This window comes from [Mycobacterium] manitobense, assembly GCF_025821665.1.
GTDB classification, from domain to species: Bacteria; Actinomycetota; Actinomycetes; order Mycobacteriales; family Mycobacteriaceae; genus Mycobacterium; species Mycobacterium arseniciresistens.
Map to the genome: position 1 here is coordinate 1 of NZ_JACKSJ010000047.1, position 57027 is coordinate 57027.

The 57027-nt window shown below is 68.5% G+C and carries 54 protein-coding genes, 3 tRNA genes and 1 pseudogene (1 of these 58 only partly in view); 16 read left to right on the forward strand and 42 right to left on the reverse strand.

Annotation, left to right across the window (positions count from 1 at the left end; genetic code table 11):
• From H7I41_RS05930 to H7I41_RS05965, 8 genes and pseudogenes are all read right to left on the reverse strand, one after another.
• Window positions 1-393: pseudogene (locus H7I41_RS05930) on the reverse strand (hypothetical protein); the annotation flags it as partial.
• A gap of 235 nt (window positions 394-628) precedes the next feature.
• A complete protein-coding gene (gene tuf, locus H7I41_RS05935; RefSeq protein ID WP_264011645.1) occupies window positions 629-1819 on the reverse strand; it encodes an elongation factor Tu in 1191 nt (396 codons plus the stop codon).
• A gap of 85 nt (window positions 1820-1904) precedes the next feature.
• Window positions 1905-4010: an elongation factor G gene (gene fusA / locus H7I41_RS05940; RefSeq protein WP_264011646.1), complete on the reverse strand. Its 2106-nt coding sequence runs from the start codon at window positions 4008-4010 to the stop codon at window positions 1905-1907.
• A gap of 101 nt (window positions 4011-4111) precedes the next feature.
• On the reverse strand, window positions 4112-4582 hold the full coding sequence (gene rpsG / locus H7I41_RS05945) for a 30S ribosomal protein S7 (protein WP_077077601.1): 471 nt from the start codon (window positions 4580-4582) through the stop codon (window positions 4112-4114).
• On the reverse strand, window positions 4582-4956 hold the full coding sequence (rpsL, locus tag H7I41_RS05950; RefSeq protein ID WP_135126427.1) for a 30S ribosomal protein S12: 375 nt from the start codon (window positions 4954-4956) through the stop codon (window positions 4582-4584). The genes rpsG and rpsL overlap by 1 nt, the downstream gene beginning before the upstream one ends.
• A 293-nt stretch (window positions 4957-5249) precedes the next feature.
• A complete protein-coding gene (locus H7I41_RS05955) occupies window positions 5250-5885 on the reverse strand; it encodes a TetR/AcrR family transcriptional regulator (protein ID WP_264011647.1) in 636 nt (211 codons plus the stop codon).
• Between the two features lie 78 nt (window positions 5886-5963).
• A complete protein-coding gene (locus H7I41_RS05960; RefSeq protein ID WP_264011648.1) occupies window positions 5964-6503 on the reverse strand; it encodes a DUF3558 domain-containing protein in 540 nt (179 codons plus the stop codon).
• Window positions 6504-6513: 10 nt separating this feature from the next.
• Window positions 6514-7056 carry a DUF3558 domain-containing protein gene (locus H7I41_RS05965; protein ID WP_264011649.1) on the reverse strand — a complete coding sequence of 181 codons (543 nt, stop codon included), beginning with the start codon at window positions 7054-7056 and terminating at the stop codon, window positions 6514-6516.
• A 168-nt stretch (window positions 7057-7224) separates the two neighbouring features.
• Between H7I41_RS05965 and H7I41_RS05970 the strand changes: the two genes are divergently transcribed.
• Entirely contained in the window at window positions 7225-7602 is a 378-nt protein-coding gene (locus tag H7I41_RS05970; protein ID WP_264011650.1) for a DUF3060 domain-containing protein, read from the forward strand.
• Between the two features lie 38 nt (window positions 7603-7640).
• Window positions 7641-8051: a DUF3060 domain-containing protein gene (locus H7I41_RS05975; protein WP_264011651.1), complete on the forward strand. Its 411-nt coding sequence runs from the start codon at window positions 7641-7643 to the stop codon at window positions 8049-8051.
• Window positions 8052-8066: 15 nt separating this feature from the next.
• On the opposite strand, the gene H7I41_RS05980 is transcribed toward H7I41_RS05975, so the two are convergent.
• The 16 genes from H7I41_RS05980 to rplJ all read right to left on the reverse strand — a co-directional run bounded on the left by H7I41_RS05980 (window position 8067) and on the right by rplJ (window position 28779).
• The gene (locus H7I41_RS05980; protein WP_264011652.1) at window positions 8067-8831 is read right to left on the reverse strand and encodes a crotonase/enoyl-CoA hydratase family protein; all 765 of its coding nucleotides are present in this window, start codon (window positions 8829-8831) and stop codon (window positions 8067-8069) included.
• 29 nt (window positions 8832-8860) lie between these two features.
• Window positions 8861-9571: a PaaX family transcriptional regulator C-terminal domain-containing protein gene (locus H7I41_RS05985; RefSeq protein ID WP_264011653.1), complete on the reverse strand. Its 711-nt coding sequence runs from the start codon at window positions 9569-9571 to the stop codon at window positions 8861-8863.
• Window positions 9572-9594: 23 nt separating this feature from the next.
• A complete protein-coding gene (locus H7I41_RS05990) occupies window positions 9595-10533 on the reverse strand; it encodes a crotonase/enoyl-CoA hydratase family protein (RefSeq protein ID WP_264011654.1) in 939 nt (312 codons plus the stop codon).
• The gene (locus tag H7I41_RS05995) at window positions 10530-12158 is read right to left on the reverse strand and encodes an acyl-CoA dehydrogenase family protein (RefSeq protein ID WP_264011655.1); all 1629 of its coding nucleotides are present in this window, start codon (window positions 12156-12158) and stop codon (window positions 10530-10532) included. Before H7I41_RS05995 ends, H7I41_RS05990 begins: the two co-directional genes overlap by 4 nt.
• Window positions 12159-12206: 48 nt before the next feature.
• Window positions 12207-13361, reverse strand: coding sequence for a hypothetical protein (locus H7I41_RS06000; RefSeq protein WP_264011656.1), 1155 nt, complete (start codon window positions 13359-13361; stop codon window positions 12207-12209).
• A gap of 4 nt (window positions 13362-13365) precedes the next feature.
• Window positions 13366-13824: a peptidoglycan-binding domain-containing protein gene (locus tag H7I41_RS06005; RefSeq protein WP_264011657.1), complete on the reverse strand. Its 459-nt coding sequence runs from the start codon at window positions 13822-13824 to the stop codon at window positions 13366-13368.
• Window positions 13825-13902: 78 nt separating this feature from the next.
• Window positions 13903-14991, reverse strand: coding sequence for a phosphatase PAP2 family protein (locus tag H7I41_RS06010; protein WP_264011658.1), 1089 nt, complete (start codon window positions 14989-14991; stop codon window positions 13903-13905).
• A gap of 96 nt (window positions 14992-15087) precedes the next feature.
• Window positions 15088-15840 carry a deoxyribonuclease IV gene (locus tag H7I41_RS06015; RefSeq protein WP_264011659.1) on the reverse strand — a complete coding sequence of 251 codons (753 nt, stop codon included), beginning with the start codon at window positions 15838-15840 and terminating at the stop codon, window positions 15088-15090.
• Between the two features lie 56 nt (window positions 15841-15896).
• Window positions 15897-16280: a hypothetical protein gene (locus H7I41_RS06020; RefSeq protein WP_264011660.1), complete on the reverse strand. Its 384-nt coding sequence runs from the start codon at window positions 16278-16280 to the stop codon at window positions 15897-15899.
• Complete coding sequence (locus H7I41_RS06025) at window positions 16213-16647, reverse strand: alpha/beta fold hydrolase (RefSeq protein WP_264011661.1); 435 nt, start codon at window positions 16645-16647, stop codon at window positions 16213-16215. The genes H7I41_RS06020 and H7I41_RS06025 overlap by 68 nt, the downstream gene beginning before the upstream one ends.
• Window positions 16648-16743: 96 nt before the next feature.
• Entirely contained in the window at window positions 16744-20694 is a 3951-nt protein-coding gene (locus tag H7I41_RS06030; RefSeq protein ID WP_264011662.1) for a DNA-directed RNA polymerase subunit beta', read from the reverse strand.
• 44 nt (window positions 20695-20738) lie between these two features.
• Window positions 20739-24272, reverse strand: a complete 3534-nt coding sequence (rpoB, locus tag H7I41_RS06035; protein ID WP_264011663.1) for a DNA-directed RNA polymerase subunit beta — start codon at window positions 24270-24272, stop codon at window positions 20739-20741.
• Between the two features lie 420 nt (window positions 24273-24692).
• On the reverse strand, window positions 24693-26162 hold the full coding sequence (locus H7I41_RS06040) for a hypothetical protein (RefSeq protein WP_264011664.1): 1470 nt from the start codon (window positions 26160-26162) through the stop codon (window positions 24693-24695).
• Between the two features lie 344 nt (window positions 26163-26506).
• Window positions 26507-27589 carry an ABC transporter ATP-binding protein gene (locus H7I41_RS06045; RefSeq protein WP_264011665.1) on the reverse strand — a complete coding sequence of 361 codons (1083 nt, stop codon included), beginning with the start codon at window positions 27587-27589 and terminating at the stop codon, window positions 26507-26509.
• A 228-nt stretch (window positions 27590-27817) separates the two neighbouring features.
• A complete protein-coding gene (gene rplL / locus H7I41_RS06050; RefSeq protein ID WP_264011666.1) occupies window positions 27818-28204 on the reverse strand; it encodes a 50S ribosomal protein L7/L12 in 387 nt (128 codons plus the stop codon).
• A gap of 44 nt (window positions 28205-28248) precedes the next feature.
• Window positions 28249-28779, reverse strand: coding sequence for a 50S ribosomal protein L10 (rplJ, locus tag H7I41_RS06055; protein ID WP_264011667.1), 531 nt, complete (start codon window positions 28777-28779; stop codon window positions 28249-28251).
• 328 nt (window positions 28780-29107) lie between these two features.
• On the opposite strand from rplJ, the gene H7I41_RS06060 reads away from it, so the two are divergent.
• Window positions 29108-30838 carry an L-aspartate oxidase gene (locus H7I41_RS06060; protein WP_264011668.1) on the forward strand — a complete coding sequence of 577 codons (1731 nt, stop codon included), beginning with the start codon at window positions 29108-29110 and terminating at the stop codon, window positions 30836-30838.
• 6 nt (window positions 30839-30844) lie between these two features.
• Here H7I41_RS06060 and H7I41_RS06065 read toward each other — a convergent pair whose 3' ends face one another.
• The 5 genes from H7I41_RS06065 to H7I41_RS06085 form a co-directional block, all read right to left on the reverse strand.
• On the reverse strand, window positions 30845-31711 hold the full coding sequence (locus H7I41_RS06065) for an LLM class F420-dependent oxidoreductase (protein WP_264011669.1): 867 nt from the start codon (window positions 31709-31711) through the stop codon (window positions 30845-30847).
• 77 nt (window positions 31712-31788) lie between these two features.
• Window positions 31789-32697, reverse strand: a complete 909-nt coding sequence (locus H7I41_RS06070; RefSeq protein ID WP_264011670.1) for an ROK family protein — start codon at window positions 32695-32697, stop codon at window positions 31789-31791.
• Window positions 32697-33302: a DUF7158 domain-containing protein gene (locus tag H7I41_RS06075; protein ID WP_264011671.1), complete on the reverse strand. Its 606-nt coding sequence runs from the start codon at window positions 33300-33302 to the stop codon at window positions 32697-32699. Before H7I41_RS06075 ends, H7I41_RS06070 begins: the two co-directional genes overlap by 1 nt.
• The gene (locus H7I41_RS06080; RefSeq protein WP_264011672.1) at window positions 33299-37483 is read right to left on the reverse strand and encodes a glycoside hydrolase family 38 N-terminal domain-containing protein; all 4185 of its coding nucleotides are present in this window, start codon (window positions 37481-37483) and stop codon (window positions 33299-33301) included. The genes H7I41_RS06075 and H7I41_RS06080 overlap by 4 nt, the downstream gene beginning before the upstream one ends.
• Window positions 37484-37503: 20 nt before the next feature.
• Complete coding sequence (locus H7I41_RS06085) at window positions 37504-38268, reverse strand: endonuclease/exonuclease/phosphatase family protein (protein WP_264011673.1); 765 nt, start codon at window positions 38266-38268, stop codon at window positions 37504-37506.
• A 50-nt stretch (window positions 38269-38318) separates the two neighbouring features.
• On the opposite strand from H7I41_RS06085, the gene H7I41_RS06090 reads away from it, so the two are divergent.
• Complete coding sequence (locus tag H7I41_RS06090) at window positions 38319-38867, forward strand: nucleotidyltransferase (protein WP_264011674.1); 549 nt, start codon at window positions 38319-38321, stop codon at window positions 38865-38867.
• Here H7I41_RS06090 and H7I41_RS06095 read toward each other — a convergent pair.
• Entirely contained in the window at window positions 38860-39822 is a 963-nt protein-coding gene (locus H7I41_RS06095; RefSeq protein WP_264011675.1) for a helix-turn-helix transcriptional regulator, read from the reverse strand. The two genes, H7I41_RS06090 and H7I41_RS06095, sit on opposite strands and share 8 nt — an antisense overlap.
• A 62-nt stretch (window positions 39823-39884) precedes the next feature.
• Here H7I41_RS06095 and H7I41_RS06100 point away from each other — a divergent pair, with 62 nt between their 5' ends.
• Both H7I41_RS06100 and H7I41_RS06105 read left to right on the forward strand, forming a co-directional pair.
• Window positions 39885-40424, forward strand: a complete 540-nt coding sequence (locus tag H7I41_RS06100; protein WP_264011676.1) for a DinB family protein — start codon at window positions 39885-39887, stop codon at window positions 40422-40424.
• Between the two features lie 4 nt (window positions 40425-40428).
• A complete protein-coding gene (locus tag H7I41_RS06105; protein ID WP_264011677.1) occupies window positions 40429-41031 on the forward strand; it encodes a DinB family protein in 603 nt (200 codons plus the stop codon).
• A 3-nt stretch (window positions 41032-41034) separates the two neighbouring features.
• Here the strand turns inward: H7I41_RS06105 and H7I41_RS06110 are convergent, their stop codons facing one another.
• On the reverse strand, window positions 41035-41634 hold the full coding sequence (locus H7I41_RS06110; protein ID WP_264011678.1) for a TetR/AcrR family transcriptional regulator: 600 nt from the start codon (window positions 41632-41634) through the stop codon (window positions 41035-41037).
• 93 nt (window positions 41635-41727) lie between these two features.
• On the opposite strand from H7I41_RS06110, the gene H7I41_RS06115 reads away from it, so the two are divergent.
• The 8 genes from H7I41_RS06115 (at window position 41728) to H7I41_RS06150 (ending at window position 50265) form a co-directional block, all read left to right on the forward strand.
• A complete protein-coding gene (locus H7I41_RS06115) occupies window positions 41728-42729 on the forward strand; it encodes an oxygenase MpaB family protein (protein WP_264011724.1) in 1002 nt (333 codons plus the stop codon).
• Between the two features lie 59 nt (window positions 42730-42788).
• Window positions 42789-44186 carry an ABC1 kinase family protein gene (locus tag H7I41_RS06120; protein ID WP_264011680.1) on the forward strand — a complete coding sequence of 466 codons (1398 nt, stop codon included), beginning with the start codon at window positions 42789-42791 and terminating at the stop codon, window positions 44184-44186.
• Window positions 44187-44308: 122 nt separating this feature from the next.
• Window positions 44309-45157 carry an alpha/beta fold hydrolase gene (locus H7I41_RS06125; RefSeq protein WP_264011681.1) on the forward strand — a complete coding sequence of 283 codons (849 nt, stop codon included), beginning with the start codon at window positions 44309-44311 and terminating at the stop codon, window positions 45155-45157.
• 129 nt (window positions 45158-45286) lie between these two features.
• On the forward strand, window positions 45287-46156 hold the full coding sequence (locus H7I41_RS06130) for a cyclopropane mycolic acid synthase family methyltransferase (RefSeq protein WP_264011682.1): 870 nt from the start codon (window positions 45287-45289) through the stop codon (window positions 46154-46156).
• Window positions 46157-46344: 188 nt separating this feature from the next.
• The gene (locus H7I41_RS06135; RefSeq protein WP_264011683.1) at window positions 46345-47241 is read left to right on the forward strand and encodes a cyclopropane mycolic acid synthase family methyltransferase; all 897 of its coding nucleotides are present in this window, start codon (window positions 46345-46347) and stop codon (window positions 47239-47241) included.
• A 142-nt stretch (window positions 47242-47383) separates the two neighbouring features.
• Window positions 47384-48085, forward strand: a complete 702-nt coding sequence (locus H7I41_RS06140; protein ID WP_264011684.1) for a YciI family protein — start codon at window positions 47384-47386, stop codon at window positions 48083-48085.
• Window positions 48086-48091: 6 nt separating this feature from the next.
• A complete protein-coding gene (locus tag H7I41_RS06145) occupies window positions 48092-49306 on the forward strand; it encodes an RNA polymerase sigma factor (RefSeq protein ID WP_264011685.1) in 1215 nt (404 codons plus the stop codon).
• Between the two features lie 71 nt (window positions 49307-49377).
• Entirely contained in the window at window positions 49378-50265 is an 888-nt protein-coding gene (locus tag H7I41_RS06150; protein WP_264011686.1) for a UTP--glucose-1-phosphate uridylyltransferase, read from the forward strand.
• 74 nt (window positions 50266-50339) lie between these two features.
• Here the strand turns inward: H7I41_RS06150 and rplA are convergent, their stop codons facing one another.
• From rplA to H7I41_RS06205, 11 genes are all read right to left on the reverse strand, one after another.
• A complete protein-coding gene (gene rplA, locus H7I41_RS06155; protein ID WP_264011687.1) occupies window positions 50340-51047 on the reverse strand; it encodes a 50S ribosomal protein L1 in 708 nt (235 codons plus the stop codon).
• Between the two features lie 132 nt (window positions 51048-51179).
• Window positions 51180-51608, reverse strand: coding sequence for a 50S ribosomal protein L11 (gene rplK / locus H7I41_RS06160; protein WP_264011688.1), 429 nt, complete (start codon window positions 51606-51608; stop codon window positions 51180-51182).
• A 36-nt stretch (window positions 51609-51644) separates the two neighbouring features.
• On the reverse strand, window positions 51645-52463 hold the full coding sequence (gene nusG / locus H7I41_RS06165) for a transcription termination/antitermination protein NusG (RefSeq protein WP_302912762.1): 819 nt from the start codon (window positions 52461-52463) through the stop codon (window positions 51645-51647).
• Window positions 52464-52515: 52 nt separating this feature from the next.
• Window positions 52516-52989: a preprotein translocase subunit SecE gene (secE, locus tag H7I41_RS06170; protein WP_264011689.1), complete on the reverse strand. Its 474-nt coding sequence runs from the start codon at window positions 52987-52989 to the stop codon at window positions 52516-52518.
• A gap of 76 nt (window positions 52990-53065) precedes the next feature.
• Window positions 53066-53138 (reverse strand) — tRNA-Trp (locus H7I41_RS06175).
• A gap of 157 nt (window positions 53139-53295) precedes the next feature.
• Window positions 53296-53817, reverse strand: a complete 522-nt coding sequence (gene hadC, locus H7I41_RS06180) for a (3R)-hydroxyacyl-ACP dehydratase subunit HadC (protein WP_264011690.1) — start codon at window positions 53815-53817, stop codon at window positions 53296-53298.
• A gap of 12 nt (window positions 53818-53829) precedes the next feature.
• The gene (gene hadB, locus H7I41_RS06185; protein ID WP_264011691.1) at window positions 53830-54258 is read right to left on the reverse strand and encodes a (3R)-hydroxyacyl-ACP dehydratase subunit HadB; all 429 of its coding nucleotides are present in this window, start codon (window positions 54256-54258) and stop codon (window positions 53830-53832) included.
• Complete coding sequence (gene hadA / locus H7I41_RS06190) at window positions 54245-54724, reverse strand: (3R)-hydroxyacyl-ACP dehydratase subunit HadA (RefSeq protein ID WP_264011692.1); 480 nt, start codon at window positions 54722-54724, stop codon at window positions 54245-54247. Before hadA ends, hadB begins: the two co-directional genes overlap by 14 nt.
• 51 nt (window positions 54725-54775) lie before the next feature.
• The gene (gene rpmG, locus H7I41_RS06195) at window positions 54776-54943 is read right to left on the reverse strand and encodes a 50S ribosomal protein L33 (RefSeq protein WP_163733413.1); all 168 of its coding nucleotides are present in this window, start codon (window positions 54941-54943) and stop codon (window positions 54776-54778) included.
• 38 nt (window positions 54944-54981) lie between these two features.
• Window positions 54982-55055, reverse strand: a tRNA-Met gene (locus H7I41_RS06200).
• Between the two features lie 44 nt (window positions 55056-55099).
• Window positions 55100-55172: transfer RNA gene (locus tag H7I41_RS06205), tRNA-Thr, on the reverse strand.
• A 127-nt stretch (window positions 55173-55299) separates the two neighbouring features.
• Here H7I41_RS06205 and H7I41_RS06210 point away from each other — a divergent pair.
• The gene (locus H7I41_RS06210; protein WP_264011693.1) at window positions 55300-56013 is read left to right on the forward strand and encodes an MBL fold metallo-hydrolase; all 714 of its coding nucleotides are present in this window, start codon (window positions 55300-55302) and stop codon (window positions 56011-56013) included.
• 438 nt (window positions 56014-56451) lie between these two features.
• A protein-coding gene (locus H7I41_RS06215) for a phospholipase effector Tle1 domain-containing protein (protein ID WP_264011694.1) crosses the window boundary here: on the forward strand, window positions 56452-57027 show its 5' portion. Its footprint extends 465 nt past the window's final position; 576 of the gene's 1041 nt are visible here — the first part of the coding sequence; it begins with the start codon at window positions 56452-56454; its stop codon lies beyond the right edge, outside the window.

Consider the following 57027-nt stretch of genomic DNA (forward strand, 5'->3'; position numbering starts at 1 on the left):
GGCGGCCGAGGCGGGCTTCGGCGCCGGCCGGATGGGCGCGAACATCGGATTACGCGCAGCGGCAGTGGAATTCGCGGCGGGCGCGAGGGCGCTCGAGGGTTCGGGAGCCGGCACCGCCGCAGGCGCGGCTGGAGCGGGAGTGTCGGCCACCGGACGCGCGGCCACCGGTTGAGCGGTCACCCGGGGTGCCGACGCGACCGCAGCGGGACCCGGATCCTTCGCCGCCGCGCCGTCGGCAGGCTGCTGGCCGACCACCCAGATCAGCGCGCCCACCGCCGCGACGGCGATCGCCGTCGAGACGCCCGCGACGATCCGCGACGGGGTCAGCTGCTGCCGGACCCGGCCGGTGAGCGGCGTCGCCTGCCGGATCGGCTCGGTTGCCTCGTCGTCCATCTGATACCTCGACTCGTTGCGATCGGTCGTGCCCCGGGGTCGCGTGGGACGACACCGCACCCGGCAACGTATCACCGCCGAGGGCCGGGTGGACACCTCCATTTCCTTGAATTCGCGAATTCCTCGGCGCGTTCGCACCTCACTCGACCCGAACCGGCGAGTACAGCAAAAGCAAAGCGGCGCCCACCCTTTCGGGTGAGCGCCGCTAAGAGGCTTCCGATCGTCAGTAGGCGAACTACTTGATGATCTTGGTGACCCGGCCGGCGCCGACGGTGCGGCCACCCTCACGGATCGCGAAGCGCAGGCCGTCGTCCATGGCGACCGGCTGGATCAGCTTGACGCTGATGTCGGTGTTGTCACCGGGCATCACCATCTCGGTGCCCTCGGGCAGGGTCACCACACCGGTCACGTCCGTGGTCCGGAAGTAGAACTGCGGACGGTAGTTGTTGAAGAACGGCGTGTGCCGGCCGCCCTCGTCCTTGGACAGGATGTAGACCTGGCCCTCGAAGTCGGTGTGCGGCGTGGTGGTGCCGGGCTTCACGACGACCTGGCCGCGCTCGACGTCCTCGCGCTTGATGCCACGCAGCAGCAGGCCGACGTTGTCACCGGCCTGACCCTGATCGAGCAGCTTGCGGAACATCTCCACACCGGTGACCGTGGTCTTGGTGGTGGTCGTCTTGATGCCGACGATCTCCACTTCCTCGTTCACGTTGACCACGCCGCGCTCCACACGACCGGTGACCACGGTGCCGCGGCCGGTGATCGTGAAGACGTCCTCGACGGGCATCAGGAACGGCTTCTCGGTCTCGCGGACCGGGTCCGGGATGGACTCGTCGACGGCGGCCATCAGCTCGACGATCGACTCGACCCACTTCTCGTCGCCCTCGAGCGCCTTGAGCGCCGAGACGCGAACGACCGGGGCGTCCTCGTCGAAGTCCTGTGCGGCCAGCAGCTCGCGGACCTCCATCTCGACGAGCTCGATGAGCTCCTCGTCGTCGACGGCGTCGGCCTTGTTCAGGGCGACCAGGATGTAGGGCACGCCGACCTGGCGGGCCAGCAGCACGTGCTCACGCGTCTGCGGCATCGGACCGTCGGTCGCGGCGACCACGAGGATCGCGCCGTCCATCTGGGCGGCACCGGTGATCATGTTCTTGATGTAGTCCGCGTGGCCGGGAGCGTCCACGTGCGCATAGTGGCGCTTCTCGGTCTGGTACTCCACGTGGGAGATGTTGATCGTGATACCGCGCTGCCGCTCTTCAGGCGCATTGTCGATCTGGTCGAATGCGCGCGACTCGTTCAAATCGGGATACTTGTCGTGCAGAACCTTGGTGATTGCTGCAGTAAGCGTCGTCTTGCCGTGGTCAACGTGACCGATGGTCCCGATGTTGACGTGCGGCTTCGTCCGCTCGAACTTCGCCTTCGCCACTTCTGTGTCCTCCTGGACTTGTTGGTGCTTTGGTTAAAGCAGGTTGGTTTCTTCAGTTGTGGTCCGCGAAGACCGACAGGTCAGACTACTGACCGGTCGCCTTCGCGATGATCTCCTTCGACACGTTCGCCGGAACCTCGGCGTACGAGTCGAACACCATGGAGTAGTTCGCCCGGCCCTGGGTCTTCGACCGCAGGTCGCCGACATAGCCGAACATCTCCGACAGCGGTACTTGCGCCTTCACGACGCGCGCACCGGAGCGCTCCTCCATGGCCTGGATCTGACCACGGCGGGAGTTCAGGTCGCCGATCACCTCACCCATGTAGTCCTCGGGTGTGGTCACCTCGACCGCCATGATCGGCTCGAGAATCGTCGGCTGTGCAGCCTGGGCCGCCTTCTTGAGCACCTGCGAGCCGGCGACCTTGAAGGCCATTTCCGACGAGTCGACCTCGTGGTAGGCGCCGTCGAGCAGCGTCACCTTCAGGTTGACCAGCGGGTAGCCGGCCAGCACGCCGTACTGCATGGCGTCCTGGGCGCCCGCGTCCACCGATGGGATGTACTCGCGGGGGATGCGGCCACCGGTGACCTTGTTCTCGAACTCGTAGGTGGCACCGTCCTCGCCGGTGAACGGCTCGATGGAGATGAGCACCTTCGCGAACTGGCCGGAGCCACCCGTCTGCTTCTTGTGGGTGAACTCGACCTTGTCGACCGCGCGCTTGATGGTCTCCTTGTAGGCGACCTGCGGCTTGCCGACGTTGGCCTCGACCTTGAACTCGCGCTTCATGCGGTCGACCAGGATGTCGAGGTGCAGCTCGCCCATGCCGCCGATGACGGTCTGGCCGGTCTCCTGATCCAGGTGCACCTTGAAGGTCGGATCCTCCTCGGCCAGCTTCTGGATCGCGGTGCCCAGCTTCTCCTGGTCGCTCTTGGTCTTGGGCTCGATGGCCACCTCGATCACCGGATCGGGGAAGGTCATCGACTCGAGCACGACCTGGTGATTCGAATCGCTCAGGGTGTCACCGGTGGTGGTGTCCTTGAGGCCGATCACCGCGTAGATGTGCCCGGCGGACGCCGTCTCGACCGGGTTCTCCTTGTTCGAGTGCATCTGGAACAGCTTGCCCAGCCGCTCCTTCTTGCCCTTGGTCGCGTTGATGACCTGCGAGCCGGAGTCGACCTTGCCCGAGTACACCCGGACGTAGGTCAGCTTGCCGAAGAACGGGTGCGTGGCGACCTTGAAGGCCAACCCGGAGAACGGCTCCTCGGTGGACGGCTTGCGGACGATCTCCTCGTCCTCCTTGCCGGGCGCGTGGCCGACGGCAGGCGGGACGTCCAGCGGCGACGGGAGGTAGTCGATCACCGCGTCGAGCATGGGCTGCACGCCCTTGTTCTTGAACGCGCTGCCGCACAACACCAGGTAGGCCTGCGAGCTGATGGTCAGCTTGCGCAGTGCACCCTTGACCTCGTCGATGGACAGTTCCTCGCCACCGAAATACTTCTCGAGCAGCGCCTCGTCGGTCTCGGCGACGGCCTCGAGCAGCTTGGTGCGGTACTCGTCGGCCCGCTCCTGGAGATCGGCCGGGATGTCGATGGTCTCGTAGGTCTCACCGAGCTTGGTCTCGCCACGCCACACCTTGGCGTTCATCTCGACCAGGTCGACGACGCCCTCGAATTCGCCCTCGGAGCCGATCGGGATCTGGATCGGGATCACATTGGCGCCGAGGCGGTCCTCCATGGTCTTGACCGAGAAGTAGAAGTCCGCGCCGATCTTGTCCATCTTGTTGACGAAGCAGATGCGGGGAACGTCGTACTTGTCGGCCTGACGCCAGACCTGCTCGGACTGGGGCTCCACGCCCTCCTTGCCGTCGAAGACGGCCACGGCACCGTCGAGCACGCGCAGGCTGCGCTCCACCTCGACGGTGAAGTCGACGTGCCCGGGGGTGTCGATGATGTTGATCTGGTTGTCTTTCCAGAAGCAGGTGGTGGCCGCGGAGGTGATGGTGATCCCCCGCTCCTGCTCCTGCTCCATCCAGTCCATGGTGGCGGCGCCGTCGTGCACCTCACCGATCTTGTAGCTGATACCGGTGTAGTAGAGGATGCGCTCGGTCGTCGTCGTCTTACCGGCGTCGATGTGCGCCATGATGCCGATGTTGCGGACCTTGGTCAGGTCGGTCAACACGTCCTTCTGTGCCACAGAAGTCTTCTCTTTCGCTTGCGTGGTGGGTGTCTGTTCAGTGCGCCGGACCGCATCGCTGCCGCCCGGGGGCGGCTCCGGAGTGCCGCCGGCGCGTTAGGTCACCAGCGGTAGTGCGCGAAGGCCCGGTTCGCCTCGGCCATCTTGTGGGTGTCTTCCCGTCGCTTGACGGCGGCACCCAGGCCGTTGCTGGCGTCGAGGATCTCGTTCGCCAGGCGCTCGACCATGGTCTTCTCACGACGCTGCTTGGAGAAGCTGACCAGCCAGCGCAGCGCCAGCGTGACCGACCGCTCCGGCCGGACCTCGACGGGCACCTGGTAGGTGGCGCCACCGACGCGACGGCTGCGGACCTCGAGTGCGGGCTTGACGTTGTCCATCGCCCGCTTGAGGGTGACCACAGGATCGGTGCCGGTCTTGTCGCGAGCCTGTTCGAGCGCACCATAAACAATGCGTTCTGCCAGCGATTTCTTCCCGTCCAGCAGCACCTTGTTGACCAGCTGGGTGACCAGCTGCGACCCGTAGACCGGGTCGTTGACCAACGGACGCTTGGGCGCGGGTCCCTTGCGTGGCATCAGCTCTTCTCCTTCTTGGCGCCGTAACGGCTGCGGGCCTGCTTGCGGTTCTTCACGCCCTGGGTGTCGAGCGAGCCGCGGATGATCTTGTAACGCACACCCGGAAGGTCCTTCACACGACCGCCGCGCACCAGCACCATCGAGTGCTCCTGCAGGTTGTGGCCCTCGCCCGGGATGTAGGCGGTGACCTCGACCGCGCTGGTCAGCTTGACGCGCGCGACCTTCCGAAGCGCCGAGTTCGGCTTCTTCGGGGTGGTCGTGTACACGCGGGTGCACACGCCGCGGCGCTGCGGGCTGCCCTTGAGGGCCGCGGTCTTGACCTTGGCGATCTTGTCGCGGCGACCCTTGCGGACCAGCTGGTTGATGGTTGGCATGTACCGGCTTCCTGTGTTCGTTCTCGGTTCGATCTCAGTGCTTCGTTTTCAAGTCTCTGTACTGCAGTTTCGCCACGCTCGCCCACCCCGCGACCGGGCGTGTCGCACGCGCTCGCACCGGAGGGATTCCGATGCGTGTTAGACATGCGAATTGGCCCGGCGTGCGGGCATGCGAACACCGCATGCGCCTCTATGGGCCAGGCACGGTCTCCCACGATACCAGGGTGGCCCGCGCCGAACCAAAACGTGTCCGGAGCCCACGCATCAGCCGGATCTTCGCGAACGCCGCGGCCTTACCGCAGGTCAGCGCCTACCCCGGAGCGGAGCTCCATTCCGGAGGCCAGCCGCAGCACCATGTCGGTGAACACGGTGTCGGTGTCGATGCCGCGCATGACGCCCGTCATCTCCAACAGTACGAAGCCGTGCATCGCCGACCAGAACTCCAGTGCGGCGTAGAACGCGTCCTCGCCTTCGAGGCCGTAGGACGCCAGCACCTCGATCACCGGGGCGGCGGCCGCCCTGGTCGCCTCGGTGAACTCCGGGTCGTCGCCGCCGAGCGGCATCCGGGTGAAGGCGGAGTACCGGCCGGGGTGGTGGTGGGCGTAGCTGCGGTAGGCGCTCGCCATCGCCATCACGGCGTCGTCGCGGGTGCGGCCCTGACCGACGGTGTTGAGCATGTCGATGATGTCACCGACCACCCGCATCCGGACCGTGCGCCGCAGGTCGTCGAGGCTGTGCACGTGGTTGTACAGCGACGGCCCCTTGGTGCCGAGCTGGTTGGCTAGGGCGTTGATGGTCAGTGAGTCCCAGCCGTCGCGGTCCAGGAATGTCAGCGCCGCGTTGACGATGGCGTCGCGGCTCAGCCGCGCGGCGCGGGCCGGCGGGCGCGATCGGCCGCCCGCCGATTGCGGTTCCGGCCGACCTGCCATCTGTTTCAATCCCCTCCGACTCGCATGCGGCCCCGCAAAAGGGGGCAGCGCGAAACTAACACCTCTAGTTTCGACTGGTCAGTTGACTCGCTGCTGGCTGAGCTCGGCGAGTCGCTCGGTGATCTCGCACAGGTCGGGCAGCGTGGCCGGGTTCATGGTCTGGATCGACCAGGTGATGACGTCCCTGCCCTTGGCCACGTAGATGCTGCAGGCGTTGTCGTCGGCGGCCCGGAAGCCCTTGTTGCCGTCGAGCGTCAACTCGGTCAGGCTGCGGCCGGCGCGCTGTTCGAGGGTGCGCTCGGTGTCCATGTCGCTGCCCCGGTACCACCAGGTGGAGATGCCCATCCCTACGCCGAAGGTGCCGATCACCGAGTTCTCCTGCCAGAAGCAGCCGGCATCGCCCTCGACCACCTTGGTGAACAGCGACGCCCCTGTCGCCTCGGTGACGTCGGCGTCGGTGATGCCGTTGCACGCACCGCCGCGGAAGCCGCCGTCGGTGGAGGTCGGCGACGCAGCGGGCGGGTCGGCCTGCTCGGCGTCACCACAGCCGGTCAGTACGGAGGCGGCCAGCACCGCGACCGCGGCCGGCGCGGCCCACACCTTGGAGATCGTGGTCATGGTCGGCGTCTCACATGTCCGACGACAGCGTGGCCGTGAGGAGTTTCTGGGCGTCCGTGCAGGGGTCGCCGTCGGCCTGGTCGCGCAGCTGCACCCACCAGCTCAGCACACCGGTGCCCGCGGCCGCGGTCGCCGAACAGGCCGCGCCGGTGGTGTCGCGGCGCGCGAGGAAGGCCTGGTGCCGCTCCACCAGTACGTCGGTGATGTCGGCATCGCGCTGTTCGGCCACCTGGCGCTCGCGGTCCAGCGTGCCGGTCTCGAACCACGAGTACGTGACGTCGAGCATCGCCGAGCCGCGGGACAGTACGTACTGGCACACCGCGCCGCTGTAGGGCCGCGTCACGTTCTCGGCGCCGAGCGTCTCCTGGATCGAGGTGTCCAACAGCAGCCCACAGCGGTCCTCGATGTAGCCGTAGCTGCGGTCGGGGTCCGGGACGCCGGGCATGGCCCGCTCGGCGCTGCCGGTCACGGTCTGCGCGCAGCCGGCGGCAACGGTCATCGCGGTGACCGCCGCAGCCGTCGCCGCCACAACAGGATTGACACGCCGTCGCATCGCACCAACACGCTACCCAGCGCGGACGCCGTACGCGACCCGGGCTTGCGGCCCTGCGCTCGACGGTGCCGCCCCGAAGCGGCGAAGCACTGCCGCGAACCACGGCGAGCGACGTACGCTTCCCCCATCGGGGTTCGGACAGCGGTGGGTGAAGCGAAGGGGACGGGCGTGGGAGCAGTCGCGGTGGGCCGGGTTCTGGCGTCATGCCTCGTCGTGATCCCGCTCGCGGTCGCGGCCGGTGGCGGCGTCGCACAGGCCAAGAACGGCGACACCCATATCAACGGGATAGGCGTCGAACGGACACTGGACTGCAACGACTCGACGCTGCACGTGATGGGCAGCGGCCACAGGATCACCGCGCTGGGCAGCTGCTGGGCGGTGACCGTGCAGGGTTCGGGCAACATCGTTGTCGCCGACAACGTCGTCAACGACATCACCGTCTACGGCTGGGACCAGACCGTCTTCTTCAAGAATGGCGAGCCCGTGCTGTGGGACCGCGGGCGCGAGCTGGGGATGACCAACCGCCTCAGCCGCGTGCCGGCCTGATAATTCTCATCACCTCTCGACGGGAGAAGCGAGGAATCATGCGCGCGTATTTCACCGGGCCCGCGGTGGCCACCGTCGCCGTGGCGGCAGCACTCGGACTGGCCGGCTGCGGTTCGGAGAGCTCGGACACCACCACACCGACGGCGACGGCAGGCAGTTCGGGCGCACAGGTCGAGATCGGCAACACCATCAACTACGGCTCGATCGGCAACACCGCCGACGTCGACTGCGCTGACGGGAAGTCACTCAACGTCGGCGGCTCGAACAACACGCTGACGGTGAAGGGCACCTGCTCGAACGTCAACATCGGCGGCACCGACAACACGATCAACTTCGAGCGGGTCGACAAGGAGATCAGCGTCGTCGGGTTGAACAACACGATCACCTATAAGGACGGCGAGCCGAAGATCAACGACACCGGGTCGAACAACAAGATCGACAAGGGCTGACCTCGCGGAGGTCGCTCAGGCGCCTGCGCCGTGGCGGCCGGCGCCCGCGGCGAACCTGCTGGCGCCCTCGAGCGCCTCGTGCTTCACCCGGGAAATGCTGGCGAACTCGTAATCCATTGCGGCGGAATCTGATTCGCCCCACTGATGCAGCGCCGAAAGCCGGTCCGAGCGCATGCACTGCTGTGGCAGCGCGGCCAGTTCGGCGGCCAGTTCCTCGGCCCGCCTGCGCCCCTCGCCCTTCGGCACCACCCGGTTGGCGAGGCCGATCGCGTACGCCTCGTCGGCGGTCACCGCACGCCCGGTCAGGATGAGGTCCATCGCCCGGCTGTGGCCGATCAGCCGAGGCAACCGGACGGTGCCGCCGTCGATCAGCGGCACTCCCCAGCGCCGGCAGAACACGCCCATCACGGCGTCCTGCTCGACCACCCGAAGGTCGCACCACAGCGCGAGTTCGAGCCCACCCGCGACGGCGTGACCGCTGATCGCCGCGATCACCGGCTTGCTCAACTCCATCCGCGTCGGCCCCATCGGCCCCGGTCCGGTGCGGTGCACGGGGTTGGCGTCCGGGGTGCCGAAGGCCTTGAGATCCGCTCCCGCGCAGAACGTTCCGTTCTCGCCGTACAGCACTGCCACCGAGGCCGACTCGTCGCGGTCGAATTCGTCGAAGGCCGTGAACAGCGCCTCGGCGGTGGGCCTGTTGACCGCGTTGCGCGCCGCGGGCCGGTCGATGATGACGGTGGTGACCGGGCCGTCGCGCTCCACCCGTACCGGTGCTGTCATGGCTTCTCCTCAGTTCGGCGTTGCTTCGGTCACTGCGACGTCACCCCGGCGTCGTCACGGCGCGCGGCGAGTTCGGCAGCGAATTCCCGGTAGGCCACCCGCAGCGCGGCCCCCGGCCATCCGGTGGGCAGCAGTTCCGCGGGCAGCACCGGATCGGTGAGCAGATGCCGCACGATCGCGGCGGCCGTCAGGAAGCGCGCGGGAACGTCTGCGGCCGCGTCGATCTCGGCGACCAGCCGGCGCCCGGTCGCCGACCAGGCGGGCAGGTCCCACAGCAGCGCGGCCAGGGCGCCGGGGTCGTCGTCGTGGGCACGCAGCACGCGGGTGCGTTCCCCGACCTCGGCGGGCAGGTCCACGTCGAGGTTGTCGGGACGCAGCCACACGCCTTCGCGTAGTTCGCCGAACCGGTTGTCGTGCAGGGTGCTGCGCAGCGCGGCGCGGGTCCGCGCGTCGGTGCCGACGCTCGTCACCACCAAGGTGGTCCACGCGCCGTCCCAGGGTCGCACCCGCGGATCGATCGCGGCGTCCTGGCGGCGCTGGCGGGCCAGCAGCCGGTCCGCCAGCCGGTAGCCGTCCTCGGATCGCACCAGGTCGCCCGCGGTGACCATCCGGGTGAGCGCGACCCGCACGGTCGATTCGCGGATGTCGAAATCGCCGGTCAGCCGGACCAGTTCGGCCGCGGTCGCCCAGGCCGGGTGGGCGCCCAGCAGCACGCTGAGCACCACGGACCGGGCAGTCATCCGCGACAGGCCGTCCTGCACGGTCACACCCCGGAGGCCTTGCGGCCGTGATCGCCGAACGGTTCGTCCCGGTGGCGGACCGCCTCGCGGAATCCGTTATCGCGGGCATCGGCGACGAACGCGTGCCCCTCGGGGGTGTGCCGGGCGATCCCGTCGAACACCGTGCTGACCATCCTGCTGGTGGCGATCCCCTGCTGCAGCAGGGCGCTGTTCATCGCGAGCTTGACCATGATGAGCTGGTTGACCGGCACCGCGGCGATCCGCTCGACGAGCCGTTCGGTGCGTTCGTCGAGATCCTGCGGGTCGGGCGCCTCCACGGCGAGGCCCCACTCGGCTGCCTGCGCGCCGGTGATGCAGTCCCCGGTCAGCAGAAGGCGTTTGGCGCGCTGATCGCCGAGGCGATGTGCCCACATCCCAGCGGCGGGCACACCCCACACCCGGGTGGGCGGATAGCCGATCTTCGCGTCGGATGCGGCGATCACCTGATCGGCGTGCAGCGCGATGTCGGTGCCGCCCGCCACGCAGTAGCCGTGGATCTTCACCACGGTCGGCTTGTCGCAGTGCAGCAGGCTGGAGAAGCCACGGACGAAGCGGCTCATCATCTGGTAGTCGACCATCGGGTCCCACGGCTGGTCCGGCAGGTGGTTGACGGCCTGGGTTCTGCCCGAGAGCACCGTGTCGCGGTACGGGCTGCCGCCGCCGGCCGACGACGAGCCCTCGGCGTAGGCGCTGAGATCGAAACCGGCGCAGAACCCTTCGCCGCGACCGGACACCAGGATCACGTGCACCGCGGGGTCGAGGTCGGCCCGCTCGACGAGCGCGGAGAGTTCGAGCGGGGTGTCCGCGACGATCGCGTTGCCCTTCTCCGGCCGGTTAAAGGTGATGCGGGCGACGCGTCCGGTCACCTCGTAGGTCATGGTCTTGAGGTCGTCGAAGTCGACGGGCCTGATCGCGTGCGTCATCCCTTGACCATCGCGCGCTCGAGGATCGGCGCGAGATCCAGTCCGGTGGGCAGCGTGCCGAAGGCGCCACCCCACTGCCCGCCGAGCCTGCTGGCCAGGAACGCCTCGGCCACGACCGGATGGCCGTGACGCACCAGCAGTGCGCCCTGCAGCGCCAGCGCGATGTCCTCGGTGACCTTGCGGCCGCGGTACTGGATGCTCTCGAGATCGCCCAGGTCACGCTGTAGCGCGGCGACGTGCCGGTCCAGGCGTGGGTCGTGGCCGGCGGTGCGGGCGAGCTCGTCGAACAGCACCTCGACGCTTTCGGGCCGGGTTGCCATGGCGCGCAACGTGTCCAGCGCGCTGACGTTGCCCGAGCCCTCCCAGATGCCCATCAGCGGGGCCTCGCGGTAGAGCCGCGGCATACCGGATTCCTCGACGTAGCCGTTGCCTCCGAGGCACTCCATCGCCTCCGCGGCGTGCGGCGTCGCGCGCTTGCACACCCAGTACTTGGCGGCGGCCAGACCGATGCGCCGCAGCAGCGTCTCGCGTTGGTCACCGCGCACCGCGTGATCGGTGGCACCGGCCATCCGCATGGCCAGCATGGTGGCGGCCTCGGCCTCGACGGCCAGGTCGGCGAGCACGTTGCGCATCAGCGGCTGGTCGATCAGGTACGCGCCGAACGCCTTCCGGTGCTGGGCGTGGTGGATGGCGCGGGTCAGGCCGGTGCGCATGCTGGTGGCACTGCCCAGGGTGCAGTCAAGCCGCGTCAGGTTGACCATCTCGATGATGGTCGGCACCCCGCGGCCCTCCTCGCCGACCAGCCAGGCGGTCGCACCGTCGTATTCGACCTCGCTCGACGCATTGGCGTGGTTGCCGAGTTTGTCCTTGAGCCGCTGCAGGAACATTCGGTTGCGCGTGCCGTCGGGCAGGATCCGCGGCAGGAAGAAGCAGGACAATCCGTTGGGAGCCTGCGCGAGCACCAAGAACACGTCGCACATCGGCGCCGAGGTGAACCACTTGTGGCCGCGCAGCGAGTAGGTGCCGTCACCGTTGGGCGTCGCCTCGGTGGTGCCGGCACGCACGTCGGAGCCGCCCTGCTTCTCGGTCATCGACATGCCGGCGGTGATGCCGGCCTTGGCGGTCGGCAGCGTCAGCTCGGGGTCGTAGACCCTGCTGGTCAGCAGCGGCTCGTAGACCGCGGCCAGTTCGGGGTTGAACCGCAGTGCGGGCACCACCGCGTAGGTCATCGAGATCGGGCAGATGTGGCCGGGTTCGGGCGTCCACACCGAGGTCTTCGCCGCACGCACGACATGCGCGCCGGGGCGGTCGTCGGCCCAGGGTGCGGCGTGCAGGCCGTGGCCCACCGCGACGGTCATCAACTCGTGGTACGCCGGGTCGTACTCGACCTCGTCGACACGGTGGCCGTACCGGTCGTGGGTGTGCAGCACCGGACGGTTCCGGTCGGCCAGTTCACCCCAGCGCTGCGCCCGGGCGGTGCCCGAGAGCGCGCCGAGTTCGGTCACCTCGTCGACACCCCACTCCCCGCCCTCGCGGATCAGGGCCTCCTGGAGCACCGGTGCGCCCGCGGGATTGTGGTCGAGCAGGGTTGGCACCTGATTGGTGACGACGTGCGTATCTGCCATGCCCCGATATTACAGTTTCACGACAGTCGCACAATAGCCGTAACACGGCTATTTGCCGCGACCACGCGCCGTCGTCGACTGGTCGGCCGACCGCACGCTGTTCAGTACCGACTGGCCCTGCTGGTCGATGAGTCTGGTGAAGACCTGCTGGGCGTAACCGAACACCAGTCCCCAGGCGAGGATCTGGGCGGACGTGTCGAGTGCGTTGAGGCCGGGCACGAACTGCCCGCGCATCAGCAGCAGGCCGAGGAACGCGGTGAGCGCGCCGGTCGGCAGCTTGAGCGCCGCCAGCGCGACCGGGATGCCGTACCGCTCGGACGAGCCCTTCACGTGGCTGATGGCGGCCGCGGATGCGATCGCGGCGGCGGTCAGACCGATGAGTTCGACGACGATCAGGTCCCAGCGGGTGGTGGTTCTCGCCACCATGACGTCGATGTCCTCGCCTTTCGGCTCTGCCGGCTGCTGGGCGGTGAACGGCGCCGACTGATTGGTGGGGCACACCACCGTGGTCTGGTTGGTCTCCTCGGGCGAGAAGCAGAGCGGGATCAGGTTCTGGGCGAAGACGCCGATGAGCGCCACCCCGATCGCCAGCAGCGTCAGCAGTACCGTCGTGACCACCACGATGTTGCGGAAGCTGCGCAGCCGCAGGTCTTCTCGCAGCGCCTCCGAACTCGCCGCCCGGACGGTGGTGACGATCTTGTTGCGGTCCTCGCTGAAAGGCTCGGGTCGGTCCCCGGCGCCCGCGGCCCGGACGGCGCTCAGTTGCTCGGCGATCCGCTCGACCTCCTGCCTGCCCGGGTCGGACGATCGGAGGTGGCGTTGCACGTGCCGCAGCAGCGACGGCATCTGCCCGGCGACGTAGCTGGCCGGCGCGAGGTTCAGCAACTGCGCCTCCGCCGCGTCGAGGTTGCTCATCGCCCGTTCGAGCAAGGGCCCGTTGCGGCGCGGCCGCCACCGCTTCCCGTCGTCGGGCGATCTGCCCTCCGCGGCGTCCCGGGCCGCGCGCAGGTGACACTTGATGGCCTCGGCGAGCAGTCCGTCGACCGGCCCCGTGGCGTTCAGCATCATCCAATCGCACAGCGTCTCGAGTTCGTAGGCCCTGGTCAGAGTTCCTTCACGCCAGCTGACACGGACCGGACCACCGACCCGGCGAAGCACATCGATGTCCGGCGCCGGGATCGGCACGGCCGAGATGGCAGTCATCGGGTCACGGCAGGAACGAGACGACGGCGTTGTTTCCGCCACGGCAGGTGATGACGCCGTCGCGGCTCTGCACGCACGCCATGGTGTACGTCTGATGCGTCGCGGGGCTGAAGGCCTGGATCTCGCCTTCGACGAACGGCGCGCTGAACCACGCGGCCCGCACATTCGCGGCGAACTCACACGAGGTGCTCGGGCTGACGAACAGCCCGTCGCCGCACGTCTTGTCCTCGCCGTTGTGCAATGTGAGGCCCAGCCGGACCAGCACCTCGGGCCCGGCGACGCCGTCGTCGTCGAGTCCGGACCGGCGCTCGAACTCGCGCACCACGGCCTCGGTCTTCGGGCCGAAGTCGCCGTCGGTGGCGAGTTTCGAATACGCCGGATAATCGCGGTTGAACCGCGCCTGCATCTGCCGGACATCCTCGCCCCGGTCGCCGATGCGTAGAACGGTCGCCGTGATGGTCATGATGTGCTCCCCCCGTGTGGTGTCGAACCGTATGGGGGGAGCGTAAATTCGGCGCGGCCGGAGAAGGCGGGTAGTCGCCTACCCCTTTGCCTGTGACGACGAATTCATTTCGCGTGCGGCCCGCCATGCGTCGAAGCGATTGAGGGCGAAGATCACGAGCGCGGCGAACGCCCAGCCGAGCAGGATGTCGACGACGTAGTGCTCAGCGGTGTAGACGAGTGTGAATGCCATGGTCAGCACGTAGGCGACCAGCAGTGGCCGCCAGCCGCGGTGCACCCGGTGCCACAGGAACGCCGCGATGGCGGCCGTCATGCCGGCGTGCAGCGACGGGATGGCCGCCACCAGGTTCACGCTGGCCTGGCCGGCGTCGAGCAGGGCGGTGGCCGAGTGCAGGTCCAGCGCGCCCCACCCGCGCCCGACGATTCGTTCCACCCAGGGGTGGGCGCCGTCCTGGCTGGACTGCATCGCTCCGAGCACGCCGCCGTCGGGCACGCCGCGCGCCGACCGGAACATGCACCTCGGATCGGACGGCCCACCGGAGACGTCGGTGGCAGTGCAGCGCGCCGCGGCCCACGGCGGCGCAGCGGGGACGAGTACGTAGACGATCAGCGCGGCGAAGTTCAGGCCGACGAACATCCGCACGAACGCCTTCCATTCGTCCCTGTTGCGCAGCCACAGCACTGCCGCCACGACGTAGGGAAGGATGAAGAACGACATGTAGACCGAGCTGAGGATTACTTCCCACCACGGCGGCGTCGGCTGCTTGAGCTGTTCCTGTAGCCACACGGTCGGCATGGTTCCGAAGAACATCCACCGGTCCGCGTCGGCCGGCCAGTGCCACAGGGTGGGCCGGCCGACCAGCGTGGCCGCTCCCCTGCTCAGGTCGTAGGCCAGCAGCACCACCGCGAACGGCAACCAGTCGCGCAGGACGTAGAGCATCCGCCTGCCCCGGCCGATGCTCGCCGCCAGCAGACCGGTGGCGATGTAGAGCAGCAGCAGTTCCCGGTTGAAGGCGAAGCCGTCGGTCACCGTCCGGTACACCACGACGGCCGCCCAGACGACGACCGCCACCCAGCGCAGGATCCGGAGTCTCCGCGCGCGCAGATCGGGAGTGTCGTCGTCGTCGACGTGCGTCAGCGCAATCGACGACTGGTCGGTTGCGGTCACATAGGCCTTTCTGACGCCGGTCGGATTCCCGGCGACAGCCTAGTTAACCTTCGCGCCACCCGGCGTTCGAGGCGGGTTCGCTTACCGAAGTGTGATTCAGCCGACGTGTTCGCGCAGGAACGCGATGTCGTCCTTGCGGCCCTCGTCGGCGGTCTCGCAGATCACGGGCGCGTCGGCGGCCTTGACCACCGCGGCGAGCAGCTGCGGGTCGATCTGGCCGGTCCCGAAGTTGGCGTGCCGGTCGGCGCCCGAGCCTGCGGCGTCCCGAGAGTCGTTGCAGTGCACCAGGTCAATGTGGCCGGTGATGGCCTTGATCCGGTCGACGGCGTCGATCAGCGCCTCACCCGCCGCCCACGCGTGGCAGGTGTCGAGGCAGAAGCCGATGCCCTTGTCGCCGATCCGGTCCCACAGCCGGGCGATGGTGTCGAAGTGGCGGGCCATCGCGTGGTCGCCGCCGGCGGTGTTCTCCAGGTAGACCGCGACGTCGGTCTCGAGGTAGTCCAGCGCCTTGGCCCAGCGCTCGAAGCCCGCCTCCATGTCGTTGTCGTCGGCGTGGCCGCCGTGCACGATCACCGCGGTCGCGTTGATCTCCGCAGCCGCGTCGCAGGTGTCCTGCAGGATCTTGCGCGACGGGATCCGCACCCGGTTGTTCGCCGATGCCACGTTGATCAGGTACGGCGCGTGCACGTACAGCGGGATGGTCGACGCCTTGAGCACGTCGGCGTCCTCGCGCGGCTTCGGTTTCTTCCAGCTCTGCGGGTTGCCGAGGAAGAACTGCACCGCGTCGGCGCCGTCGGCCTGGGCGTCTGCGAGCGGATCGTCACCGTGAACATGGGAACCGATAAGCACGGAGGCCAGTCTAGGCGCGGGGTCCGACGCTCCCAGTTGCCGAGTAGCCGCTCGCATTAGCCGAGCCGTGCGGTCACCGTCGCCAGCACCTGCTCCGCCGCGCCGTAGAACGCGCCGAGGTGCGTCTGCCCGGGGATCTCGTCGAACGTCGCACCCACCGCCGCGACGTCGGCGCGCACGTGCGGCACGATCCAGTCCCGGGAGCCGACGTAGTAGATCGCCGGACAGGTGACCGAGGCGGGGTCGACGTAGCGGGTGGGGGTCATCGATCCGGCGACGGCCGCGGCGACGGCCTGCGCATCGTTGTCGGCCTCCATCATCGCCATGAACGCGGTGTCGGTCACCCCGAAGGCCCGCCACACCGCGGCCCAGTCACCCGCGCGCAGATGCTCCGCAAGCGGCGTCAGCGTGCGGGTGACCTCGTCGCGGTGGGCATGCATGGCGAAGCCGCCGACCACCAGCCCCTCCACCCGCGCGGGGTGGCGGCTCGCCATGCTGCAGGCCCAGCCACCCGCCCCTCGAATACCCCCAGACCGTCGCCCGGTCGACGCCTTCGGCGTCGAGCACCGCGACCAGGTCGGCGGTCACGCCGTCCGCTCGATAGTCGTCGGGATCGTGCGGCCGGTCGCTTCCGCCGTGACCGAGCGGGTCGACGTTGATCACCCGCCGGCTGCCGGCGAGTGCGGCCATGTAGCCGGCGTCCGCCCAGTGCCGGGCCGCCATCATCGTTCCCGCCACGAGCATCAACGGCGGGCCGTCGCCGGTCACGGTGTAGTGGATCCCGAATCCGCGCGACGTCGTCCGCATGGCGTCGAGTGTCGCCGCGTCGCACCCGATCCGGGGCCGGACACGCACACGAAAAAGCCCCCGCTGATGAGCGGGGGCTTCTCCGTTGTGGAACTACTACCGGTAGTCGCTGTATCCGTAATCGTCCAGCGGCACCGCGGCACCGGTCGCCTGGCCGAAGTCCGGGCTGTAGTACTGATCCTCGTAGGACGGGATCGTGTACGCGGCAGCCCGCGCCTCCTCGGTCGGCTGAACCTGGATGTTGCGGTACCGGTTGATGCCGGTACCCGCCGGGATCAGCTTGCCGATGATCACGTTCTCCTTCAGACCCTGCAGCTTGTCGCTGCGGCAGTTGATCGCCGCATCGGTCAGCACGCGGGTGGTCTCCTGGAACGACGCCGCCGACAGCCACGAATCCGTGGCCAGCGATGCCTTCGTGATACCCATCAGCACCGGACGGCCGGCCGCGGGCTCAGCACCCTCGGCCACCACGCGACGGTTCGCCGACTCGAACTCGGCACGCTCGGTGAGCGAACCGGGCAGGAACTCCGTGGCTCCCGAGTCGATGATGGTCACGCGACGCAGCATCTGGCGAACGATCACCTCGATGTGCTTGTCGTGGATCGACACACCCTGTGCGCGGTACACCTCCTGCACCTCGTTGACGAGGTGGACCTGCACCGCACGCGGGCCTTCGACACGAAGCACCTCGTGCGGATCGGCCGAACCCTCCATCAGCTGCTGGCCGACCTCGACGTGGTCGCCGTCGGACAGCGGACGCTCGGAGCCGTCCTCGTGCTTGAACACCCGCAGGCGCTGGCGACGCGGCAACTTCTCGTAGACCACTTCCTCGCTGCCGTCATCCGGCACGACCGTGATCTTGTAGAACTTGTCGGTCTCCTCGAGCTGCACCCGGCCGGTGACGTCCGCGATCGGCGCCTTGTTGCGCGGCACGCGGGCCTCGAACAGCTCCTGGACACGCGGCAGACCACCGGTGATGTCGCCACCGACACCACCCTGGTGGAACGTGCGCATCGTCAGCTGCGTGCCGGGCTCACCGATGGACTGCGCGGCCACGATGCCGACGGCCTCGCCGATGTCCACCAGCTTGCCGGTGGCCATGGAGCGGCCGTAGCAGGTCGCACACACGCCGGTGCCGGTGCCACAGGTCAGCACGGAGCGGACCTTGACGTCGGTGATACCCGCCGCGAGCAGCGCGTCGATCGCCGGATCGCCCAGATCATGCCCACGCTCGACGACCACGTTGCCGTTCTCGTCGACCGCGTCGGTGGCCAGGGTCCGTGCGAACGCACTGGTCTCGACGTGCGCGTCACGCACCAGCGATCCGTCGGCCAGCCGCTCGGCGATCGTGACGTTGATGCCACGCTCCGTGCCGCAGTCCTCCTCACGCACGATGACGTCCTGGCTGACGTCCACCAGACGACGGGTCAGGTAACCCGAGTCGGCGGTACGAAGAGCGGTGTCCGCCAGACCCTTACGGGCGCCGTGGGTGTTGATGAAGTACTCCAGCACCGTCAGGCCCTCGCGGAACGAGGACTTGATCGGCCGCGGGATGAACTCACCCTTCGGGTTGGTCACCAGACCCTTCATGCCGGCCAGGTTGCGCACCTGCGTCATGTTGCCGGTCGCACCCGACTTGGGCAGCAGCGTGATGGGGTTGTCGTCTGGATAGTGCTCCTCCAGCGCCTTACCCACCTCGTCGGTGGCCTCCTGCCAGATGCGCACCAGCGACTCGCGGCGTTCCTCGGGGTTCAGCGCGCCACGCTGGTACTTCTTCTCGATGCCGTCGGCTTCCCGCTCATACCGGTCGAGGATCTCGGCCTTCTGCGGCGGAACCAGCACGTCGGCCATCGACACGGTGACACCCGAACGGGTGGCCCAGTAGAAGCCGGCGTCCTTGAGCTTGTCGACGGTCTGCGCGACCACGATCATCGGGTAGCGCTCGGCCAGATCGTTGACGATGCGGGCCTGGACCTTCTTGTGCATCTGCTCGTTGACGAACGGATAGCCCAGCGGCAGCAGCTCGTTGAACAGCACCCGGCCCAGCGTGGTCTCGGCCGTCCAGGCGTCACCGGGCTTCCACCCGGCGTCGCCGAACAGCTCGGCCTCGGCCTCGGCCGACGGACGCTGCTGCGTCAGCCGGACGCGGATCTTGGCCCGCACGCTCAGCGCACCACGGTCGAGGGCCATGATGGCCTCGGCCGGCGAGCTGTACACACCGAACTCCGGCCGATCCTTGGCGGCCGCGACGTATTCGCCGGTGTCGCCGGGGATCTCCGTGGTCAGGAAGTACAGACCGGTCACCATGTCGAGACGCGGCATGGCCAGCGGCCGTCCCGACGCGGGCGACAGGATGTTGTTCGAGGACAGCATCAGGATGCGGGCCTCGGCCTGCGCCTCCGCCGACAGCGGAAGGTGCACGGCCATCTGGTCACCGTCGAAGTCGGCGTTGAACGCCTCACAGACCAGCGGGTGCAGCTGGATGGCCTTGCCCTCCACCAGCTGCGGCTCGAAGGCCTGGATACCGAGGCGGTGCAGCGTCGGTGCGCGGTTCAGCAGCACCGGGTGCTCGCCGATGACCTCTTCGAGGACATCCCACACCTGGGGACGCTGACGCTCGACCATGCGCTTGGCGCTCTTGATGTTCTGCGCGTGGTTCAGGTCGACCAGACGCTTCATCACGAACGGCTTGAACAGCTCGAGCGCCATCAGCTTCGGCAGACCGCACTGGTGCAGCTTGAGCTGCGGACCGACCACGATGACCGAACGGCCCGAGTAGTCGACGCGCTTGCCGAGCAGGTTCTGGCGGAACCGGCCCTGCTTGCCCTTGAGCAGATCGGACAGCGACTTGAGCGGACGGTTGCCCGGTCCGGTGACCGGACGGCCGCGGCGGCCGTTGTCGAACAGCGCGTCCACCGACTCCTGGAGCATCCGCTTCTCGTTGTTGACGATGATCTCGGGCGCGCCCAGATCGATCAGTCGCTTCAACCGGTTGTTGCGGTTGATCACGCGGCGGTACAGGTCGTTGAGGTCCGAGGTGGCGAAGCGGCCACCGTCGAGCTGCACCATCGGGCGCAGCTCCGGCGGGATCACCGGGACGGCGTCGAGCACCATGCCCAGCGGCGAGTTCCGGTTGGACTGGAACGCCGCGACCACCTTGAGCCGCTTCAGGGCGCGAAGCTTCTTCTGCCCCTTGCCGTTCTTGATGGTGTCCCGCAGCGAGTCGGCCTCGGCGTCGATGTCGAAGTTCTCGATGAGCTTCTTGATCGACTCCGCACCCATGGCGCCCTGGAAGTACTCGCCGTAGCGGTCGACGATCTCGCGGTAGAGGTTCTCGTCGACGATCAGCTGCTTGGGCGCCAGCTTGGTGAAGGTGGTCCAGATCTCGTCGAGCCGGTCCAGCTCACGCTGGGCCCGGTCACGCAGCTGACGCATCTCGCGCTCGCCGCCGTCGCGCACCTTGCGGCGCACGTCGGACTTGGCACCTTCCTTCTCCAACTCGGCCAGGTCGGCCTCGAGCTTTTGCGCCCGGGCCTCCAGGTCGGCGTCACGCTGATCCTCGACGGACTTCTTCTCGACGACCATCTCGGCCTCGAGCGTCGAGAGCTCGTTGTGGCGCATCTCGGTGTCCACCGCGGTGATGACGTAGGCGGCGAAGTAGATGATCTTCTCGAGATCCTTCGGCGCCAGGTCCAGCAGGTAACCCAAGCGCGACGGAACGCCCTTGAAGTACCAGATGTGCGTGACCGGTGCGGCCAGCTCGATGTGACCCATCCGCTCGCGGCGCACCTTGGCACGGGTCACCTCGACACCGCACCGCTCACAGATGATGCCCTTGAAGCGGACGCGCTTGTACTTACCGCAGTAGCACTCCCAGTCGCGAGTAGGTCCGAAGATCTTCTCGCAGAACAGGCCGTCCTTCTCAGGCTTCAGCGTGCGGTAGTTGATGGTCTCCGGCTTCTTGACCTCGCCGTAGGACCACTGACGGATGTCGTCGGCGGTGGCAAGGCCGATGCGGAGCTCATCGAAGAAGTTGACGTCTAGCACGTAACTCCCTTTCCCCTTTCGGGACTAGAAAAAATGACCAGCTGTTAAGCGAGATCCTCGACGGATGCGGATTCGTTGCGCGACAGGTTGATTCCCAGATTCGCCGCAGCGCGTTCCAGATCCTCGTCGTCGCTGTCGCGCATCTCGATCGCAGTGCCCTCACTGGAGAGCACCTCGACGTTGAGGCACAGCGACTGCAGTTCCTTGAGAAGCACCTTGAACGACTCCGGAATGCCCGGCTCGGGGATGTTCTCGCCCTTGACGATCGCCTCGTAGACCTTGACCCGGCCGACGGTGTCGTCGGACTTGATGGTCAAGAGCTCCTGCAGCGTGTACGCCGCGCCGTAGGCCTGCATGGCCCAGCACTCCATCTCGCCGAACCGCTGCCCACCGAACTGCGCCTTACCGCCCAGCGGCTGCTGGGTGATCATCGAGTACGGACCGGTGGAACGGGCGTGGATCTTGTCGTCCACGAGGTGGTGCAGCTTCAGGATGTACATGTAGCCGACCGTGACCGGATACGGGAACGGCTCGCCGCTGCGGCCGTCGTACAGCACGGCCTTGCCCTGTCCGTCGACCATCACGTCGCCGTCCCGGTTGGGCAGCGTCGAGGCCAGCAGACCCTCGAGCTCGTTCTCGCGGGCACCGTCGAACACCGGAGTGGCGACGATGCTGTCCGCGGGAGCCGAGTGCAGCTCCTCGGGCAGCTTGTCCGCCCAGTCCGGCACGGCGGCGCCGGAGCCGTCGGCGACCTGGATGTTCCAGCCCGCCTTGGCGACCCAGCCCAGGTGCGTCTCGAGGATCTGGCCGATGTTCATCCGTCGCGGCACACCGTGCGTGTTCAGGATGATGTCGACCGGCGTGCCGTCCGGAAGGAACGGCATGTCCTCGATCGGCAGGATCTTGCCGATGACGCCCTTGTTGCCGTGGCGTCCGGCGAGCTTGTCACCGTCGGAGATCTTGCGCTTCTGGGCCACGTAGACGCGGACCAGCTCGTTGACGCCGGCGGGCAGCTCGTCGTCATCCTCGCGCGAGAACACGCGGATACCGATGACCTTGCCGGACTCACCGTGCGGCACCTTGAGCGACGTGTCGCGGACCTCGCGCGCCTTCTCACCGAAGATCGCGCGGAGCAGCCGCTCCTCCGGGGTCAGCTCGGTCTCACCCTTGGGCGTGACCTTGCCGACCAGGATGTCGCCGTCGCGGACCTCGGCGCCGATGCGGACGATGCCGCGCTCGTCGAGATCGGCCAGCACCTCGTCGGAGACGTTCGGGATGTCCCGGGTGATCTCCTCGGCGCCCAGCTTGGTGTCGCGGGCATCGATCTCGTGCTCTTCGATGTGGATCGAGGTGAGCACGTCCTCTTCGACCAGACGGTTGCTGAGGATGATCGCGTCCTCGTAGTTGTGGCCCTCCCACGGCATGATCGCGACGAGCAGGTTCTTGCCCAGCGCCATCTCACCGTTCTGGGTGCACGGACCGTCGGCGACCACCTGGCCGGACTCGACCCGCTGCCCGGCGTCCACGATGGGGCGCTGGTTGGCGCACGTGCCGTGGTTGGACCGCGCGAACTTGCGCATCCGGTAGGTCTTGCGGCTGCCGTCGTCGGCCATCACGGTGATGTAGTCGGCCGACACCTCCTCGACCACGCCCGCCTTCTCGCTGACGACGACGTCGCCGGCATCGATGGCGGCACGCAACTCCATACCGGTACCCACCAGCGGTGCCTCGCTGCGCACCAGCGGAACCGCCTGGCGCTGCATGTTGGCACCCATCAAGGCACGGTTGGCGTCGTCGTGCTCGAGGAACGGGATCATGGCCGTGGCCACCGACACCATCTGGCGCGGCGAGACGTCCATGTAGTCGACCTCGGTCGCCGAGACGAACTCGACCTCGCCGCCCTTCCGGCGGACCAGGACGCGCTCCTCGGAGAAGCGGCCGTTGTCATCGGTCGGCGAGTTGGCCTGCGCCACGACGTGGCGGTCCTCCTCGTCGGCGGTGAGGTAGTCGATCTGGTCGGTGACCACACCGTCGGAGACCTTGCGGTACGGCGTCTCGATGAAGCCGAACGGGTTGACCCGCGCGTACACCGACAGCGAACCGATCAGGCCGATGTTCGGACCCTCAGGCGTCTCGATCGGGCACATCCGGCCGTAGTGGCTGGAGTGCACGTCGCGGACCTCGAGGCCGGCGCGCTCACGGGACAGACCACCCGGGCCCAGCGCCGACAGGCGACGCTTGTGGGTCAGACCCGACAGCGGGTTGTTCTGGTCCATGAACTGCGACAGCTGCGACGTGCCGAAGAACTCCTTGATCGCCGCCACGACCGGGCGGATGTTGATCAGGGTCTGCGGCGTGATCGCCTCGACGTCCTGCGTGGTCATCCGCTCGCGGACGACACGCTCCATGCGGGACAGGCCGACCCGGATCTGGTTCTGGATCAGCTCACCCACGGTGCGCAGCCGGCGGTTACCGAAGTGGTCGATGTCGTCGACCTCGACGGGCACCTCGACGCCACCGGGCACCGTCATCGTGGTCTGGCCCTCGTGCAGCCGGACCAGGTACTCGATGGTGGCGACGACGTCTTCCTCGGTCAGCGTCGTCGAGGACGGCGCACTCGGATTGGCCGTGATGCCGAGCTTCTTGTTGACCTTGTAGCGGCCGACGCGGGCCAGGTCGTAGCGCTTCTCCTTGAAGAACAGGTTCTCCAGCAGGGTCTGCGCGGACTCCTTGGTGGGCGGCTCGCCCGGGCGCAGCTTCCGGTAGATGTCGAGCAGCGCCTCGTCGGTGCCTGCGGTGTTGTCCTTCTCCAGCGTGCTCATCATGATCTCGCTGAAGCCGAACCGCTCGGTGATCTGCTCGTTGGTCCAGCCCAGCGCCTTGAGCAGCACGGTGACGGGCTGACGGCGCTTGCGGTCGATGCGGACGCCGACGGTGTCGCGCTTGTCGACGTCGAACTCCAGCCACGCGCCGCGGCCGGGGATCACCTTGACGCTGTGCAGCGTCTTCTCGGTGGACTTGTCGATCGTCGAGTCGAAGTACACGCCCGGCGAGCGGACCAGCTGGCTGACCACGACACGCTCGGTGCCGTTGATGATGAAGGTGCCCTTCTCCGTCATCATCGGGAAGTCACCCATGAACACCGTCTGGCTCTTGATCTCGCCGGTGTTGTTGTTGATGAACTCGGCCGTGACGAACAGCGGGGCCGCGTACGTCATGTCCTTGTCTTTGCACTCGTCGACCGGCGCCTTGACCTCGTCGAAACGCGGGTCGGAGAACGACAGCGACATGGAGCCGGAGAAGTCCTCGATCGGTGAGAGTTCGGTCAGCACCTCTTCGAGGCCGCCGCTGGGGTTGACGTCGCCGCGTGCTTTTGCGGTCTCGCGCCACCGGTCGGACCCGATGAGCCATTCGAAGGAGTCCGTCTGCACGTCGAGCAGCCCCGGAACCTCGAGAGGCTCGCGGAGCTTGGCGAAGGAAATGCGGTTTGGGGCTCCGGGAACGGAGTTATTGGTGATAGCTTCTGCTGACTTGCTCTGGCTAGAGACTGCCAAGATGCATTCCTTCCAGCACCTCATGCGACTGCCCGAGAGCCGGTGTGCCGGTTCCGTTTGGCCGCGATATCTGCGTCGGTTCGGCTGACTTCAGCCTGTCCGTGCCCCTGAACGGGGACTCTCCGACGCACGGCACGCGACTAGATCACTGAGCGAAACGGGGCTCAGGCCAGGCGGGTGTCAGGTGCAGGTGAGGTGGGCAGGATGCAGCCAGCGCAACGTCCAACAATAGCGCAGGACGGCGCATTCCTCAACAAGCCCATATCCGTCGCATGCTGGGGCTGGCTGGGCGCTGGCTGGCGTCCTCGACCCGTACAACATGCTGCCCAACACATTGGCCCGTCGGGGCCGTTCCGTCAAGGGTTCACACACCGTTTCCTGCGTCGAATCCGGTGGTGAGCAGCCGCCCGGCGGGCGGCGACCCTGCGACCGACCCGTCCGGAGTCAGGCCGCGACAGCCGCCCCTGACCCGAGCACGACGACGGTGGCGCCGCCGACGGGGCCGGACACCCCGACGACCGGAGCGGGCCCGTACAGCGTGTTCACCCATTCGGCAGCGATGACCTGCACCGCACGCACGTTCTCGGCGCGCGGGACGCCGATCAGCAGCCGGGCGAGCAGGTCGGAACTGCGACCCTCGGCGTCGATGTGCGAGCCGCCGACGATGCGGACCCCGACGAATTCACCGGGCCGGGCGGCTATCAGGTCGGCGGTGCTGGCGCCGAAGTTGTTCCACACACCCTCGGGAGAGGCGATCTGGAGCACTTGGACGTCGGTGTCCGCCAGCGCGGCCAGCGCGCGGGTCATGTCGTCGCCCGCCGAGACGCCGTCGAACAGGATCACACCGGCGAGGTTCTCGTCGTGCGTGGCGTAGCCGGCCGCTGCGACGGCGAGGCCGCCCCCCGCCGAATGCCCGGCGAGGATGTACTGCTCAGGCAGCGCGCCGGTCCAGCCCGCCGCCTGGGCACTGGCGGTCAGCGCGGTGCGGTCGGCGAACAGGTCGGCGACAGCGTGCTGGATCGGTTCGCCGTTGATCCAGCAGCCGTCGCCGGCGAAGAAGTTGGACGTGACCGTGGGCGTCACCACGACGCTGTTGGTCTGCTCGGCGAGCGCGATGGCCAGCGCGGACACCGCGCGGTCGTTGCGGAAGAAGCCGTGCTGCAGGTAGATGACGCCTCGGGGTGGCTCGACGCCCGGTTCGGGGTTGTCGGGGTCGTGGGGGAAGTACCACGTCGCGTCGACGGTCTGACCGCAGCCGCAGGGCATCTCCAGTGTCGAGCGACCCATGGTGACGCTGCTGCCTGCCGGAATGACCGGCGCCGGGATCAGGGCCTGTCCGACGAAGGCGACCAGGTTGAAGATGAAGGTGCCGATCGCCTCGATCGGCGAGACCATCCTGGGCGGTGACGCCGCGGTGGTGGCGGCGGCCGTCAGCTCGGCGGTCTCGACAACCGGCGCGTCCTCGACGACAGGTACCTCGTCGACGACAGCCGATGCCGCGGCGTCGGCTGTCGAGGGCGCGACGTGGGCCGTCACGAGGGCCGGAGCGGCGTCGACCGCCGGTCCCGTCTCGGCGGGCGGAGCGACGCCGCGGACCGCCCTGAACCGGACGGGCGGGGCCCAGGATTCGCCGGGCTCCGAGTCACGTGCCGAGTCGCGTCCGGTGTCTCCGGTCAGGCCCGCGGGTGTCTGCTCGACCGGCTGCTCCACGACCGGCTGCTCGTCCGGCTGCTGGACGAGGGGCTCGTCGGGCGGCGGTGTCGCTTCGGACGGCTGTGTCGCTTCGGATGCCGGGTCCGGCGCAGCCGCGCCGTCGGCACCCGCCTCGTCTTCGTCGCGCTCCTTGCGGTCGGTCTGGTCCTCGTCGCGCTCCTTGCGGCCGGCCTCGTCCTTGTCGCGGTCGGACTGCGACACCTTCGCTCTGGAGGCGCCACGTCGCCGGTCCGGTGCGCCGGCCGGTCTCTTCTCTGCGCTAGGTGTCGAATCAGCTTTCGCCGCAGACGACTTCGACGACTCGGAGGACGTCGTCGAGCCGGATCCCGGGTCCGCAGTGGCCACACTGGCGGTGCCCAGCAGGAGTCCCGCTGTCAGCGCTCCGGCGCCCAGCCAGGCCGCGCAGCGATCGAGCCTCAACGGCTCCCCCTCTCCCGGGCGAACGCGGCAACGGTATCCGAGCGCGGGGGTCCCGCGACGGGGTTCGCACAATGCAATCGCCGCGCGGTCCGACGGACCGCGCGGCGATTGGCGTGAAACAGGTTCTAGCGCTCCCGGGCGACCGGGATGGAGGCGGTCGGGGCGTCGTCCTCGTGGCTCCGGTGGTGACGCGACGTCGGTTCGTCGCCGAACTCGCTCCGGCCCTGGTTCGTGCCCTCGAGGTCCTCGCGGATGGCCTCCTGGGCGGCCTCGGGCAGCGACCCCATGATCTCGCGCACCCGTGCCTGGCGCCGGCCGACGGCCTTGCGCTCGGGCATACCCGGGGTGGCCGACACCTGCGGGGGCACACCGACGATCTCCTCGACGCCACCGTCGTGGTGACCGGCGTCGACCATGGCCTGCTCCTCGGCCATCGTCGACTCGTCCTTCTCCTCGGACATGCCGATCGGGCCGAGGCGGCGACCGTTGAGGAACTGACGCACCACCGGCTCGTCGCTGGTCAGCAGCACCTCACGCGGGCCGAACATGACCAGCTTGCGGCGGAACAGCATGCCGATGTTGTCGGGCACCGTGCGGGCGATGTTGATGTTGTGCGTCACGATCAGGATCGTGCAGTCGATCTGGGCGTTGATGTCGATCAGCAACTGGCTCAGGTAGGCCGTACGCACCGGGTCCAGACCGGAGTCCGGCTCGTCACACAGGATGATCTGCGGGTCGAGCACCAGCGAGCGGGCCAGCCCGGCGCGCTTGCGCATACCACCGGAGATCTCGCCGGGGAACTTGGTCTCGTCGCCGGCCAGACCGACCAGCTCCAGCTTCTCCATGACGATGTTGCGGATCTCGCTCTCCTTCTTCTTCGTGTGCTCACGAAGCGGGAAAGCGGTGTTGTCGTAGAGGCTCATCGAGCCGAAGAGTGCGCCGTCCTGGAACATCACGCCGAACAGCGTGCGGATCTCGTAGAGCTCCTTGGAGGTGCACTCGATGATGTTCGTGCCGTCGACGATGATCTTGCCGCGCTCCGGGCGCAGCAGCCCGATCAGCGACTTCAGGAACACCGACTTGCCGGTACCCGACGGGCCGAGCAGCACGCTCACCTCACCGGGCGGGAGGTCGAACGTGACGTCCTCCCAGATTCGCTGGGGCCCGAAGGACTTCGTCAGTCCCTCAACCTGAATGCCAATGCCCACCTGCGATCCTTCCGCCAGAACTAGTCATCGCCACGCGCTCCCCGCCTGTGGCTTGAGTCACTGTAGCGCACGCCGGAGCAGCCTACCGCGTTTGTATCCGCACAGTTACCGGCGCCGACAACGCCCCATCGGCGCTATTCGCCAGTTCGCCACAGGCGGGTGCCCGGCCGCGGAAACGACTGTGGGGCCGGCCCGAGAATCGGGCCGGCCCCACAGACGAAAACGGTCTTACTTGACGGTGACCGAAGCGCCGGCAGCCTCGAGCTTGCCCTTGGCTTCCTCGGCGGCCTCCTTGGTGACCTTCTCGAGCAGCGGCTTGGGAGCGCTGTCGACCAGATCCTTGGCCTCCTTGAGGCCCAGGCCGGAGACGATCTCGCGGACGACCTTGATGACGCCGATCTTCTTCTCGCCGGCACCCTCGAGGATGACGTCGAACTCCGACTGCTCCTCGGCGGCCTCGGCCGGGGCGGCAGCGCCACCGGCGGCGGCGACGGCGACCGGGGCGGCCGCGGTGACCTCGAAGGTCTCCTCGAACTGCTTGACGAACTCCGAGAGCTCCAGCAGCGTCATTTCCTTGAACGCGTCGAGCAACTCGTCGGTGGAGAGCTTGGCCATGGTGGTTCCTTCCTGATTTCTTTACTGGCTGTTGGGGTTGGTGGTCAGGCGGCGGACTCTTCGGCCGCCTTCTTCTCTTGCAGTGCTGCGGCGAGCCGGGCGACCTGCGATGCGGGCGCATTGAACAGACCGGCGGCCTTGGCGAGGTTGCCCTTCATCGCGCCGGCCAGCTTGGCCAGCAGCACCTCGCGCGACTCGAGGTCCGCGATGCGGTTGACCTCGTCGACGGAAAGCGCGCGGCCTTCCATGTAGCCGCCCTTGATGACCAACGCCTTGTGATCCTTGGCGAAGTTCTTGATCGCCTTGGCGGCATCGACCGGTTCACCCTTGACGAACGCGATCGCCGTCGGGCCGGCGAACAGCTCGTCGAGGCCGGCGACACCGGCTTCGCTCGCGGCGCGCTTGACCAGGGTGTTCTTCGCGACGGTGTAGGTGGCGGACTCCCCGAGCGAGCGACGCAGCTCGGCGAGGTGGGCCACCGTGAGGCCGCGGTACTCGGTGACGACGGTGGCCGTCGCCTCCTTGAACTGCTCGGCGATGTCGGCAACCGCCGTGGCCTTCTCAGCCTTGGCCATGCATGCCTCCTTGTGGTGGGTGTCGGGTGTTCACCCGCATACCGTCGGAGGTCCGGAAACGACGAACGCCCCGACGCAGACAGGTCGGGGCGCAGAAAATACTGATGCCTCGTCCTCCTGCGTGGGCCGCCGGGACATGCCCGGACCTTCAACCGATTGCTCGGTGACCGACGGTCTTCGGTGGAACGCCGCCAAGAATAGCGTGCCGCCCGTCGATCAGCCAAAACGCCGTCGCGCCGGTCGGCGCGCGGGATGAATCCACTCCACAGCATCCGTTACCGGAGCACGACACCCGATCGCACGCGCTCGGGACTACCGGAAGCGGGAGATGAAGAGTCCAGAACAACAGGTGGCCACCTCGGTGCTGGTCATCGGGACCGGCGGCGCGGGCCTGCGGGCCGGGATCGAGCTCGCCGAGCGCGGGGTCGACGCGATCCTGGTCGGCAAGCGCCCGAGGCTGGATGCGCACACCTCGCTCGCCGCCGGCGGTATCAACGCGGCGCTGGCCACCATGGACCCCGAGGACAGCTGGCAGCAGCACGCCGCGGACACCCTGACCGAGAGCTACCTGTTGGCCGACCCCGCCACCGTGCAGGTGGTGACCGAGGGCGCGGCGGACGCGATCGGTGACCTCGAGCGGTACGGCATGGCGTTCGCGCGCGAGCACGACGGCCGGATCTCGCAACGGTTCTTCGGCGCCCACACCTTCCGCCGCACCGCGTTCTCGGGCGACTACACCGGCCTGGAACTGCAACGCACGCTGGTGAAGCAGGCCGAGGCGATGGCCGTCCCGATCATGGACTCGGTCTACATCACCCGGATCCTGGTGCGCGACAACGTGGTGTTCGGCGCGTACGGCTTCGACGTGACCGACGGCACGCACTACACCATCCTGGCCGACGCGGTGATCCTGGCCTCCGGCGGGCACACCAGGATCTGGCGGCGGACGTCGTCGCGCCGCGACGAGAACTTCGGCGACTCCTTCCGCCTCGCGGTCGAGGCGGGCGGCCGGATCCGCGACCCCGAGCTGGTCCAGTTCCATCCCTCGGGCCTGCTCGAACCCGAGAACACCGCGGGCACGCTGGTGTCGGAGGCCGCCCGCGGCGAGGGCGGCGTCCTGCGCAACGGCGTGGGCGAACGATTCATGAAGCGCTACGACCCCGACCGGATGGAGCTGTCGACCCGCGACCGGGTGGCACTGGGCGCCTACACCGAGATCAAGGAGGGCCGGGGCACCCCGCGCGGCGGGGTATGGCTCGACGTGTCGCACCTGCCCCGCACGCAGATCATGACCCGCCTGCCGCGGGTCTACCGGACGCTGATGGAGCTCCAGTTGCTCGACATCACCACCGATCCGATCGAGGTCGCCCCGACCGCGCACTACTCGATGGGCGGCGTGTGGGTGCGCCCCGGCGACCACAGCACCGACGTCGAGGGCCTCTGGGCGATCGGCGAGGCGTCGAGCGGCCTGCACGGCGCCAACCGGCTCGGCGGGAACTCGCTGATCGAGCTGCTGGTGTACGGCAAGATCGCGGCCGCGGCCGCGGCGGCCCACTCCACCCGTCTCACCGCCCAGACCCGTTGCCGCACAGCAATATCCAATGCCCGCGACGAGATCGACTCACTGCTGTCGGCCAACGGTCCGGAGAACGTCCGGTTCCTCCAGCGCGCCGTGCGCAACACGATGACCGAGCACGCAGGCGTGGTGCGCGACGAACAGGGCCTGCGGGCGGGGCTCGCCGCGATCGGCGAGATCGAGAACCGCACCGCCGACATCGCGGTACACCCCGACATCGCCGGATTCGCCGACCTCGCCCACGCCTTCGACCTCAAGGCGGGCATCCTCGCCGCGCAGGCGACGCTCGAGGCGGCCCTGGAGCGGCGCGAGACCCGCGGCTGCCACAACCGCTCGGACCACCCGCGGCTCGACGAGAACCTGCGCGTCAACCTGGTGTGGTCGGCACCCGGCCGCATCGAACGCGAACCCGTCGGCGAGATCCCGCCGGAGATCGCCGAGCGCATGCAGCGGGTGTCCGCCGACGGGAAGCTCGTCGAGTAGCGCGCCTCAGGCCGAGGAGTGCATTTTCGCGACCTCGGTCAGCACCGCCAGGTGGTCGTCGACGGTGCGCAGGCCGGCGCCCATGGTGTTGACCGACAGGTGGCTGGCCCCCGCATCGGCCCAGGCCGCCAGCTGCGCGCCGGCCCGGTCGGCGTCGCCGGTCCAGTTGACCCGCCCCTCCATCCCGATCGTCGACGGGTCGCGGCCTGCCGCGGTGGCGGCGTCGGCGACGATGCCGCGCGCCTCGTCGAGTTCGGGTCCCGGCCGCTTCATCGGGAACCACCCGTCGGCGATCCGGCCGGCCCGTTCGTAGCCGCGTTCGGACGCCGTCCCGATCCACACCGGGATCGGCTGCTGCACCGGCAGCGGCGCAAGCCCGGCGCCGGTCACCCGGTGGTGGCGGCCGTCGAAGGTGACGCTGCGCTCGGTCCACAGCCGCCGCATCAGCTCGATCTGTTCCTCGGAACGCCTGCCGCGGTCGCCGAAGTTCTCACCGAGGGCTTCGTATTCAACGGCGTTCCAGCCGATCCCGACGCCGAGCCGGAACTTTCCCTGCGTGAGCAGGTCGACCTCGGCGGCCTGCTTGGCGACGAGCACGGTCTGCCGCTGCGGGACGATGATGACGCCGGTGACGAGTTCCAGGCGGGGCGCGACGCCAGCCAGGAATCCGAACATCACGAACGGCTCGTGGAACGTGGTGTCGATGTCGTACGGGCCGTTCCAGCCGGTGTGCACCACCGGATCGGCCCCGACGACGTGGTCGTACACCAGTAGATGCGCGTAGCCGAGTTCCTCGACCGCTTGACCGTAGGCGCGCACCGCGCCGACGTCACCGCCCAGTTCCGTCTGGGGGAACACCACTCCGACACGCATGTGAGCCCTTTCGCCGCCGCCTCTATGACACCCGCGGTGCGGGCACTATTCCATGCGAGGTCACCGCGGTAGGCACCTCAGGCGTCCCGAAGCAGGGCGGCCGCGCCGACCAGCCCCGCGTCGCCGCCGAGCTCGGCGGGCAGCACGCGGACCGCGCGCAGGAAGTCCAGGCCGGCGTAGTGCGTGAGCGCCTCGCGCACCGGGTCGAAGAGCACTGGACCGGACTTCGCGACGCCGCCGCCGATGACGACGAGGTCCAGATCGCACACCGCTGCCACCGACGCGATCATCGCCGCGACGGCGGTCGCGCCGCGGCGGAAGGCTCTTTGCGCCACGGGATCGCCTGCGACCACGGCGTCGGCGAGTTCCTTGGCGTCGGCGCCCGGCGGCGCGTCCCAGCCGTGCTCGCGGGCCCACCGGGCCATCCGCGGTCCGGCGGCGACGGTCTCCACGCAGCCGTGCCCGCCGCACGAGCACAGCGCGCCCTCCGGGTCGACCACCACGTGGCCGACGTGGCCGGCGTTGCCGCTGCGCCCGTCGTAGGGCGCCCCGTCGAGCACGAGGCCGCCGCCCACCCCGGTCGACACCACCATCCCGAGCAGGAACTCTGCGCCCCGCGCCGCGCCGCGCCAGCGCTCCCCCATCGCCATGCACAACCCGTCCCCGCCGAGACGCACCGGGACACCGGTGACCGCGGCGACGCGCTCGACGATCGGAAAGCGTTGCCAAAGGGTGATGTTGATGGGGCTGACGGTGCCGGCCGGCAGGTCGATCGGACCAGCCGACGCGATGCCGACGCCGCGGACACCGCCGCCCGCCGCCGCGAGTGCGCCGACGATCAGTTCGTCCACCACGTGCCAGATCGCCTCGGCGTCGGTGCGCGGCGTCGGGAGTTTCGCCTGGTGCACCAGCGTCCCCTCGTCGTCGACCAGGCCCGCGGCGATCTTGGTGCCGCCGATGTCGAGCGCCAGCGTGAGAGGCCCCATCAGTGGCGGTGGGTGTTGTCGGGCTGGCGGGGATCGCCGGGGTGCTCGTATCCCGGTGCGAGTGAGACGAGTTCGGCGCGCCGCGCATCAAGCCACCACCGGAACGCCCTGCGTCGCGCGGCGGACAGCAGATGGGCCTCGATCGCCGGCCTGACCGCAGGCAGCGCCGGCGGCCTTGGCGGCGAATGCCACCCGTGTCCACCTGCGCTGTCCGCGAAGCGCATCGGGTTGCGCGCGTGGTATTCCGCCACCGCCTCGGGCGGGACGACGACGTCGGCGGTGACGTCGGCGAACACCGCCCGCGCCAGCGCGTCGGCCAGCACGGCTGCGGCCACGCTGCCGATGTCGAGGCGGGCTGCGTTGTCCGGCAGCACTTCCGGCTCACCGGGCGCGCCGCCTGCGGTCAGTCCGCGTGTCTGGGCCTCGGCGGCCACCACCCGCTCGGTCACCAGCAGCTGGGTGAGCCAGCGGCGCAACTGGCGGCCTTCACTCGTGCCGGGCCGCGGCAATGCCGACGCGGGTGTGCGGGCGCGCAGCGCGGCTTCGCGCTCGTCGATCTCCTCTGCCCGCACAGGGCTGCCCCCGACTGTCGCGGCGACGCTCATCGGACCACCACCTTCACCGCGGATGTGTACAGCAGCCGGCCGGCGCCCGCGACGCGGATCAGCGCCCACCACTCGCCCGGGTCGAGCCAGACCGGCGGCCGCACGTCGAACGACAGCTCCACCGAACCCGACGCCGGTATGTCGGCGCCCACCGCGGCGGGCCCCATCCACTCCCACGTGCCCCACGGGCTGATCAGGTGCGCCTCGACGGACAGGTCTGCGAGCGCATCCGAACCCACCGTCGCCGACAACGTGGCCGACTCCCCCGCGACGATGTCGACCGGCGACGGTTCGGCGACCAGTTTCAGCAGAGCGGTGTCCGCGACCGGGCCGACCTCGACGATGCAGATGTCTTCGACTGTCTGACGCCAGGATTCGGGGATGTGTGCGTCGGCCCCGGTGACCGCCAGTTCGGCGCGCACGGGGTACAGCCCGGGCCCGGCCTGGGCGGGCACCTGCACGGCGAGGTCGGCGGTCAGGTGCTCGCCGGGCGGCAGCACGAACGGCAACTCGGCGGGGTCGGCCGTCCAGCCGGTGGGCATGACGAGCCGGACATGGCCGCGCAGCGCTGCGTCGGTGCAGTCGCTGGCGGCGGTGAGCCGTAGCCGCACGGCGGAGCCCGGTTCGGCGCTGGTGCGGTCGGGATGCAGATGCGCGACGGCGGGCAGGCCGCCCAGCGGCGCGGGCCCACGGTTGTGCAGCCAGTACCTGGCGAACAGCGGCTGGGCGGCTTCGGATTCCGGCGCCAGCATGGTGGGCTCCCCGTCCAGCACCCGCGGCAGATTGAGCCGCGTCGACACCGTGGCGATCTCGAACCCGTGCAGCCGCAGCTGGTCATGGCCGGACGAGGAGCGAAGGGGCTGTTCGAGCAGGTCGACGCGAGTGGCGTCCGACACCGTACGCAGACCCGAGTGCAACACCACATCGGCTGTGCCGCCGCGTGTCTCGACGAGCCGGAGCACCACACCGGCGGAGGGGTCGGCTCGTCGCACACTGCCGCCGGCCAGCGGGTTGCCCGCCGCCTTGATCGCACCGACTGTTACCGAGGCGGCGGGCTCGACCGTCAGCAGCGACCCCCACGGCGGCAGACCGCCCTCCGGTTCACCGTGGCCGGCGACCGCGAGCAGCGGGTGGGAGAACGCGGCGCTGCGGACCGGCACGTCGGCGTCGCGCCAGTCGCCGGCACCGGAGACGAGCGCGTAGTCGAACGTGTGCGTCCAGTGCTGCAGCTGGAAATTGGAGCCGTCGGGCGCGGTACGCCGCGGCGGGTCGATCCAGGTGCCCGACGGCCAGCCGGTGCACGACCGCATCAGTGAGGTGTGCAGGGTGCCGTCGGGCTCGACGGCGAAACCGGGAACACCGCGGTTGAGCACCGCCACGGTGTGCGCCTCGAACGGCGCCGCGGTGACGGCGGCCTGTTGGTCGACGGTGATCTCGGCGTCGTCGAGGTCGTCGACCAGTGCGGCGACGGCGCCCGGGCCGGCGACGATCAGCACCGCCAGCGCCTGCACGGCGCGAAGGTCGGCGCCGGGCACCCAGACCGTCGCCGGCGATGCCGCGGCGGACACCCATACGCGCGCCGATCCCGTTTCCCGCAGCTGTCGCTGAAACTCCTGGCCGTACGAGGGGTCGGCGGCGTCCAGAACCGCTGCGGTGAAGGCGTTCTCGTCCGGGCCACCGAGTGCGATCCTGGTGTCGGGCAGGTTCGAGTCGACAGCGAGGTCCCCGTAGCGGGACTTTTCGGCGCTGCTGCAGGTGGTGGTCACGCCGGCGCGGGCCAGCGCGACGACCAGGTCGCGGGCGGTCGGGGCGGACAGCGACTCGGCGGGTGTGACCACCTCGGCGACGCCGACCGGGCACACCTGCGCACCGATCCGCATCCGCACCGCCGACGACAGGCCGAACCAGCCGTATGCCGGGTTGTCCAGCGTCCACGGGTGCGCAGCGGAGTCGACGGCCGTCTCGGCACCACGGTCGTGCAGCAGTCCGAAGCCGCGGCCGATCACCGCGTCGGCCACCTCGCTGACCGGCAGTCCGCCCGGCACCGGGCACGGCCAGCGCAGCCGCAGCAGCTTGTCGGCCCCGGTGAACTCGTCGATCGTGGTGCGGCAGTCCACCCGGGCGACTCCGCGCCACAGGGTCAGCGTCTGGGTGTAGCGCAGAACGCCGGGGATGGCGCCGCGCACCACCAGCCGCTCCCCCAGTGCGCTTCGCAGCGCGGTCACCTCGGCGGCGACCGCCGACGACCCGGTCACCGGGCCGCTGGGCAGCAGATGCCACGGTCCCTCACCGGATTTCGGATGCGCGGGATACTCGTCGTAGACGGCGAGTTCATTGCCGACCGCACCCGGCGCGATGAGGTCGCGCCCCGCCCCGGCCTCGACGAGTGAGACCACCCCGCCACCGCGTGCCGGATCGGCCTGCAGCCGGTAGTACTCGTTACTTATCGTATTGTCCGGCAATAGATCCCACCCCGACGTGGGCGCGGCACCCGCCAGCAGGTAGGACCGCCACCCCAGCGACGGCATGTCGCGGGCGAGCCAACTGACCGTGTGGCCGTCGTCTTCGACGAGTGCGGGCACCTCGGCGCCGTCGGTGTCACGCACGCAGACACCGGCGCCGACGGACTCGTCGAGTCGCACTGTGACGATGTCATCCCGGTTGTGTGTCAACGTGTTCCACACCACGACCGACTGACCGTCCGGTCCGGTGTGGTCGCTGACTGCTCGCGACAGCAGTGTCAGCGCATTGTCACGCGTGGTGGTGCCGAGCTGCCACGCATCGCGCCAGCCCGTCAGCAGGTCGAGGTAGACCTGATCGGATTCCGAGCCGGTGATGGCGTCATGGTGAGCGCCGTAGGCCAGCTGCACCCAGGCCTTGGCCAGCGCGGCCTGCGGGTAGGTGGCGCCGCCCACCAGCCCGGCGAACACCGCGAAGCGTTCGGCGTCGAGCACGGCGTCCTCGGCGGCGCGGTTGGCCTGCTTGGTGTCGATGTACGACACGTCCTTGCCGGTGTAGATCGGGTTCATGTCGCGGGTCTGCGGTGACGGTTCCACCCCGCGGTCGACGAGTTCGGCGCGCACCGCGGCGAAGAACTCAGCGGGCAGGGCGCAGACGAACCGCGGCCAGGTGTAGCGGGCCGCCCAGTCGCGGTGGATCTGCGTGACCCACTTGTTGGGCGGGGTGTAGTCGGTGCCGACGGGCAGCAACACGTTGCGGGTCAGCGCGACCCGCTTGAGCTTCTGGAACAGGTCGAGGGTGGCGGCCTCCGCCTCCGCCAGCGACGGTGCGGAATCCATCCACCAGCCCGCCGCGTAGTGCGCGGGCATGTAGTGGGTGAGCAATCCCCGCCCGGACGGTGCGATCCACTCGAACTCACTGCTGAACTGCATGCGTTCGGGGTCGCCGTCGTCGGCCATCGGACCCCACTGGTGGTGCGGGCCACGGGCCCAGGAACTCGACGTCAGGCCGGCGTCGGCGGCCATCCCGGGGAACTGCGGATCGTGGCCGAACGCGTCGAGCTGCCATGCGGTGGCGGGGCTCGCCCCGAGCATGTCACGCTGAAACCCCATCCCGCACACGAAGTTCCGGATGGTCGTCTCGGCACTGGTGAGATTGGTGTTCGGCTCGTTGTACGTGCCACCCATCACCTCGACGCGGCCGTCGGCGATCATGGCGCGCAGGTCGGCGCGGTCCTCGGGATGGGTGTCCCAGTACGGCTTGAGGTAGTCGACCTCGGCGAGGACGAACTTGTAATCCGGTTCACGGCGCGCCATCTCGAGGTGAGCGGCCACGAGGTCGAAACTGTGTGTCTGCCTGTATCGCCCGGGCGGGTCCTCGGTCCACTGACTGGTGTAGGCGGCCTGGGTGTTCCACCACACCGGGTCGTAATGGAAGTGGCTGATCATGTGCATGGTCCAGCCGGGTTCGGCGACGGTGAAGACGAATTCGGTGTCGCCCGCCCTGGCGGCTCGCTGCTCGCCGGGCACCGGATCCGCGACCGCGACCGGTACTTCGGCGGTGCCGTCGGTGGTGGCGGTATTTGCCTCGCCGGCCAGCCGGTCGCCCTGGACAGCGATCAGTCCGGCGTCACCACCGGTGTAGCTCACACGGACGATCTGCAGCGGCGCGCCGGGCGGCCCGACGAACAGCTCCGTCGACTCCGCGGAGGTGACGTGCACCACCGCACCCTACGGTGTCGTCAGCGCGAAATGTCGACGACGAGCGCACGGTGGTCCGAGATCGGCAGTGCGACGTCGAAGACGCGGTCGACGCGCAGCGTCGGGTCGTCGGTGAGGATGTGGTCGAGCTGGCGGTCGGGCTGTTCCACCGGGAAGGTCAGCGCCGCTCCCAGCGGCCGGAATCCCGACCAGCGGCTCGGCGTCGGCGGGGTCATGTTGAGGTCGCCCATCAGCACCCGCGGCCCGTCGAACCCGCGAAGGTCGCGCACCAGCCGCCGCATCTGCGCCCGGTTCCAGCCCGGCACGAACGACAGGTGGGTGTTGGCGACGGTGAGCGGTCCGAGTGGCGTGTCGAGTCGGCCGATCATCGCCGCGCGCGGCTCCTCGTTGACGATCTGCACGCGATTCGGGCCCGGCAGGTACATCGGGAACCGCGCCGGGATGCGCGGCAGACGGACCACCTGCCACGTCTCGGCGGGGAATCGGGACAGCAGCGCGATGCCGTAGGCCGCCGTGCCGGGCTGTTCGCGGCCGGTGGCGGCCATCCAGGTCGCTCCCGGGGTTCCGGCGATCGCTGCGACGAACCGGTGACTGACCGCACGCATGGCCTCGGCCGCGACGGCGGTCAGGTCGGCCTTGCCCGATCGCGGCTGGTCGAAATCCACCTCCTGGAGCGCGAGGATGTCGGGGTCGAGTTCCCGCACGGCATCGGCCAGCCGGCCGAGGTCGACGTCGCCGTGACGCAAACTGCGTCCGTGCAGAATGTTGAAGGTGGCCATCCGCATGGGTACTTGGTACCCGCACTTGCCGACCGCAGACACTCAGAGGTAGATCCTTGGCTGCACGAAACGACGAACTGCGCGACGCGCTACGGCGCGCGGCGTCCGCACTGCGTGCGGACGGACCGGACTTCGCGCTGGCAGGCAGCTATGCGCTGTGGGTGTACGGCGGGCCAGAACCCGTCCATGACGTGGACTTCGTGGTCGCCGAACCGGACACCGAGGCCGCGGCGCTGACGCTGGAGAAGGCCGGCTTCCGGATCGAACGGACGCCCGAGGACTGGTTGTTCAAGGCCTGCGTAGGCAGCGACTTCGTCATCGACGTGCTGCACGCGCTCAACGGGGTCGCGGTGACGAAGGCGACGGTCGAGGCGGGCGAGGAGTTCGACGTGCTCGCGATCAGGATGCGCGTCATGCCGCCGACCGAAGTGCTGATCGAGAAGCTCAACTCGCTCACCGAACACCACTGCGACTTCGGGTCGCTGCTTCCCTCGGTGCGTGCGGTGCGTGAGCAGGTCGACTGGGACCGGCTGCGGGCCGCCACCGCCGACAGCCCGTTCGCTGCCTCCTTCCTGTTCCTGATCGAGCGGCTGGGCATCATCTGACTCCTCCGGCCGCGCGACGCAGCCGGTCGGCGACCACCACCGCCGCCTCGACCACCTCCGGCGGATCCAGCACCTCGAAGTCGACGCCCACCATCGCGAAGTACACCGCCATGCGCTCGGGATCGTCGGCGCCGGCGGTGACGATGCAGGCGTTCGGGCCGTCGGCCTCGATGACCGCTGAGGCGTCCGAGAAATGTTGCCGCAGAGTCTCTTCCGATGCCGCGAAGCGGATGCGGGCTACGTAGCGGTAGGGCGATGCGGTGATCGCCCGGCGCACGTAGTCGGCGGCGTCGGGCGCCTCACGCGCGGTGAACGTGCTGCCGAGCGCGCGGACGTCAGCCATCCGGTCCAGCCGCAGGCTGCGCCAGTCCTGCCGGTCGCGGTCGAAGGCGAGTAGATACCAGCGCCGCCCGGTGGTGACCAGTTGGTACGGCTCGAGCCTGCGCGAGGTGGCGGTTCCCGCCCGGTCGACGTAACCGGCGGCGACGTGCTCGCGGTCCCGGCACGCCCGGGCGAGCGTCATCAGCACGTCGGGCTCCACCGGGGTGTCCGTGGTTCCCGCCGTGAGCGTCACCGTCGCCTCGTGCACCGCTGACACCTGCGAACGCAGCCGCGCCGGCATCACCTGGTCCAGCTTGCTCAGCGCGCGCAGCGCCGACTCGCCGACACCGGCGACGCTGCCACCGGCGGCCAGCCGCAGGCAGACCGCCATGGCGACCGCCTCGTCGGGATCGAGCAGCAGCGGCGGCAACGCCGCCCCCGCGCCGAGTTGGTAGCCGCCACCGTGGCCCTTGCTGGCGTGCACCGGGTAGCCCAGCTCCCGCAGGCGGTCGATGTCGCGTCGCACGCACCGGGCGGTCACTCCCAGCCGGTCGGCCAGTTCGTCGCCGGTCCACACCCGCCGGCCCTGCAACAGGCCGAGCAGCTGCAGCACCCGGCTCGTCGTTTCCGCCATGTTCACCATCGTGCCGCACTCTTAGGACCGAAACAGTCCTATAACCCTGCGAGGGTGGTGCCATGGACACGCGAACCGGCCTGAACTCGGTCCTGACCGATCAGCTCGAATACCACTGGACCAACGCACTGCGCCCGCGCCTGGACGGACTCACCGACGACGAGTACTTCTGGGAGCCGGTGCCCGGATGCTGGACGGTGCACCGCGACGGCGGCATCGACTTCAGCTATCCGCCCCCGCAGCCGGAGCCGTTCACCACGATCGCCTGGCGGCTGGCCCATGTCATCGTCGGTGTGCTCGCCGTGCGCAACCACAGTCACTTCGGCGGTCCACCCGCCGACTACGAGTCCTGGGCCTACGCCACCGATGCCGCCACGGCGCTGCGTCAACTCGACGAGGCCTACCGGAATTGGATCGACGGGGTGCGCACACTCGGCGACGATGGTCTCGACCGGCCGTGCGGCCCCGCCGAAGGGCCCTACGCTGAACGCTCGATGTCGGAACTGGTGCTGCACATCAACCGGGAGGTCATCCACCACGGGGCCGAGATCGCCTGCATCCGAGATCTTTACGCACACTCCACCAACAAGAAAGAGGCCTGAGCCGATGCCCGGAATGCCCCCGCCCGTCGCCGACGAACGTCAGGGTCTGATCGAGTTCCTCGCGTTCCAGCAGAACGCCTTCCTGTCCTCGGCGTACGGCCTGACCGACGAGCAGGCCCGTGCCACGCCGTCGGTCAGTTCGCTGTCGATCGGCGGGCTGGTCAAACACGCCGCCGGGGTGCAGAAGGGCTGGGCCGAACGGGCCGCCCACGCACCCGATTTCCCGCCGCCGGACCCCCGGCCGATGGAGGATCAGATGGCCGAGTACCAGGATCAGTACGTGATGCGCGAGGACGAGACGCTGAAGGATCTGCTCGAGGCGTTGAAGGCGCAGAACGCCGAGACCCTGCGGGTGTTCGGGGAAAAGGATCTCGACACCCTCGTGCCCGTCCCGCGCGGTATCCCGTGGTTCCCGCAGGACATCGATCACTGGTCGGTGCGCTGGGCGGCGATGCACCTCATCGAGGAGCTCTCCCGGCACGCGGGTCACGCCGACATCATCCGCGAATCCATCGACGGCGCAACGATGTACGAATTGTTGGCCGCTCGCGAGGAGTGGCCGGAGACCGACTGGGCGCCGCGGTGGCGCCCGCCGACGGTGGCCTGATCCCTACCGGTCGAGGACCAGGCGCAGCGCCTGGTCCACCACGGCGTCGAGGTCGTCGCCGAGGCGGCCGGTCAGCCACTGCTGGGCGAGTTCGGCCATCGCCCCGGTGTACATCGCCGCGCCGACCCGCGCGGCCACCGGGTCGGTGCCGGGTTGCAGCCGCCAGCCCTCGGTGAGCACCAGTTCCAGGAGCAGGTCGACGGCCGCCTCCCGGCGGGCGGCCAGTACCGGGTTGGCCCGCGCGTCGGTGAACAGCACCCGGCCGCGGCGCGGATCGGCCGACCCGAATCCGAGCACCGCGGCGATGCCTGCACGGGTGCGGTCGCGCAGCGAGTCAGCGGCGCGCGCCATCGCGACCTCGACGTCGGCGGTGAGTTGTTCGCTCACCTTGTCGTACACGGCACCGAGCAGGTCGTCGACGTCGCCGAAGCTCTCGTAGAAGTAGCGGGTGTTCAGTCCGCACTCGCGGCACACCGAGCGCACCGACACGGCCGCCTCACCGCCGTCGCCGAACAGCCGGAACGCCGCGTCGATCAGCAGGCCGCGACGCTCGGCGCGCCGGTCGGTCAGCGGCACACCGGCCCAGCGGGTGGGGCTCGACATCGGACCAGCGTACGACCGATCGGGCGAATCTGGTCACAACCGTGGCCAGAGGCTATTCTGGTCACACACGTGACCAGACCCGGAGGGCCGACCATGGACCTGCTGCCCCGACAGATCGTCGAGAACCGGCTCAATCGCCAGTTCAACCAGGACGTCCGCAGGCACTTCTTCCGCGGAATGGAGTTCGCCGGACCGGCGGGCGATCCCGGCTGGTTCGGTCCCGGCAGCGCGGTGTGGCACGTGCACTCCCACCTCGAGGCGATGATCTTCGGCCTGCAGTGCGCCGCGTACATGGAGCGGCTCGACCCGTCGATCTATTGGATGGGGATGCACCACTCCCGGCTGGTGAAGCGCGACGCCGACGGGGTGGCGCGCCCCGAGATCGACCCGAAGGGCGCCTCGGTGCGGCTCGGCCACTCGGTTGCCTTCTTCATCGGCACCGCCTACGGCTCCACCGACACCGCAGAACGACTCGCCACCACCGTGCGGTCCATGCACCACACCATCAAGGGGGTCCGGCCCGACGGTCTCGCCTACGACGCCGACGACCCCGACTGGCTGCGCTGGAACTACGCCACCGTGGTTTGGGGAATCGCCACCGCCCACGAGCTCTACCACCCGAACCCGTTGCGCGGCAGGAAGATCGACCGCTACTACGGCGAATTCGTGCGCGTCGGCCACGCCCTCGGCGGCACCGACCTGCCGTCGACGAAGGCCGAGACGCTCGACTGCCTGAAGTCCTACCTGCCCCGGCTCGCGGTCACCCACGGCACGGCACTGGCCACCGGCCCGAACCTGCCGATGCCGCAGAGCGCGCTGAACTGGGCGGTGCGCGACACCATGCCGCGGTGGGGGAAGGAGCTGATCCAGCACCGCGACCCGCACCCCGTCGAACGCGCCGCGCGGCGCGCCATGGTGTGGACGGTGATCAACGGCCTGCACACCGCCGCAGGCCCGGCGCCGGAGTTCGAGCAGGCGCAGGCACGGGTCGCCGGCGGCGTCGATCCCGCGCTGGCGCCCCACACCGAGCCGGCCTACGTGCCGGGCAGCGACCCGCAGCGCAGCCGCGCCGAGGTCGAACGCACCTTCGCCTGAGCTGTGACCCGCTGCACACGCTTTTTCGCCTGCCCGCCGATTTTGAGACACTGGCCGTTATGAGTGTCACGCGAAAGACCCAGCACCGCGAGGTCGCCAAGCTGGACCGGGTGCCGCTGCCCATGGAGGCCGCCCGCGTCGGCGTCACCGGTTGGCAGATCACCCGCACCGGCGCACGCGTCGTCAGCAAGCTGGCGGGTCGCGGTTCCCTACAGGAGAAGGTCGTCAAGCAGATCCCTCAGACGTTCGCCGACCTCGGGCCCACCTACGTCAAGTTCGGCCAGATCATCGCGTCGAGCCCCGGCGCGTTCGGCGAACCGCTGTCCCGGGAGTTCCGCAGCCTGCTCGACCGGGTGCCCCCGGCGAACGCCGAACAGGTGGCCACACTGCTGCGCGAGGAACTCGGCGGTGACCCGGCCACGCTGTTCAAGTCCTTCGACCCCACCCCGTTCGCCTCGGCCTCGATCGCCCAGGTGCACTACGCCACGCTGCACACCGGCGAGGAGGTCGTCGTCAAGGTCCAGCGGCCCGGCATCCGCCGCCGCGTCGCCGCCGACCTGCAGATCCTCAAGCGCGGCGCCCGCCTGGTCGAGTTCGCCAAGCTCGGTCAGCGGCTCAGCGCGCAGGACGTCGTCGCCGACTTCGCCGACAACCTCGCCGAGGAGCTCGACTTCCGGTTGGAGGCACAGTCGATGGACGCGTGGGTGTCGCACATGCACGCCTCGCCGCTGGGCGAGAACATCCGGGTGCCTCAGGTGTACTGGGACCTCACCAGCGAGCGGGTGCTGACCATGGAACGCGTCACCGGCGTGCGCATCGACGACGCCGCGGCGATCCGCAAGAAGGGCTTCGACGGCACCGAGCTGGTCAAGGCCCTGATGTTCAGCCTCTTCGAGGGCGGCCTCAAGCACGGGCTGTTCCACGGGGACCTGCATGCAGGCAATCTCTTCGTCGACGACGACGGCAAGATCGTGTTCCTCGACTTCGGCATCATGGGCCGCATCGACCCGCGGACCCGCTGGCTGCTGCGCGAGCTCGTCTACGCGCTGCTGGTCACCAAGGACCACGCCGCCGCGGGCAAGATCGTCGTGCTGATGGGCGCCGTCGGCACCATGAAGCCCGAGGCGGAGGCCGCCAAGGACCTGGAGAAGTTCGCCACGCCTCTGACCATGAAGTCGCTCGGCGACATGAGCTACGCCGAGATCGGCAAGCAGCTGTCGACGCTGGCCGACGCCTACGACGTGAAACTGCCCCGTGAGCTGGTGCTGATCGGCAAGCAGTTCCTCTACGTCGAGCGCTACATGAAGCTGCTCGCACCGAAGTGGCAGATGATGAGCGACCCGCAGCTGACCGGGTATTTCGCCAACTTCATGGTCGACATCAGCCGCGAGCACAAAGAGAAGGCTGCCGACGAGCGCTTGCGCGAGGAGCCGACAACCGAAGAGGTCGAGGCGTAGTGGAGATCCGTTCCGGTAAGGCTGGCGTCGGCGGGCAGGAGCGGCGGGGGTACCTCCCGCCCGAAGGGCAGGGGGCCGACTCGGGGATCAATTCTGGTGAGCTGGAAATCTATTACGAGGACATGGGTGACCCGAACGATCCCGCCGTCCTGCTGATCATGGGCCTGGGCGCGCAGCTGATCTTCTGGCGCGAGGGGTTCTGCCAGAAGCTCGTCGACCAGGGTCTGCGGGTGATCCGGTTCGACAACCGCGACGTCGGACTGTCCAGCCACCTCGACGGCCGGCGGACCAAGGGTTCGCAGGTCGGCAACATGGTGCGGTCATTCCTGGGATTCCGCAGCCCGTCGGTCTACACGCTCGAGGACATGGCCGACGACGCCGCGGCGCTCCTGGACCACCTGGACATCGACCGGGCGCACATCGTGGGCGGCTCGATGGGCGGCATGATCGCGCAGATCTTCGCCGCCCGTCATGCGGAGCGCACCAGGACATTGGCCGTCATCTTCTCCAGCAACAATCAGGCGTGCCTGCCGCCGCCCGGGCCGCAGCAGCTCCTCGCGGTGATCACCGGCCCCTCGCCGAACTCCCCGCGCGACGTCATCATCGAGAACTCGATCCGTGTCAGCAAGATCATCGGCAGCCCTGGTTACCGCTCCTCCGACGAGGATCTGCGCGCCGACGCCGTCGCGTTCTACGACCGCGCGTTCTACCCGCAGGGCATCGCGCGGCAGTTCAACGCGATCACCGGCAGCGGCAGCCTGCGCCACTACGACCGGCAGATCACCGCGCCGACGGTCGTCATGCACGGCAAGGCCGACAAGCTGATGCGCCCGTACGGCGGCAAGGCCATCGCGCGGGCCATCCCCGGGGCGCGCCTGGTGCTGTTCGACGGCATGGGCCACGAGCTCCCGAAAGAGCTGTGGGACGACGTGGTGGGCGAGTTGAAGACCACCTTCGCCGAGAGTCCCTGACCAGCGGCGGCGCTTCTCGATTCGGCCCGCGACGGACCGATCGGATACGATTCCCTGTCGAGTGCAAGGGGTTGTTGCACCGTCATCGGCGACGCCGGCAAACCCCAGAACGGCCAGAAAGGCACCACCATGTCCCCAGCGGGCAAACTGAAGCCGCACTTCGAGGACGTCCAGGCGCACTACGACCTGTCCGACGACTTCTTCCGGCTTTTCCTCGACCCGAGCCAGATGTACAGCTGCGCGTACTTCGAACGCGACGACATGACGCTCGAGCAGGCCCAGCACGCCAAGGTGGATCTCGCGCTGGGCAAACTCGGCCTGCAGCCGGGCATGACGCTGCTCGACGTGGGCTGCGGCTGGGGCTACACGATGATGCGCGCCGTCGAGAAGTACGACGTCAACGTCATCGGCCTGACGCTGAGCAAGAACCAGCACGCGCACGTCGAGCGGATCTTCGCCGAGTCCGACAGCCCGCGTACCAAGCAGGTGCTGCTGCAGGGCTGGGAGGACTTCGACCAGCCGGTGGACCGGATCGTGTCGATCGGCGCATTCGAGCACTTCGGCAAGGACCGCTGGGACGACTTCTTCACCAGGGCATACAGCGTGCTGCCCGACGACGGTGTGATGCTGCTGCACACGATCACCGCGCTGACCATCCCGCAGATGGTGGAACGTAAGATCCCGCTGACCTTCTCGGTCGCCCGGTTCATCAAGTTCATCCTCACCGAGATCTTCCCCGGCGGTTATCTGCCGACCATCGAACTCGTGGGCGAGCACGGCCAGAAGGCCGGCTTCGACCTGACCCGCACCCAGTCGCTGCAGCCGCACTACGCCAGGACGCTGGACTGCTGGGCCGACGCGCTGCAGGCCCACCGGGACGAGGCGATCGCGATCCAGTCCGAAGAGGTCTACGACCGCTACATGCACTACCTCACCGGCTGCGCGGACGCGTTCCGGAAGGGTTACACCGACGTTTGCCAGTTCACGTTGGAGAAGTGATCACAAACATCCAGCAAACTCCTGATTGCTAGCTGGTCGGCGGCTCCAGACACCGGGTCGTCGCCGGGTGTGCGACACGCTGTAGGTTCGCCAGTCGACGCCCAGAATCGGGAGTAGCGTGCGGTCACAACGCGACCGACGCGGGAGCTATGCAGACGACCTGTCGCGAGGAAGGCCACGCACGAACCATGCCTGAGAACACGAACACCGATACCGAGTTGCGGCCGCACTTCGAGGACATCCAGGCCCACTACGACCTGTCCGACGACTTCTTCGGCGTCTTCCAGGACCCCACACGCAAGTACAGCTGCGCGTACTTCACGGGTCCCGAGGTGTCGCTGTCCGAGGCGCAGATCGCCAACGTCGATCAGCACCTCGACCGGCTGGACCTCAAGCCGGGAATGACGCTGCTGGAGGTGGGCTGCGGCTGGGGGCTGACGCTGCAGCGGGCGATGGAGAAGTACGACGTCAACGTCATCGGCCTGACGCTGAGCAAGAACCAGCAGGCCTACTGCGACCAGCTGCTGGGCAAGCTCGACACCAACCGGACCTTCGACGTCCGCCTGCAGGGCTGGGAGCAGTTCCACAGCCCGGTCGACCGCATCGTGTCGATCGAGGCCTTCGAACACTTCGGGTTCGAGCGCTATGACGACTTCTTCAAGACGTGTTTCGACATCCTGCCCGACGACGGCCGGATGACGATCCAGAGCAGCGTCGGCTACCACCCCGACGACCTGCAGGCCCGCGGGAAGAAGCTGACCTTCGAGCTGGCCCGCTACGTCAAGTTCATCCTCACCGAGATCTTCCCGGGCGGCCGGCTCCCGAGCACCCCGATGATGGTCGAGCACGGCGAGAAGGCCGGCTTCGTCGTGCCCGAGACGTTGTCGCTGCGCAACCACTACATCAAGACGCTCGGTATCTGGGCCGCCAAGCTGGAGCAGCACAAGGACGAGGCCATCGCGGCGACCGACGAGGAGAACTACCACCGCTACATGAAGTACCTGCGCGGCGCGCAGTACTACTTCGTCGACGAGAGCATCGACGTCAGCCTGGTCACCTATCTCAAGCCCGGCGCCGCGGCCTGACCCGGCCCGTCACCGCAAAGATCCCCCGACCGATGTCGGGGGATTTTTTGCGTGATGTGTCGGATCCCGGCGCGGGCGTTCGTCGACACAGTAGAGAGTGGAACCAGAAGGGTTGCACTCGCTACCGGGAAGGTCGTCACCGATGCACTACTTCACCCTGCTGCTGGGACCAGAGGCCACCGAGGAGCCCGACGCCGAGACCCAGGCCGCCATCATGGCCGCCTACACCGAATTCCACGCGAGCGCCGGTGCGGCGATCAAGGCGGGCGACGCGCTCGCCGGATCGGCCGCCACGGTCCGCATCACCGGCGGACCCGATCACCCGGTGGTCACCGACGGTCCGTTCGCCGAGGGGGCGGAGGTGGCCGGCGGCTACTACGTGTTCGAGGCCGACGACCTCGACGATGCGCTGGGCATCGCCCGCAGGATCCCGGCCTGCCAGGAGGGCGCCGTCGAGGTGTGGCCGATGGTCGGCTGGGAGTCGCCCACCGAGCGCATCGGCAGCGACTGGTTCGCGCTGCTGCTGGAACCGGCGGACCAGCCGTGCACGCCCGGCACCGAGGAGTGGGAGAGCGGCGAGTGCCGGCACGCGGAATTCGGGCGGAACGCCGGTGAGCACATCCTCGGTGGGGCGCCGCTGCACCCGCCGAGCACGGCGACCACGGTGCGGGTGCGCGACGGCCAGCTGCTGCTGACCGACGGTCCGTACGCCGAGGGCGCCGAGGTGGCCAGCGGGTTCTACCTGCTGCGGGCCACCGACCGCGACGAGGCCGTCAAGATCGCTTCGATGATCCCCGCCACCACGGTCCATCTGCACCGCTTGGTCGGCGTCTCCGACCTCTGACACTGCATGACTGACCTGGACGGCGTCTTCCGGCGGGAATGGGGCCCTGCCGTCGCCGCGCTCGCGCGGTGGTCGGGAGACCTCGGCATCGCCGAGGACGCCGTCCAGGAGGCCTGCGCCGAGGCGCTGCGGAGGTGGCCGGGCGACGGCGTGCCCGACAACGCCGGGGCGTGGCTGACCACCGTGGCCCGCAACCGGGTGCTGGACCGGCTCCGCCGCGAATCGGCCCGTTCGGGGAAGGAGTTCGCCGCGGTGGTCGATGAGATGAACGCCCGGGCGGACGCTCCTGCGCACCGGGTGCGCGACGACGAACTGCGGATGATGTTCACCTGTGCGCACCCGGCGCTGGACCGGCTGTCGCAACTGGCGCTGACGCTGCGGCTGATCTCGGGCCTCACGGTCGCTGAGATCGCCCGCGCCCTGTTGCAGTCCGAGGCCGCCGTCGGTCAGCGGATCACGCGCGCCAAGAACAAGATTCGCAGCGCGAACATCCCGCTGCGGGTGCCGCCTGCCGAACTGCTGGCCGAGCGCACCCCGCACGTACTGGCCTGCATCTACTCGGTGTTCACCGAGGGCTACTGGTCGACGGCGGGGCCGTCGGCGATCCGCGACGAACTCTGCGGCGAGGGTGTCCGCCTGGCCGCCGAGGTGTGCGACCTGATGCCCGCCGAGCGCGACGCCCAGGCGCTGGCCGCGCTGACGCTGCTGCACGATTCGCGGCGCCGCACCCGGGTGGACGCGGCGGGCGCGCTGGTGCCACTCGAGGAGCAGGACCGCAGCCGGTGGGACCGCGGCCAGATCGCAGCGGGGTTGGAGCGGCTGCGCCGCGCGGCCGGATCCGGCGGGCAGTATCTGCCGCAGGCGGTGATCGCGGGCCTGCACGCGACCGCGCCGACGTGGGAGCAGACCGACTGGGTGACGATCTGCACGGCCTACGACCGGTTGCTCGCGGTCGGCGACTCACCGGTGGTGCGGGCCAACCGCGCGCTGGCCATCGGCTTCCGGGACGGCTTTGCAGCGGGTCTCGCCGAACTGGACGCGGTGGCCGCCGATCCCCGGTGGACCCGGTCGAACACCCTCGCCGTGATTCGCGCTGACCTGCTGCGCCGGTGCGGGCGGACCGACGAGGCCCTGCACTGGTACCGCGCCGCGCTCGCCGTGAACGGCTCCGAACCGGCACGGGCCTTTCTGCGCCGCCGCGTCGCCGAGTGTGGCGGCTGATGTTCTCGGGTTGACCAGCGCGCCGGGGTAGCGGACGGTATGAAGGCAGCACGCGATCGAGAAGGAGAATCATGGGCAGCACCATTCGCAAGGCGGTGATCCCCGCCGCCGGTCTCGGGTCCCGGCTGCTTCCGCTGACCAAGGCGATCCCCAAGGAGATGTTGCCCGTCGGCGACAAGCCGGTCATCGAGCACACGGTCCGCGAACTCGTCAGTTCCGGCATCACCGACATCACCATCGTGGTGTCGGGCGGCAAGTCGTTGATCCAGGACCATTTCCGGCCCAACCCGGCGCTGGTGGAGCAGTTGCGCAACGACGGCAAGACCGCCTACGCCGACGCCGTCGAGGAGGTCGGGCAGCTCTCGGCCGCCGGCCACATCACCTACCTCGACCAGCACGGGCCCTACGGCAACGGCACCCCCGTGCTCAACGCCGCGCGCGCGTTCGGCGACGAGCCGATCCTGGTGCTGTGGCCCGACGACGTGTTCGTCGCCGAGGTGCCGCGCGCCCAGCAGCTGATGCGGGCCTACGCGCAGACGTCGTGCCCGGTGCTGGCGTTGCTGCCGATGGCTGCCGAGGATTCCCAGCGCTACGGCGTGCCGATCGTCAAGGAGGACCTCGACGACGGCCTGCTGCGGATCACCGGCCTGGTCGAGAAGCCCAAGCCCGAGGATGCGCCATCGGAGTACGCGGCCATCGGCGGGTACGTCATCACTCCCGGCGTCATCGACGAACTGCGCCAGCAGACCAAGCGCTGGTACGAGCACCGGACCGGCGAGGTCTACCTGACCGACGCGATCAACGCCTACGCCAGGGACCGCGCGGTCTACGGGCAGGTCATCCAGGGCAGCTGGTATGACACCGGCAATCCGGGCGACTACCTGGTGGCCCAGTTCGCCTCCGCGCTCGCGCACCCGACCTACGGGCCGCTGCTGCGCGGGCTCGCCGAAGGCAACTGATCATCCACGAGTGTGAACGTCACGACGAATTCGGCCCGAAAGCGTCGTGACGTTCACAGTCGCGAATCTTGGGCCTACGCCTCCGCGAAGTTGCGGGTGACGCCCGGGTCGACCTGGATGCCGGGTCCGGTCGTCGTCGAGACGACGATCTTCCTCAGGTAGCGGCCCTTGGACGCCGACGGCTTGGCGCGCAGGATCTCGTCGAGCGCGGCGCCGTAGTTCTCGGCCAGCGACTTCTCGTCGAAGGACGCCTTGCCGATCACGAAGTGCAGGTTCGCCTGCTTGTCGACGCGGAAGTTGATCTTGCCGCCCTTGATGTCCTGCACGGCCTTGGTGACGTCGGGCGTCACGGTGCCGGTCTTGGGGTTGGGCATCAGGCCACGCGGGCCGAGCACGCGGGCGATGCGGCCGACCTTGGCCATCTGGTCGGGCGTGGCGATCGCCGCGTCGAAGTCGAGGAAGCCGCCCTGGATCTTCTCGATCAGGTCGTCGCTGCCCACCACGTCGGCGCCGGCGGCGATGGCCTGCTCGGCCTTCTCGCCGACCGCGAACACCGCGACGCGGGCGGTCTTGCCGGTGCCGTGCGGCAGGTTGACGGTGCCGCGCACCATCTGGTCGGCCTTACGCGGGTCGACGCCCAGCCGGATGGCCACCTCGACGGTGGCGTCCTGCTTCTTCGACGACGTCTCCTTGGCCAGCTTGGCGGCCTCGATCGGCGAATACAGCTTCTCGCGGTCGATCTTCTCCGCGGCTTCGCGGTATGCCTTGCTGTTCTTGCTCATTGGTGTCTCCTTGATTCAGAGGTCGTGGTTCACGAGCCGATGCCAGCTCTCCCACGCTTTCCTGCGTTGAGATTGCGCTCAGGGCGGAGCTCTCTCGAACTTTTGCGCCCTCAGTGCAGAACCAACGTCGAACTACTCGACGGTGATTCCCATCGACCGGGCGGTGCCGGCGATGATCTTGGCGGCCTGGTCGACGTCGTTGGCGTTGAGGTCGGCCTTCTTCGTCTCGGCGATCTCGCGCACCTGATCCCAGGTCACCTTGGCGACCTTGGTCTTGTGCGGCTCGGCCGAGCCCTTCTGCACACCGGCGGCCTTGAGCAGCAGCTTGGCGGCGGGCGGGGTCTTCAGCGCGAACGTGAAGCTGCGGTCCTCGTAGACGGTGATCTCCACGGGGATGACGTTGCCGCGCTGGCTTTCCGTCGCGGCGTTGTACGCCTTGCAGAACTCCATGATGTTGACGCCGTGCTGGCCGAGCGCAGGACCGACGGGCGGGGCGGGGTTGGCCTGCCCGGCCTGGATCTGCAGCTTGATCAGCCCGGTGACCTTCTTCTTCGGGGGCATGACTGTGCTGTCCTTTTCTTCTCTTCTGTGTGGTTCTTAGATCTTGGCGACCTGGGTGAAGGTCAGTTCGACGGGTGTCTCGCGGCCGAAGATGGACACCAGCACCTTGAGCTTCTGCTGCTCGGCGTTGACCTCGCTGATCGACGCGGGCAGCGTCGCGAAGGGGCCGTCCATCACGGTGACCGATTCGCCGACCTCGAAGTCGACCAGGATCTCGGGCCGCTCCATCGTGGCCTCCGACGAGGACGCACCCGCACCTGCGGTGGCCTTGCCGGGCTTCTTGGCCGCGGCGGGCGGCAGCAGGAACTTGACCACGTCGTTGAGCGACAGCGGCGAGGGCCGCGAGGTGGCGCCGACGAAGCCGGTGACACCGGGGGTGTTGCGCACCGCGCCCCACGACTCGTCGTTGAGCTCCATGCGCACCAGGATGTAGCCCGGGAGCACCTTGCGGTTGACCTGCTTGCGCTGGCCGTTCTTGATCTCGGTGACCTCTTCGGTGGGCACCTCGACCTGGAAGATGTAGTCGCCGACGTCGAGGTTCTGCACGCGCGTCTCGAGGTTGGCCTTCACCTTGTTCTCGTAGCCGGCGTAGGAGTGGATGACGTACCAGTCGCCCGGCTGCAGCCGCAGTTCCTTCTTCAGCGCGACGGCCGGGTCCTCGTCCTCCTCGGGCTCCGCGGGCGCGGCTTCCTCGGCGGCGGGCACCTCTTCGGCGGTCGTGTCCTCTACAGCCTCGGCGGCGGTGGTCTGCTCGAGAGACTCGGCGGCCTCGTCTGCGATCACGGTCGCCGGGTCCGCAGCTTCGACGCGCGCCTCGGACACAGCCGAGGGCGTATCGCCTTCGAAGCTCGTCACGGTTGTCTTTCCTCTCTCGTACTTCAGTTCTTCGTGCCGGCGCGCGGCCCGGTCAGTCGGCGCCGAACACCAGTCCGATCAGCCGGCCGAGGCCGTAGTCCGCACCGGAGATCAGCGCGACCATGAACACCAGGAAGACCAGCACCACCGAGGTGTAGCTGACCATCTGCTTGCGGTTCGGCCAGATGACCTTGCGCAGCTCGGCGACGACCTGCTTCAGGTAGTTCAGGACGTAGAGGAAGGGATTGCGTGAGCCACCCGGTTCCTTCTTCTTCCTGACGGTCTTCTTGCCGGGGCCGTTGCCGTCCTTGAGGTCGCCGGTGTCGGTCTCCGGAGCGGTGTCGGTGTCGGCGCCGTCGACGTCGCCGACCGGTCGCCGTGAACGCTTCCCGGTGGGCCGCAGCGGCCTGGTGGCCACCGCAGTCTGGCCGCGGGTGTCTGCGCTCTTTCCGCTGTCGGTGCCGGCGTCAAGGCCGGCGCCTGCGCCGTCGTCAGGGGAGCCGGCACTGTCGCGCTCGTCGCTCACCGCTCGCTCCTCTTGTCCGGGTTGTCATCGGGGTGCACACCTACCAGTGTCCACACTTGTCGAGTATTCAGTTGAGCAGGGGCGACAGGACTTGAACCTGCAACCTGCGGTTTTGGAGACCGCTGCTCTGCCAGTTGAGCTACGCCCCTTCAGGCGACGACAGGGTTGACGTCGTCATCACCGTCCTGACCTGCGGGGCTCACACAATTTGCGCGCTCCCCGTTCGGTCGATCTGATACCGACGGACAGCGCGCTGGACTGGGAAAACCCCGAAGTCCGAGTGTAGCGTGCCGCCGGTCGCACTTACTAATCCGCTGCCGGCTCGGTGTCGGCCGTGCGAACCACCTGCCCGGTCTCCGGATCCCACTTCACGGAGATCGAGTTGTCGCCCTCGTGACCCATCAGCGTGGTGAACGACTCCTGGACGACCGCGCCGGTCGGGTCGGTCAGCACGTTGCGGGTGGTGACGATGTCGGCGCCGAACCGCTCGTCCACCGACACGACGTAGAGCTTCCCGCGCAACGCGTCGCCGGCCACGATCGGCCGGTGGAACAGGAACTTCTGGTCCACCTGGACGATCTGCATGGTCTCCATGCCGAGGTCGTTGTTCTGGAAGAAGTGCCGCTGGATCATCACCGCGAAGATCGACATGAAGGTCGGCGGCGCGATGAGCGCGTCGTGGCCGAGCTCGGCGGCCGCGGCCTCATCGTGCGAGGCCGGGTCGTCGGCCTTCACGGCGCCGGCGTACTGCCGGATCTGCTCGCGGCCGACGACGAAGGTGTCCGGGTACTCCCAGATCACTCCGCGGATGTCCTGTTTGAGTGCCATGACCGATACCGCCTACGCCAGCGTCGCCGTGGCGATGGCGCGGCCGAAGATCTTCTTGCCGCCGGACGTGGCCGAGAGTGCGATGGTCACCGACTTCGACTCGGGCTCAACGGATTTCACCCGTCCGCTGAAGGTGATCTCGGCACCCTTACCGTCGTTGGGCACCGGCACCACGGCGGTGAACCGCACGTTGTACTCCTTGACGGCCGCGGGGTCGCCGACCCACGAGGTGACGTAGCCGCCGCCCAGGCCCATCGTCAGCATGCCGTGCGCGATCGCGACGTCCAGCCCGACCTGCTTGGCGATCTCGTCGTCCCAGTGGATCGGGTTCAGGTCCCCGGACACGCCGGCGTAGTTGACGAGGTCCCCGCGGGTCAGCGGGATCACCTTCTCCGGGAGTTGATCGCCGACGCTGACCGAACTGAACTCACGCAGTGCCATTGCTGAAGCCACTCTCTCCGTCTTCTTCGCTACGCCCCGCCAGGGTGGTGTAGCTCTCCTGAACGATGTCACCGTTGTCGTTGGTGATGATGTTCCTGGTGGTGATGATGTCGGTGCCGTGCGCTTTGCGGATCGAGTCGATGTACACGTCGCAGTAGAGCGTGTCGCCGGCCATGATGGGCCTGACGAACTTGAGCACCTGGTCGACCTGGACGATCTGGGCGTCGGTGATGCCGATCCCCGCGGCGGCGAACATGGCCGACTGCGCCTGGTAGCCGAACACCGAGATGAAGGTCAGCGGTGCGGGCAAGGTGTCGTGGCCGAGGTCCGCGGCGGCCTTCTCGTCGAAGAAGGCGGGGTCCTCGTTCTTGACGGCGACGGCGTACTCGCGGATCTTCTCCCGGCCGACCACATAGGAGTCGGGGTACCGGAAATGGGTCCCGACGTAGTCGTCCAAGAAAGACACGAGTATTGAACCTACCTAGTGCGACTCACCGATGACGAATCAGTGGATCGGTCAGCGCGATTCCTTGTGTGCACGGTGAGTGCCACAGTTCGGGCAGAACTTCTTGATCTCCAGCCGATCGGGGTCGTTGCGGCGGTTCTTCTTGGTGATGTAGTTACGGTGCTTGCACACCTCGCAGGCCAAGGTGATCTTGGGCCGTACGTCGGTACTTGAGGCCACGTCAGTTGTCCTTCGTCGAAACGTCTCGTACTTGCTTGTAGCGGTGGGGGGGCTCGATCCCCCGACCTCACGATTATGAGTCGTGCGCTCTAACCAGCTGAGCTACACCGCCATCCGGCGAACCGGTCGACTGTCTGGCTCGCCCGGTGTCCACCGAGCCCCCTAACGGAATCGAACCGTTGACCTTTTCCTTACCATGGAAACGCTCTACCGACTGAGCTAAGGGGGCCTGTCCCCGGCAGTGAACAGCGTCGTGCCGCGGGCCTTAAAGAGAGTACAGTCTGCCCCTCGTCGTCGCCAAACCGCTGGTCACTGCCCGTCGTGAGGTCGGCTTTCCAGCACCCTAATCTTGAGCGATGGGATCCGACCGGCTCTACTTCCGCCAGCTGCTGTCCGGGCGTGACTTCGCCGCGGGCGACATGATCGCGACGCAGATGCGCAACTTCGCCTACCTGATCGGTGACCGTGAGACCGGTGACTGCGTGGTCGTCGACCCCGCGTACGCCGCAGGCGACCTGGTCGACGCGCTCGAAGCCGACGGCATGCACCTGTCCGGGGTGCTGGTGACCCACCACCACCCCGACCATGTCGGCGGCACGATGATGGGCTTCACGCTCAAGGGCCTGGCCGAACTGATGGAACGGGTCAGCGTCCCGGTGCACGTCAACACCCACGAGGCGGACTGGGTCTCGCGCGTCACCGGCATCCCGATGTCGGACCTCACCGCACACGAGCACGGCGACAAGGTGGACGTCGGCGCCGTCGAGATCGAACTGCTGCACACCCCGGGCCACACGCCGGGCAGCCAGTGCTTCCTGCTCGACGGCCGCCTGGTCGCCGGCGACACGCTGTTCCTCGACGGCTGTGGCCGCACCGACTTCCCCGGGGGGAACGCCGACGACATGTTCCGCAGCCTGCAGGCGCTCGCCGGGTTGTCCGGTGATCCCGTCGTGTTCCCCGGCCACTGGTACTCGGAGGAGCCCAGCGCGCCGCTGTCGGACGTCAAGCGGAGCAACTACGTGTACCGGGCGAGCGACCTCGACCAGTGGCGCATGCTGATGGGCGGCTGACGCCGGTCACCCCGCCGTCAGGCCCGGCGGGCCGGCTCCTTCCCGCCTCTTCTGATCGCCGCAACGCGACGCGTCCACGGCCGGTCGGCAAAACATGTGAGGCATTCCGGCGCGGCGTGGCGCCTGCCGCGCCGCCGACCGATTCGGGGTCGCCGCCAGGTGCCCGCGGCCGGTATGGCACAGCGGGGCCGAACAGATTCGACAGCGAACTCCGCGGAACCGTAGCGGTCGTCCTGTGCCTGCGCTCGCAACGACGCTGGGCGGACCTCGATTTCGCGAAATCTCCCGGAATCCACCGTGGATACCGTGGTCGAGAGACTTGTCATCGCAAGAATCCGTTGATGAATGCGAAGAAGTAGTGCAATACACGTGACACGGCGTGCTGGAGCGGGGCAAACTATTTGTCAGCAACGAAGACGCTAGGTCCGGGGGATCGACGTGAAGAACATCGTGCTCTGCTTCGACCACGCTCAGGAGCAGCTGCAACTGCGTGACGCCAGCAACGCCCGGGCGTTGTTCCGGCTGCTCGACGCCACGAGCGGCCAGCTCAACTGGTACCACCCGGGCACCGTCGCCGCGTCGACGCGCATCGGCGAGCGGCTGAGCCCCCGGCAACGGCGCCGACACGTCGCCGAGCAGGCCCGGGCAACCGTCGTGGAGGCCTACGAGTTCCTGGCAGGCACCTACGAACCCGGCGACGACGTCTACCTCTTCGGCGCGGGCCGAGGCGCCTCGTGCGCCCGCGAACTCGTCCGGCTGCTGGACGTGCTCGGCCTGCCCGAACACCATCACGAGGACCTGCTCGACTACCTGTTGGCCGCCTTCGCGCTGCCGCGCACCCGGCGCACCGGCGAGGAATGGCAGCGGGTGCGCGCGCTGGCCGCCGGGCTCGCCGGCGGTTCGGAGGTCGCGGTGCCGGTGCGCTTCGTCGGGCTCTTCGACATGGTCCGCGTGCCAGGCGTGGCAGCGACGACGGGGCCGCTGACCAACGTGGCCGCCGGCAGGCACGCCGTC

Coding starts and splice junctions, on each gene's coding strand:
- H7I41_RS06065 (WP_264011669.1), bottom strand. CDS start 31,711: ATGCGTGTCGGAGTGGTGTTCCCCCAGACGGAACTGGGCGGTGACGTC.
- H7I41_RS06125 (WP_264011681.1), top strand. CDS start 44,309: ATGGGTGACCCGAACGATCCCGCCGTCCTGCTGATCATGGGCCTGGGC.
- rplK (WP_264011688.1), bottom strand. CDS start 51,608: ATGCCCCCGAAGAAGAAGGTCACCGGGCTGATCAAGCTGCAGATCCAG.
- rplL (WP_264011666.1), bottom strand. CDS start 28,204: ATGGCCAAGCTCTCCACCGACGAGTTGCTCGACGCGTTCAAGGAAATG.
- H7I41_RS06075 (WP_264011671.1), bottom strand. CDS start 33,302: ATGAGCGTCGCCGCGACAGTCGGGGGCAGCCCTGTGCGGGCAGAGGAG.
- rpsL (WP_135126427.1), bottom strand. CDS start 4,956: ATGCCAACCATCAACCAGCTGGTCCGCAAGGGTCGCCGCGACAAGATC.
- H7I41_RS06120 (WP_264011680.1), top strand. CDS start 42,789: ATGAGTGTCACGCGAAAGACCCAGCACCGCGAGGTCGCCAAGCTGGAC.
- H7I41_RS06210 (WP_264011693.1), top strand. CDS start 55,300: ATGGGATCCGACCGGCTCTACTTCCGCCAGCTGCTGTCCGGGCGTGAC.
- H7I41_RS06135 (WP_264011683.1), top strand. CDS start 46,345: ATGCCTGAGAACACGAACACCGATACCGAGTTGCGGCCGCACTTCGAG.
- H7I41_RS06150 (WP_264011686.1), top strand. CDS start 49,378: ATGGGCAGCACCATTCGCAAGGCGGTGATCCCCGCCGCCGGTCTCGGG.
- H7I41_RS06005 (WP_264011657.1), bottom strand. CDS start 13,824: ATGACCATCACGGCGACCGTTCTACGCATCGGCGACCGGGGCGAGGAT.
- H7I41_RS06105 (WP_264011677.1), top strand. CDS start 40,429: ATGCCCGGAATGCCCCCGCCCGTCGCCGACGAACGTCAGGGTCTGATC.
- rpsG (WP_077077601.1), bottom strand. CDS start 4,582: ATGCCACGCAAGGGACCCGCGCCCAAGCGTCCGTTGGTCAACGACCCG.
- H7I41_RS05985 (WP_264011653.1), bottom strand. CDS start 9,571: ATGACTGCCCGGTCCGTGGTGCTCAGCGTGCTGCTGGGCGCCCACCCG.
- H7I41_RS06020 (WP_264011660.1), bottom strand. CDS start 16,280: ATGCATGCCCACCGCGACGAGGTCACCCGCACGCTGACGCCGCTTGCG.
- H7I41_RS06110 (WP_264011678.1), bottom strand. CDS start 41,634: ATGTCGAGCCCCACCCGCTGGGCCGGTGTGCCGCTGACCGACCGGCGC.
- H7I41_RS05955 (WP_264011647.1), bottom strand. CDS start 5,885: ATGGCAGGTCGGCCGGAACCGCAATCGGCGGGCGGCCGATCGCGCCCG.
- rpoB (WP_264011663.1), bottom strand. CDS start 24,272: ATGAGGTGCTGGAAGGAATGCATCTTGGCAGTCTCTAGCCAGAGCAAG.
- H7I41_RS06130 (WP_264011682.1), top strand. CDS start 45,287: ATGTCCCCAGCGGGCAAACTGAAGCCGCACTTCGAGGACGTCCAGGCG.
- rplA (WP_264011687.1), bottom strand. CDS start 51,047: ATGAGCAAGAACAGCAAGGCATACCGCGAAGCCGCGGAGAAGATCGAC.
- H7I41_RS06100 (WP_264011676.1), top strand. CDS start 39,885: ATGGACACGCGAACCGGCCTGAACTCGGTCCTGACCGATCAGCTCGAA.
- H7I41_RS05990 (WP_264011654.1), bottom strand. CDS start 10,533: ATGACGCACGCGATCAGGCCCGTCGACTTCGACGACCTCAAGACCATG.
- H7I41_RS06000 (WP_264011656.1), bottom strand. CDS start 13,361: ATGACTGCCATCTCGGCCGTGCCGATCCCGGCGCCGGACATCGATGTG.
- rplJ (WP_264011667.1), bottom strand. CDS start 28,779: ATGGCCAAGGCTGAGAAGGCCACGGCGGTTGCCGACATCGCCGAGCAG.
- H7I41_RS06095 (WP_264011675.1), bottom strand. CDS start 39,822: ATGGCGGAAACGACGAGCCGGGTGCTGCAGCTGCTCGGCCTGTTGCAG.
- H7I41_RS05960 (WP_264011648.1), bottom strand. CDS start 6,503: ATGACCACGATCTCCAAGGTGTGGGCCGCGCCGGCCGCGGTCGCGGTG.
- H7I41_RS06085 (WP_264011673.1), bottom strand. CDS start 38,268: ATGCGGATGGCCACCTTCAACATTCTGCACGGACGCAGTTTGCGTCAC.
- H7I41_RS06070 (WP_264011670.1), bottom strand. CDS start 32,697: ATGGGGCCTCTCACGCTGGCGCTCGACATCGGCGGCACCAAGATCGCC.
- H7I41_RS05965 (WP_264011649.1), bottom strand. CDS start 7,056: ATGCGACGGCGTGTCAATCCTGTTGTGGCGGCGACGGCTGCGGCGGTC.
- hadB (WP_264011691.1), bottom strand. CDS start 54,258: ATGGCACTGCGTGAGTTCAGTTCGGTCAGCGTCGGCGATCAACTCCCG.
- H7I41_RS06145 (WP_264011685.1), top strand. CDS start 48,092: ATGACTGACCTGGACGGCGTCTTCCGGCGGGAATGGGGCCCTGCCGTC.
- H7I41_RS05975 (WP_264011651.1), top strand. CDS start 7,641: ATGCGCGCGTATTTCACCGGGCCCGCGGTGGCCACCGTCGCCGTGGCG.
- H7I41_RS06115 (WP_264011724.1), top strand. CDS start 41,728: ATGGACCTGCTGCCCCGACAGATCGTCGAGAACCGGCTCAATCGCCAG.
- H7I41_RS06140 (WP_264011684.1), top strand. CDS start 47,384: ATGCACTACTTCACCCTGCTGCTGGGACCAGAGGCCACCGAGGAGCCC.
- H7I41_RS06060 (WP_264011668.1), top strand. CDS start 29,108: ATGAAGAGTCCAGAACAACAGGTGGCCACCTCGGTGCTGGTCATCGGG.
- H7I41_RS05995 (WP_264011655.1), bottom strand. CDS start 12,158: ATGGCAGATACGCACGTCGTCACCAATCAGGTGCCAACCCTGCTCGAC.
- H7I41_RS05980 (WP_264011652.1), bottom strand. CDS start 8,831: ATGACAGCACCGGTACGGGTGGAGCGCGACGGCCCGGTCACCACCGTC.
- H7I41_RS06025 (WP_264011661.1), bottom strand. CDS start 16,647: ATGCGGACGACGTCGCGCGGATTCGGGATCCACTACACCGTGACCGGC.
- hadC (WP_264011690.1), bottom strand. CDS start 53,817: ATGGCACTCAAACAGGACATCCGCGGAGTGATCTGGGAGTACCCGGAC.